The sequence below is a fragment of the Mesorhizobium sp. M7A.F.Ca.MR.148.00.0.0 genome (assembly GCF_003997735.1).
Classification (GTDB): domain Bacteria; phylum Pseudomonadota; class Alphaproteobacteria; order Rhizobiales; family Rhizobiaceae; genus Mesorhizobium.
This window is the reverse complement of the sequence record NZ_RZTB01000042.1, coordinates 4,968-46,597: the sequence shown is the minus strand read 5'-3', so window position 1 is coordinate 46,597 and position 41,630 is coordinate 4,968. Positions and strand designations below refer to the sequence as shown.

The following is a 41,630-nucleotide window of genomic DNA, read 5'->3' as shown; positions in this document are numbered from 1 at the left end:
GGGCGAAGCAAGGAGCGCAGCGACGCGGCGCAGACCCCAGGATCCATGCCGCGACTTCAAAGCGCTGCTGCGGTGCAGAATTCTGCTCCGCTGCATTCCTCGACCAAGATCACGGCATGGATCCTCGGGTCTCCGCGACGTCGCTTCGCTCCTGCTCCGCCCGTGGATGACGAAGTTGGGAAGGCTCCGGTCAATCCCGAATGTCTACGATCATCCATCGAAACGAACGACGAAATCCGAGCTGCCAGCAGGCCTTCCAACGTGACAACCCCTGTGCACCTGTCAGGCGTCATTCTGGCCGCCACCCCACATGGCATCGATCTCATTCTTGCTCACGACCCGGCCAGCCTTGCCCGCTTTGGACCTCAAATCATCGGCGATTGCAGCCAGCCGTTCCGCCAAAGGCATACGGGCGTTTTCCCGCTTCAGTTCACTTTCAAGCGCTTCGATAACCGCTCTGGTCATGGAAACCTTGCGCTTGGCGGCAAGCTGGCGAGCCAGTTCGCGGGCAAGCGGATTCCTGATTCGAAGGTTCATGTGACCGACCTTGGCGACATTTGCCCCACAATCTATCATTTGTCGTAGCAGCGCCAGCGTGGTCCTTTCAGGCCCCGTACAGCATCTCGTCCTGAAGCTGGCGCAAGGCGAACAGCCTTGTCGTCTGGTCGGGCGCCGCATTGTCCGACGTCAGCAACTCACCCTTCCTGACCGGTTTCAGCACCTTGCCGCCCTCGAGCAGGCCGACCGGCACGGCACGCTGGGCACGGGCTTCGCCGACGGTCATGGTCCAGGAGCGGTAACAGGTCTCGCCGATCGCATCGAAGGTCTCGCCGGCGGCAAGGTCGCGCTTGGCGACGGCGCAGACTTCGGCAACGGGCCGCGGCAGCGGCACCATGTCGGGCTTGCCGAAAAGCATGATGCGGGCGGCGGTCAGCGGCACCTCCAGCGAGGTCAGATGATAGGGCCTAAACAGGCTGTAGTAGGGGCCGTGGCCGATATGCAGATCGTCCATGCGCTCGATGATGCGCGGATGCGTCGCCTCGACGATGACGAACACGCCAGGCGCGACGCCCTTGCCGACCGTGTAGTCGACGACGCCTTTCCTGAGCAACAGACCGCCATCCTCGCGCGGGATCAGCACCTTGGCGAGGTCATCGCGGTCGGCCTTGGGGCCGTGCATACCGGGCACGTCGGGCACCAGCCCGGTGGCGTTGGCGATGGCACACATCTCGACCATGGTCTTGGAACCGTCGACGAACTCGACCAGCATGCGCGGGTTCATGTTGCGGCGGATCGCTTCCGCGCGATAGTCGTCCGGCACGGCGTCGTGGTTGAGCGGGTTGTTCTTGCCCTTGCCGGCCGAGACGATGGTCAGCCCGAGCGCCGACGCGAATTCGATCAGTTCCATGCAGCTTGACGGCTCGTCGCCGGCACCCACCGAATAGACGACGCCAAGCCGGTCGGCCTGCTGTTTCAGGTAGCAGCCGATGGTGACGTCGGCCTCGACGTTCATCATCACCAGATGCTTGCCGTACTCCATCGCCATGAGGTCGAAGTCGGCGGCGACACCCGGCTTGCCGGTGGCGTCGATGACGACGTCGATCAACGGATTGGTGACCAGCATTTCGTTCGAAGTGATGGCGATCTTGCCGTTCTCGATGGCGCCGGTGACTTTCGACGCGGTGTCGGCTTCGACCGCCATGGCTTCATCGCCATAGGCGATACGGATGGCATCGCGCGCGGTGTGCGGGCGGCGCGTCGAGACGGCGCAGATCGAAATGCCTGGCATCAGCATGCCTTGGGTGACCAGATCGGTGCCCATTTCGCCCGAGCCGATGACGCCAATGCGCACCGGGCTGCCCTCGGCGGCACGCCTGGCGAGATCGCGGGCAAGGCCGGTCAGGGCGACGTTGGTCATGCAGGAATGTCCACAGCTTCGTGATTTGAGGTCGGATAGCAGGGAACGGGTTCTATTTGCCAACGAAACCCGGTCGCGACCGGCAATTTCCCGCGAAATCGTCTCGGAAGGGACGACCGCCGAGGCTCGATTGGCCGAAGCGCAACCAATTGACAATGCAGCGGACAACCCCAATAAAACATTCGTTTGTCAACAAAGGCAAATGTTCACCGACGCGACAGTCGGGAAGCATTCGGCTCTGGGGCAAATCGGGGAGTGTCTTTGCGCCACGGCGTCAAAGGCTGGATGGAGCATCATTGCGAGGCGTCGAGCGAAGGCTCGCGGCTCCAGGGGAGGAAAAATGGATACTGTTCTCGCGGGCCTCAAAGGGGCCATCGATACGCTTGGCCCGACGATCCTGCTGCCAATTGTCATTTTCATCATCGCCGTGGTTCTGGGCGCCAAGGTCAGCAAGGCTTTTCGCGCCGCCGTCACCATCGGCGTCGCCTTCATCGGCATCAATCTGGTGCTTGGCCTCATGTTCACGTCGATTGGCGACGTTGCCAAGGCCATCGTCACCAACACCGGCATTCATCGCGACATCATCGATGTCGGCTGGCCCTCCGCGGCCGCGATCGCCTTCGGCTCGTCGGTCGGCCTTTGGGTCATTCCGGTCGGCATCCTCGTCAACATCGTGCTGTTGCTGACACGCATGACGCGCACGCTCAATGTCGATGTCTGGAATTTCTGGCACTTCGCCTTTGTCGGCTCGCTGGTCGTCGCCGCAACCGATAATCTGGCCTATGGCATCGCGGTCGCAGCACTTGTCGCAGCACTCTCGCTGCTGTTCGCCGACTGGTCGGCGCGCGCGGTACAGCAGTTCTACGGCGTGCCCGGCATTTCCGTGCCGCACCTCGCCTCGGCACAGATCCTGCCGATCGCCATTGTGCTCAACTGGATCATGGACCGCATTCCCGGGATCAACCGCATCAACATCAACACGGACACCATCGAGCGCAGGTTCGGCGTGTTCGGCGAACCTGTCGTGATGGGCCTCATCATCGGCCTCGTGCTTGGTGCGATCGCCTTCTACAATGCGGGTGATCTCAGCGTGGTGCTGGCAAAGGTTCTGGGCACCGGCATGACGCTGGCCGCGGTGATGCTGCTGCTGCCGCGCATGGTCAAGATCCTGATGGAGGGGCTGATCCCCGTCTCCGACGCCGCACAGGCGTTCGTGCGCAAGCGCACCGGTGACCGAGAGCTTCTCGTTGGTCTCGATTCGGCGATCCTGATCGGCCATCCGGCCGCGATCTCGTCGTCGCTGATCCTGGTGCCGATCGCGATCATCCTGTCCATCATCCTGCCGGGCAACCGCGTGATCCTGTTCGCCGATCTTGCGGTCATCCCCTTCATCGTCGCCATGACCGCGCCGCTGGTCAAAGGCAACGTGTTCCGCATGGTGGTGATCGGCACGGTGACGCTGGCCATCGGCTTCTACGTCGCCAACGCGCTGGCGCCGCTGTTCACCAGCGCAGCAGTCTCGTCGGGCTTCAAGCTGCCGGCGGACGCGCTGCAGATCACCTCGGTGGTCGACGGCTTCCTGTGGGTGCCTTACGTGGTCATCGAGGCTATCCAGGGGATGGGGCTTGTCGGCATCATCGTGATCGCGGTGGTCATCGCGGCATTGTTTGTCCTCTACCGCCGCAATCCGCTCGGCTGGGAGCGGGCCGCGGGCGCCGAGGACGAGCCGGCCGAAGAGACGGCCTGAACCTGATAGCGTCCACCCTTAAACCGATCGTGCGCCCTTCCCGGGGCGCACGATTTCATCGACGGAGCAAAGAATGTCCGACGGACTCATGCAGCTTCTGGACCCCGACGCGATCGTGCTCGGATCCGATGCCTCGACCAATGAGGAGATCATCCGCATCCTGGCGGGCCGGCTGGAGAGACTTGGCTATGTCAAAAGCAGCTATGCCGACGCGGTCGTGCGCCGCGAATTGGCCATCCCGACCGGACTGCCGCTGGAACGCTCCGACAATGTCGCGGTGCCGCACACCGATCCGGAGCATGTGCTGAAGCCTGGCATCGCGATGGGCACATTGAAGCAACCAGTGACCTTCGCCAACATGGAGGATCCCGACGAGATGCTGCCGGTCGGCTTCGTCTTCCTGCTTGCCATCAACGACAAGGACAAGCAGATTGAGGCGCTGCAGGCCGTCATGGCCACCATCCAGAACCCGCAAGCCTTGGATGATTTGAGGTCGGCCAGAACCCTCGAAGACGTGCGAGCCGTACTCGGCTGAAACAAGGAGAAGCAGAGATGTCGAGACAGAAAACCATTCTCTTTGCCTGCGGCACGGGCATCGCCACCTCGACCGCGGTCAATGTCGCCGTCACCGAGGAAATGAAGAAACGCGGCCTCACCTTCAATGCCCAGCAGGCGAAGGCCACCGAAGTGCCCGGACTGGCCGACAATGTCGACTTCATCGTCGCAACCACCCCGATCTCCGCTTCGGTCACCAAGCCGGTGATCAAGGGCCTCGCCTTCCTCACCGGCATCGGCAAGGACAAGGTGCTCGACGAGATCGAGGCGCAATTGCGCAAATGACGGCACCGACGCTACGCGCAGGCTGACGCGGCTTCACACCACCCTGACGTAGCTCGTCATTCCCGATTTCTGGTGCTCGATGATGTGGCAGTGCAGCAGCCAATCGCCGGGATTGTCGGCGACGAAGCCGAGCTGAACCTTCTCGTTGGGCTGGATGAGATAGGTGTCGGAAATCACAGGCTGAACCCGGCGCGTCGAGGATGACAGCACTTTGAAGCTCATACCGTGCAGATGCATCGGATGGGATTGCGGCGTCAGGTTCTCCATGTCGATGACGTAGCTTTGGCCAAGCTTCAATTCGGCCAGTGGCGCGGTCGGGTCCTTGGTGTCGCCTGGCCACGGGACTTTGTTGATGGCCCAGAAACTGTAGCCAAGCGAACCGCAGATGCCATCGCTCGGGACGTTCTCCGCCGTGGCGCTTAGTGCCAGGGAAATATGCCTGGCACTGGCGAGATCCACTTCCGCCACCGGATTGAGCTCCAGCGGAGCAACATCGCGAATGTCCCGTTTGAGGGATTTTCCTGTCGCGCGCAGGGTTGCCAGGATTTTTGGCTTGGTGCCCCTGACGTCCCTCAAGCTGACCATCGCGCCTTCATTGTCGGGCATGCGTATGGCCAGCTCCATGCGCTGGCCGGGTCCAAGCAGCAAGGCGTCGGGCGAAAAACGCTCAGGCACCGGATTGCCGTCGAGCGCCATGATACTCGCCTCCGCACCGTCGACGCGAAAAGCGTAGATACGCGTCACGTCGGTGATGGCGACGCGCAGCCGCGCAAGTCCGCCGGCCGGCGCATCATATTGCGGCTGATCGAGCCAATTGGCGGTGCGTACCGTGCCGTAAGTGCCGGTTCTCGCGGCATCGCGCGGCCGGAACTGGTCGATGAACTGGCCGTCGTCACCGAGGCGCCAGTCGCGCAAATTGAGGACGATTTCGGCATCGAATTTCGGATCGTTGGGATTCTCGACCACGATCACGCCAGTCAGGCCATGGCCCATCTGCTCCAGCGTGTTGCAATGCGGGTGGTACCAGAAGGTGCCGGCATCGGGCGGCGTGAAGGCGTAGTCGAAATGATCGCCGGTGTAGACGTAGGGCTGTACCAGAAACGGCACGCCGTCCATCTTGTTGGGAACGCGAATACCGTGCCAGTGGATCGTCGTCGGATCGTCGATCGCGTTGACAAGGCGTGCTGCGAAGGGCTCGCCCTTTTTCATCCTGAGCACGGGCGGCATTCCGGCGTTGCCATAGGTCAGCACATCCCTGGTCTGGCCGACATCCATCAGCTTCGCCTGGATCTTTGCCGTCTGCAAAACCACCGGCTCAGGCGTCGCGGCGGCCCAGCCACCAAGCCGGCCCATCGCCGAAAGCCCGATCCCGCCCGCGCCGGCAACCGCAGCCGTCTTCAAAAGCCTGCGGCGTGTGAGTAAGGTCATTCGGCGCTCCAACTGTAAAGACGGCTGCCCGCGCAGGTGTAACCGCCGCGCCACGGATCACAAGCCGGCAACCAGCGCAAATTCTGTTGAACGCATGGCGCCGCTATTCAGCCGCCTCGGCATAATGTGCCGGCACGTAGTTGAGGATGGGGCCGAGCCAGCGCTCGACCTCTGCCAACGGCATCGCCTTCCGGCGCGCATAATCCTCGACCTGGTCGCGTTCGACCTTGGCGACGCCGAAATAGTAGCTTTCTGGATGCGCCAGATAGATGCCGGAGACCGACGAGCCCGGCCACATCGCATAGCTTTCGGTCAGGCTCACGCCTGCATTGCGCTCACCGTCGAGCAGCCGGAACAAAGTCGCCTTCTCCGTATGGTCGGGCTGCGCCGGATAGCCGGGCGCAGGGCGAATGCCGCGATAGGGTTCGCCGATCAGTTCGTCCGGCGCCAGCGCTTCATCTGAAGCATAGCCCCAGAATTCCTTGCGCACCTTCTCATGCATCCGCTCGGCAAAGGCTTCGGCGAAGCGGTCTGCCAGCGCCTTGACCATGATCGACGAATAATCATCATTCGCTCGCTCGAACCGTTCGGCGATAGCCACCTCTTCGATGCCGGCGGTGACGATAAAGCCGCCGATGTAATCCGGCTTGCCGCACTCCGCTGGCGCGACGAAGTCCGCCAGTGCGACATTGGCCTTGCCATCGCGCTTGGTCAGCTGCTGGCGCAAGGTAAAGAAGGTCGCCAGTTCCTGCGACCGCTTTTCGTCCGTGAACAGCCTGATGTCGTCGCCGACGGCATTGGCCGGCCAGAAGCCGACGACGCCGCGCGGCGCGAACCATTTCTCGGCGATGATCCTCTTCAGCATCGCCTGCGCATCCTCGAACAGCTGGCGCGCGGCGGCGCCTTGCGCCTCGTCTTCGAGAATTTTGGGATAACGGCCCTTCAGTTCCCAGGTCTGGAAGAACGGCGTCCAATCGATGTAGCGCGCGAGTTCGGTGAGATCCCAGTTCTCGAATACCTTGACGCCGGTAAAGGACGGCTTCGGCGGCTCGTAGGCAGACCAGTCGATCCGGTGCGCATTAGCCCTCGCCTTGGCCAGCGGCAGCCGCTGCTTGTCGGATTCGGAGCGGGCATGCGCATCGGCGACCTTCTTGTATTCGGTGCGCACCGTGTCGACATAGCCGCCCTTGGTCTCGTTCGACAGCAAGGACGACACGACACCCACCGCCCGGCTGGCGTCGGTGACGTAGACCGTCTGGCCCTTGGTGTAGCGCGGGTGGATCTTCACCGCCGTGTGCACGCGGCTGGTCGTTGCGCCGCCGATCAGCAGCGGAATGTCGAAGCCTTCGCGCTCCATCTCGGCGGCCATGTGCACCATTTCATCGAGGGATGGCGTGATCAGGCCGGACAGGCCGATGATGTCGACATTTTGGTCGCGCGCCGTCTGCAGGATTTTCGCTGCCGGCACCATGACGCCGAGATCGACGATCTCGTAATTGTTGCAGGCGAGCACGACGCCGACGATGTTCTTGCCGATGTCATGGACATCGCCCTTGACCGTCGCCATCAGGATCTTGCCCGCTGTCTGGCGTTCGCCATTGTCGATGCCGTTGGCGGCGTTGGCCAGCTTCTCGGCCTCCATATGCGGCAGCAGTCCGGCGACGGCCTGCTTCATCACCCGCGCCGATTTCACCACTTGCGGCAGGAACATCTTGCCCGCGCCGAACAGGTCGCCGACGACGTTCATGCCGGCCATCAGCGGGCCTTCGATGACATGCAGCGGGCGCTCGGCGGCAAGCCGCGCTTCCTCGGTGTCGGCGTCGATGAATTCGGTGATGCCGTTGACCAGTGCATGGCTGATCCGCTGTTCGACCGGCAGGTCGCGCCAGGCGAGATCGCGCTCCTTGGCTTCCTGGCCCGCCGTGCCCTTGAAGCGTTCGGCGATCTCCAGCATGCGTTCGGTGGCGGTGCCGCCGGCCCTGGGCATGCGGTTGAGCACGACATCCTCGCAGGCCTCGCGCAGTGCCGGCTCGATCGTATCGTAGACTGCGAGCTGGCCGGCATTGACGATGCCCATGTCCATGCCACGCTGGATGGCATGGTAGAGGAACACGGCATGCATGGCCTCGCGCACCGGCTCGTTGCCGCGGAACGAGAAGGACAGGTTCGACACGCCGCCGGAGATATGAACATGCGGCAGCGTCGCGGTGATCTCGCCGGCCGCCTCGATGAAGTCGACACCGTAATTGTCGTGCTCCTCGATGCCGGTGGCAATGGCGAAGACATTGGGATCGAAGACGATGTCCTCGGGCGGGAAGCCGGCCTGCTCGGTCAGGAGCTTGTAGGCGCGCGTGCAGATCTCGACCTTGCGCGCCTTGGTGTCGGCCTGGCCGTCCTCATCGAAAGCCATGACGACCACCGCCGCGCCATAGGCCCGCACCAGCCTGGCATGATGCAGGAAAGCCTCTTCGCCTTCCTTCATCGAGATGGAGTTGACCAGCGGCTTGCCTTGCACACATTTCAGCCCGGCCTCGATGATCTCCCATTTCGAACTGTCGACCATGACAGGAACGCGGGCGATGTCCGGCTCGGCGGCGATCAGGTTGAGGTACTCGACCATGGCCTTCTTCGAATCGATCAGGCCCTCGTCCATGTTGATGTCGCTGATCTGCGCGCCCTTGGCGACCTGGTCGCGGGCGACGTCGAGCGCGGCGACATAGTCTCCCGCCGTGATCAGTTTTCGGAACTTGGCCGACCCCGTGACATTGGTTCGCTCGCCGACATTGACGAAGGGGATCTCCTCGGTGAGCGTGAACGGCTCCAGCCCGGACAGGCGCATCTTCGGCGTGATGTCAGGAATGGCGCGCGGCGGATACTTCCGCACCGCCTCTGCGATGGCGCGGATGTGCTCCGGGGTCGAGCCGCAGCAGCCGCCGACGACATTGACCAAGCCTTCCCTGGCAAAATCCTCGATCTGCGCGGCCATGAATTCCGGGCTCTCGTCATACCGGCCGAATTCATTGGGCAGACCGGCATTCGGATAGGCACAGGTGAAGGTGTTGGCGACGCCTGATATTTCGGCCAGATGCGCCCGCATCGCATTGGCGCCGAGCGCGCAATTGAGGCCGATGGTGAAAGGGTTGGCATGGCGCACCGAATGCCAGAAGGCGGTCGGCGTCTGGCCCGACAGCGTGCGGCCGGAGAGGTCCGTGATGGTGCCCGAAATCATCACCGGCAGGCGCACGCCCTTCTCGATGAAGATCTCTTCCGCTGCAAAGATCGCGGCCTTGGCGTTCAGCGTGTCGAAGATCGTCTCGATCAGGATGATGTCGGCGCCGCCGTCGATCAGGCCGCGCAACTGCTCACCATAGGCGAGGCGCAGATCGTCGAAGGTCACGGCGCGGTAGCCGGGATTGTTGACGTCGGGCGACATCGACGCGGTGCGGTTGGTCGGCCCCAGCGCGCCGGCGACGAAACGGCGCTTGCCATCTTCCTGCTCGGCCCTCACCGCCGCGCGCCGCACCAGCCGCGCGCCATCGCGGTTCAGCGCGTAGACGGCATCCTCCATGCCGTAATCGGCCTGGGCGATCGAGGTCGAGGAGAAGGTGTTGGTTTCGAGGATGTCGGCGCCTGCGATGGCGTATTGATAATGGATCTCCTCGATCGCCTTCGGCTGCGTCAGGATCAGAAGATCGTTATTGCCTTGCTGGTGGCAGGCGCAGCCGGCGAAGGCCTCGCCGCGAAACTGGTCCTCGTCAAAGCCGAGGCCCTGGATCTGCGTGCCCATAGCGCCGTCGAGGATGAGAATGCGCTCGCGTGCCGCCGCTGTCAGCGCGGCAAGCACTTCCGAGCCGTCCGGTTTTGCCGCGACGGGGCCGAACAATGCGTCCAGCGATGCAGAATTCTGCGACATTTTTTATCCCTTTGGCGACAGGCCTTTTCATGTCACATAAGGATATCTTTATGTCAATATACGGTAGATGCGCGCGATTGTCACCCACCTGTCTCGAGGGCGGGGTCTGTGGCGCCGGTTTTCCGACGGACCTACGCTCTGTCGAAGCTTGCCAGGAAGCGGGCGAAGACCGGGTTGAAACGATCCGGCGAGTCCCAGAACGGCGCGTGGCCGGATTTGTCGAGCAGATGGGCCTTGCCTTCCCATAAATTGGAGAATTTCACAGCGGAGACGAAATCGGTGTTGACGAATGGCTCGTCGATGCCGTTCAGAACGGCGATCGGCGGCGTCTTGCCGGCCACGATCTCGCGCTGGTTCCGCCCGGTGCCGGCCGCGAACTTTTCGAACATCAGGCGCCGCGCCCTTCCATCGGTGCGCGCCACCGTGTCGATGAGAAACGGCTCGAACGGCTCGCCGCAGGTGCTGCGCGCATAGGCCTCGACATCCGCGTCAGTGAAGGTTTCCTGCCCGGCAAGGTGCATATGCGGGCTCGGCTTGAAGCCGTTGCCGACCTGCTCGGGCGAGACGGGCGGCGTGCCGGTGATCATCAGGCCAAGCAGGCCGGGAAAGCGGTCGATCATCTCAAGCCCGATATGGCCGCCGAGCGACCAGCCGAAGACGATGGCCTTGTCGATGCCGAGCAGCCCGAGCACTTCGGTCATGGCATCGGCATAGCCTTCCATGCTGTAGGAACGCTCCGGATCGATCGCATCGGCGGACGCTCCATGGCCTGGCAAGTCGGGAGCGATGAGGTGGTAGCGCTCGCCCAACGGGCTGTCCAACTGGTTGCGGAAAACGGCGCTGGAAGATGAATTGCCGTGGATCAGCATGACAGCGGTGCCTTCGCCACTGGTCTGGCGAACCGCGATCTTGCCGTGGCTGGTTTCAAGGGTCTTCTGCGAGATCGCCATTGTCCGCTCCGTCGGGGGAATTGCCCTGTTTTAATACAGTTGCGCAGCAAAGCGCCACGGCTTCCATACCTTTGCGGGAACCATCTTCCCGGCCAGGTTGCGTTGAAAAATCCTTTTCAAATAAGAACAATTATGCGTAGATTGTCAATTATCCAACTCCCGATGAACGGGAGGAAAACAGGGAACAGCACGATGAAGCCCAAATCCGCCGCAAGTCGAATCCGCCATATGCTGATGAGCACGACGCTGATCGGCATGTTTGCCGCATCTGCCGCCCCCGCCTTTGCCGACGTCGTCAAGATCGGCCTGCTTGCGCCGCTGACCGGCCCTGCCGCGGCGGACGGCCAGGAATTCCAGCGCGGCGTGCAGATGGCCATCGACGAGGCGAACGCAGCCGGCGGCGTTGCCGGGGATACGTTCGAACTGGTGGTCGGCGACGTCAAGGATCAGTCCGCCGGCAACGTCACCAGCGCGGTCGAGCGCCTGCTTGGCGATCCGGGCGTGCACTTCATGCTGACCGGCTATGCCAGCCTGACCAATTTCGAGATCGACAACATGGCCGAAGCGGAAATGCCCTACATGCTGGCGGCCACCTCGCAGCAGACCAGGGACATCATCGCGCCGAGCCCCGATAAATACATGTGCTGCTGGTCGCTGACGCCTTCCTTCGACGCCTACAACACCGACGTCACCCTGTTCGTCGAGAAGCTCGCGGCCGACGGCAAGATCACCTTGCCGACCAAGAAGGTCGCCATCATCTCGTCCGACAATGCCTATTCGAAGACCATCTCCGAAGGCATGAAGAAGACCTTCAAGGAGAAGGGCTGGACCATCACCGTCGACGAGATCGTGCCGTTCGGCGAAGTGACCGACTGGCGTTCGATCCTCGCCAAGGTGCGCGAGAATGTTCCCGATGTCGTCATCAACACCGACTATCTGCCGGGCAATTCGGCGTCGTTCCTGAACCAGTTCCTCGAGCAGCCGACCAAGAGCCTCGTCTTCCTGCAATACGCACCGAGCGTTCCGGAATTCGTCGAGCTGACCGGCAAGAAGTCGGATGGTGTCATCTACAATCTGCTCGGCGGCGCGCTGACGACCCCGAAGAACCCGCGCGCCGACGAGGTGGCGGCCAAGTTCAAGGCAAAATACGGCGTCGAGAGCGGCACCTACGGCGTCGGCCTCTACGAAATGACCAATGTCTATTTCGACGCGGTCAAGAAGGTCGGCGGCGCATCCGACCATGCGGCGATCATGAAGGCGCTGTCGGAGACCGACAAGCAGGTCGCGGAAGGGCGGCTGAAATTCGATCCCGCCACCCACCTTGCCACGCAGGGCGACGACTATATTCCGATCACCTTCTTCCAGATCTGGGATGGCCAGCGCACGCTGATCTCGCCGGAAAAATACGCCACCGGCGCCTTCAAGCTCCAGCCCTGGATGAAGTAGGGAATGGCCCTGCTTGAACTGGACGACGTGTCGAAGGCCTTCGGTTCGCTGAAGGCCGTCGACGGCGTGTCGTTCAAGGTCGAGGCCGGCGAGATCTTCGGCATCGCCGGCCCGAACGGCAGCGGCAAGAGCACGCTGTTCAACATCATCACCGGCATACCGTTCGGCCCCGACCGGGGCCAGATCCGCTTTGACGGCATTGCCATAAACGGCAAATCGGGACACGCCATCGCGCGCCTCGGCCTCGCCCGCACGTTTCAGCGCGAGACCAGCTTCGACGGGCTGACCGTGTTCGAGAACGCGCTGATCGGCGCCAGTTACGGTAAGCAGGAAAAGACAGCGGCCACGGCCCGCAATGCCGCCGCCGAGGCGCTGGAGTTCGTCGGCCTGGGATCTCGGTCGTTCGGCCGGCTTGCCGGCGAATTGTCCGTGTTCGAGCGCAAATGCCTGATGCTTGCCACCGCGATTGCCATGCAGCCGCGCATGCTCTTGCTCGACGAGCCGGCATCGAGCCTGACCAAGCCCGAGATCGAGACATCGATCAGCCTGATCCGCCGCACCGCCGACCGCGGCATCACCATCCTTCTGATCGAGCACGTGCTGACCTTCCTGATGAGCCTTTCTCGGCACCTGCTGGTGCTCAACAATGGCCGCGTCCTGGCCGCTGGCGACCCGGCCGGCGTGATCGCGGACCCGCGCGTCATCGAAGCCTATCTCGGCACGAGGAGATCGGCGGCGTGAACCCCATTCTCAGCGTCGAAGGCGTCACCGCCGGCTATGGCCGCGTCACCGTGCTGCACGATATCTCGCTGGAGGCCGGCCGTTTCGGCAATGTCGGCCTGTTCGGCCCCAACGGCCATGGCAAGACGACGCTGCTGCGCGCAGTCTCCGGGCTGCTGCAGCCGAAGAATGGCCGCATTCTGTTCGACGGGCAAGACATTGCCGGCCGCAGCGCACGCGCCATCGTCGGCGCCGGTCTGATCCATGTGCCGCAAGGCAACCGGCTGTTTCCCGATCTCTCGATCGCCGACTGCATGGCGCTCGGCGCCTATTCGCCAAGGGCCCGGCCGCATGAGGCGGAGAACCGTGAGAAGGTGATCAAGCTGTTTCCGAAACTGGCGGAACGCTGGCGCCAGCGCGTGCGCACATTGTCGGGCGGCGAGCGCCAGATGGTGTCGATCGGCACCGCGCTGATGAGCCATCCGCGCCTGCTGATCCTGGACGAGCCGACGCTGGGGCTGGCGCCCAAGATCAAGGACGAACTCTGCGCCTCCGTCATGGACATTTCGCGCGGCGGCGTGCCGCTGATCGTCGTCGAGCAGGATATCGAATTCCTGCTGGAGCTGACGCAGCAACTCTACCTCGTCAACCATGGCGCGGTGGCGACCGAGATCAAGCCGGGCGAAAGCCTCGACCACGGCGAGATCATGTCGATGTATTTTGGCCATTAGGAAAATCCGAAGATGAGCGCATTGGCGGAAATCCTGTTCGGCGGCCTGTTCCAGGGCTCGCTCTACGCCATGATGGCGGTCGGGCTGGCTCTGGTCTGGACGACGATCGGCGTGTTCAATTTCAGCCATGGCGTGTTCATGATGCTGGGCGCCTACATCGCCTGGCAGCTGGTCGAACTCGGCCTGCCGGCGGCGGTCGCCTTTCCGATCGCCGTCGTCGTCATGGCCGGCGTCGGCTGGATCCTGCAGGCGAGCGTCGTGCGGCCGCTGATCGGCCGACCCAACATCGTGCTGGTCGTCGTCATCACCACGCTGGCGGCCGGGTCGCTGATCGAGAACGGCGCGCTGACCATCTGGGGACCGCGCTCGAAACAGATCCCGGCGCTGATCGCCGGCAACGCCACCATCGGGGGCGTCGGCGTCTCCCTGCACCAGATCGCCATCATCGTGATCACGCCGCTGATCCTGGCCGCACTTTGGATGTTCCTCAACCGCACGCGGCTGGGGCTGGCGCTGCGCGCCGTGGCGCAAAATGAAGATGCCAGCCACCTTGTCGGGCTGAACGTCACCGCGCTCTATGGGCTGGCCTTCGCCATTGCCGCTTCGCTGGCCGGGCTAGCCGGCATCTTCATGGGCGGCTACCGCTTCATGTCGCCGGTGATGGGCAGCGACCCGCTGCTCAAGGCGCTGATCGTCGTCGTTTTCGGCGGCATATCGAGCATATCGGGTCCGATCTTCGCCGCCTATCTGATCGGCTTCTTCGAGGCAGCCTGCAGCTATTATTTCGGCTTGTACTGGACGCCGGCACTGCTGTTCGGCGTGCTCATCCTGACCCTGATGGTGCGCCCCGAGGGCATCTTTGCCAGCCGTTCCCGAGGCCTAGCATGACCGACACGACATCGCTGACCGCGCCTGGCCACGCCGAGGCGGCAACCCCGATCGCTCCAGGCCGCACGCCGTGGAAGCAGGAGGCCATCGGCTTCGTGCTCGGCTTCGCGCTGCTGGCGCTGCTGCCGCTGATCTTCGGTGACCCCTATGCCCGCCACATCCTGATCATGGCCTTCATCTATGCGATCGTCGCCTCGAACTGGGACCTCAGCCTCGGTTATGGCGGCGTCTTCAATTTCGGCCATCTGGCGCTGTTCGGCATCGGCGTCTATGCCTACAGCCTGCTGACCAAGCTGGCCGAATTCGACCCGTGGATCGCGCTGTTTGCCAGCGGTGTCATCGCAACCCTGGCGGCGATCCTGGTGACCATCCCGATCCTGCGGCTGAAGGGCATCTACATCATCCTGGTCACTTTCGGCTTCGCGCAGCTGGTGATGCAGGTGATCATCAGCCAGTCGGCCATCACCGGCGGCACGCAAGGGCTGGTGCGCATTCCCGGACTCTATATCTTCGACCACAACATGGTCCGCGACGGCAAGTTCGCCTATTTCTACATCGCGCTGGCACTGCTGGTGGCAAGTACGCTGTTCCTGCGCGTGTTTGTGCGCTCACGCGCCGGGGCAAGTATCGTCGCCTTGCGCGACAATGAGGAATACGCCGTCAGCCGCGGCGTCTCGATCGTGCGCCAGCGCATGCTGACGCTTGCCGCGAGCGCCTTCTTCACCGGCATCGCCGGCGCCTTTTACGCCGCCTACCAGCGCAATGCCTCGATCGACGTCTTCGGCATGAGTCTCGCGACCATCATCCTGTCGATGGTGCTGCTTGGCGGCACCAGCACCATCTACGGCGCCATCGTCGCCTCCTTCGTGCTGACGATCTTCGCCGAATGGATGGCCGATTTCGGCGCGTGGCGGCCGATGATCACGGCGGTGCTGATCATCGGCGTGATGCTGGCCTATCCGAGCGGACTGGTCGGCATGATCAAGGCTTCATGGGGCGCCGTCGCCGGACGCCTGAAGCGCCCGGGCTGATCGGCTCGGAATAGCGGCTGCGCCTCAGCGGATGCCGCACCAGTCGATGACCGAAGCGGCGATCACCTTGGCGGTCTCGACCACCGATTCGACCTCGACATATTCGTCGGAACCGTGAAACCCGTCGCCTGACGGGCCGAAGATGACACCGTCGACGCCGGCGCCGGCATAGTGCGCGGCATCGCACACGGCGACGAAGCCGCGCGCCTGCGGCGCCTTGCCGACCATGGCCTTGCGCTTCATCAGCGATGTCACCAGCGGATGATCGACCGGCGTGTTCATCGGCGGGAAATACAGCCCGCCGAGCTCCCATTGGATCGCAGGCGGGTTGTCGCGCAGCCACGCATCGGTCTGGGCGAAATGGTGGACGAACGTCTCGAAATCGCGGCGGTAGTCGGCCGAGTTCTCATCGGGCAGGAATTTCATGTCGAGATCGAGCACCGCGACGTCGGGAATGATGGCCGGGTTGGTCATGACGGTCGGCAGGCCGTGCTGGCCAAGGCCGGTGCCGCCATGCATGACGCCGATGTTGATGGTGTTCATGCCGAGCGGCAGCAATGGATGCGATTTTGCCCGCGTCCGGTCCAGCTCATAATGGCGCACGGCGGCGATGAAACGGGCGGCGATCTCGATGGCGTTGACGCCCGGCTCCAGCCGCTCCTTGTCGTGGCGCTGCGGATAGATCTCGTTGTAGCGCAGCGCCGAATGGGCGTTGCGCCCGCGGATCGTCACCCGCGCCCATTCAAGCCCGCCTTCGACCGGCAGGACATCGCCCCATGTCGGTTCGGCGACCAGCACCGCCTTGGCGAGCTTGCCCTTCTTCACCGCATCCATGGCGCCGAAGCCGCCGGCTTCCTCGTCGACGACCGAGTGGATGGCGAGCCGACCCTGCAGCGTGATGCCCGCCTTGCGGATCGCGCGCGCGGCGGCGATGCAAGCGGCGACGCCGCCCTTCATGTCGACGGCGCCGCGGCCATAGAGGCGGCCATTGGTGATCTCGCCGCCGAACGGATCGACCGACCAGTCCTTCATCGCGCCGACCGGCACGACGTCGATATGGCCGCACAGGATCAGGCTGCGATCCTCGTCTCCCGCCCATTCGCCGACCAGATTGGGCCGACCGGGCAAGACATCCCATTGCTCGGTCCTGAACCCGTCCTGCTTGAGGATCGGTTCGAGCAGCGCCTGGACATCCGCCTCGCGGTTGATCGCCGGGTTGGGCTCGAATTTGGGATTGACCGAAGGGATGCGAACCATGTCGCGGGTCAGCCCGATCAACCAGTCGCGATCGGTCTCGATCTCAGCCTGCACGGCATCGATGGTAGTCTGGTTGTCGGGCATCGTCGCTTCCTTCTCTGCGTCGCGGCGCTTTGCATCGCTGCACTGGGCGCAACGACACTATTTCCTTGTGGTTTTGGCGGCGTCGTCGGCCGATGACGACAGGACGGTATCGAGCGTGACCGCATTGGCACTGCGGATCTTCTCGATGTCCTCGATGCGCTTGCGCACCCCGGCGCCGTGGCCTTCCAGCGCGTGGGCGAACACGGTTTCCATCTGGGCAACGGCCGTCGCCAGGGTGTCGAACGGCGAGTTGGCGTCGATCGCCGCGACCATGGTCAGGTCCGCTATGTCAGATATCGGCGACAGCCAGACATCGGTGAACAGCAGGATGGAGACGCCGCGCTCCTTGGCCTGCTGGGCAAAGCTCACCACGTCCGACTGATAGCGCCGGTAGTCGAACACGACGAGGAGGTCGCGCTTGCCAAGGTCGATCAACAGGTCGAAATCGGCGGGGCTCAACGAACCGATGTCGCGCACGCCGGAGCGGAACTGCAGGAGGTAGCCGGCCAGCATGGAGGCGATATGCCGGCTGAACCGGCCGCCCAGCAGCACGACCTGCCCCTTGCTCTCCAGCAGCAGGTTGACGGCGCGCGTGTAGGCCTGCACCGGCACGGCCGTGCGCGTGCGCTCCAGGCTGTCGGAAACCGAATGGAAATAGGCAAGTGCGGTGCCTTCGCTGGAGCCGCCCGGACGCTTGGCCTCCATCATCAAAAGCGGCGAATGCAGCCTGGATTCAACTTCGGTGAGCAGGCGTGCCTGGAAATCGGCAAAGCCGACATAGCCAAGCTTGCTCATCAGCCGCGTCACGCTCGGGTCGCTGACGCCGGCGCGCCGTGCCAGCCGGGTCGCGGTGCCCAGCCCCGACATCGGATAATCAGCGAGCAGGACCTGGACGATCTTCTCTTCCGCGGAGGTGAACGCCACGGTCGTATTGGCCAGTTCTTCGCGGATCGACATTGTCATCGCCCATCGCCGACGGAAAGACGATTATCTTACAATTTCACCCATGTTTGTCAAATTTGGAACTTCTCTTACAGAGCCATCGAGAGTTCGGCATGACTTGCTATCCCATGGCAGCCAAGCCAGTCGTGCAACACATCCACGTCGGCTCGAACGAGGGCTGGCGTCTATTTGAAGCTGGCGATGGGCAGGAACTTGACCGCGGAACCGGTGAAGCGCCGGTGATCGGAGGTCTGTCCTCGCGGCTGGAATCCATCGAGATAGATGTGCTCCGGCGCTGTGCGGATGAGATTGGCGGCAATGACGGGCGCCGCCGCAGTGCTAGCTCCGCCGGCGATACCACGACCTGTCTCAATCGGCCGGGACAACGCTGCCGGCACGATGACCGCAGTGGCTTGGGGATCGAGATTTGGCTGGACACGGTCGGCCTTCGGGCTGGTCCTGACGCGATCTTCGGGCTTCGATTGGGCAACCGAGACCCGCTGGCCGGCCAACCCATTGTGGCCGTCATCGGCGTGGTTCAAGGCCAGCAAGGCAGCGACCGCATCGCCGGATTTGTCTGCTCCAAGCTGGCGCGTCGGGCTTTCCGGTCGCCATGTCGGCAACGGGATGTTGAACGCCACCATGTCCGGCGCGCCGCCCGCGGGATCGGCCGACTTGCCCGAGGGAATTTCAGCATCGGTTGCTGTTGGATTGGCCAGTTCGGCCCGCGCGGTGGAAGCGTTGGCTGCTGCAAGCGGCGCGAGTTGCGGGGTCGGAATGCTGGTCGTGGACCCGCTGCGCGGGGCGAAGGCTGGCAGCGGCACCGAGCCCGGCGCCATCGCCATGACGATCGCTTCAGGCGTCTTCCCCTCCGGTCCAATCGGCGATTCTTCGGCCCTATCGACGGAAGCCATCTGGATGTCGGCGCGCTGGGCATCCTGCGGCGGCACGATTGCGATGCCGGCGGGCCTGGGTTCAACGGACTTGGCCGGCTTGCGTGGCGCCGGCACCCCTTCGGCGACATCATCGGTCTCGTCCGCGCCGCGCCCACCCAAAAGCGTCGCCAGCAGGCCGCGCGCCGGCCTGCGTTGGCCGCCGTCGGCACTTGCCAGGTCGATGTTGGGCGTGCCGGCGCCCTTGCGCGATTTGTAGGCGGCAAACGCCTGCCCATAACCGGGCAGCGGTTTGCCGTCGCTCGGCACATGCAGCGTATTGCCGTTCGGGAATACCCTTGCGAGTTCCTGGCGGCTGATGCCGGGCCAATGCCGCACATTGCCGACATCCATATGTATGAAAGGCGAGCCCGAGGTCGGGTAATAGCCTACGCCGCCGCCCTGCATCTTGAGGCCGATGTCGCGCAGCTTCTTCAGCGGCACATCCGGCAGGAAGAAGTCCATCGCGCGGCCAACCATGTGTTGGCTTTCCCGAGCCACGCCCTTCGAGCGGCTGCGCAGCATGGCGTTCGTCGCTGGCGACCGATAGGCGCTGACCACGTGGATATAGGCTCTCGAGCCGCTGGCGCGATAGGCCTGCCAGACAAGATCGAGCAGGCGCGGATCCATCTTCGTCGGTTCGTTGCGACGCCAGTCGCGCAGCATGAGATTGATCTTCTTCAATCCCGCCGGATCATAGCGCCCATTGCGCTTGAAGACGATTTCAGCCTTCTCGCCCGTATGGAGATGTTGAATCTTCAAAGCACGCGTCTCCGCGAACGCGCCGGTGACACACAGGCAAAGGAACGCTGCGATGATGGCAGGCAGTGTCCAAAGACGGGAAGCACGGGGGGCGTTTTGCACGTTTTCGCTCACGTTCATGCCTTGCACGTTCTTTTGTTTCGGGCGATTTCAGGTTCCGCCCAGATGAAGAGCCTTTCAGCCCTCTTCCTGACAAGCATGGACTTGACCGACGCAGACAGGCGTCCATGCCACAATACGTCATGTCGATGAACAGCATCTTGGTTAACGAATCGTGTCGCTTCCGAGAACGCGTTTCGGCTGGAGTTGCCCGTGGCAGCCATTTTCTGGAGCAATGCACCGCTGATGAGGTCCGCCAGCACGACGGCCGCGCCGTTCCCATGTAGCCGCCTCGCCCTCGCAAATGCAGAGAACGAATGTGCGGCAACAGGATGTTGGAAACTGGTGCTGCGAGAGAGGATTGAACTCGGCGGTTTGAACGTTGCAACATTGATATTGTTGCGTTTTTTCCCCGATGACGCAAGCCCTGTGTAGAACCCATACGTAGTCGGCACAGCCGATCCCTAGAGCTTTGAGATAAGCTCGCGAAGCCCGTCCTGTATTCTATCGAATGCCTCTAACCCTTCCGAGGTCAATTCAGCTTCCTCGGCCTCCTTGCGCATCTTCTTGAGTTTCGTGTCGATAGCTTCAGGCCCTACACCCTCCGCAAATATCTTGAGGAAAGCTTGCCAGTGTTTGATAGGTATGCCCGAGACGGGCTGTTCAAGTAGACCGATAATGAAGGGTTCCATCAGACCGCCGCGAGCAACCCGACCGAAATTCTTTCCCTGATCATGTGCAGGCTCATCGTTAAACTTTTGGCCCTTCGATGGATAAGGCACAGTCACCGTGGCTGTTACAATGTCGGTCGCCGGACCTGTGACGCCACGCAGCACCCGCCAATAATGATTGCGGTGTTCTGCGGCGTATCTCGCCTCCTCGATGAAGGGTCTCATCAAACGAGGAGAACCGGAAACCACCTCGTCTAGGCCCCACGGATAGACGACCATTAGGTCTTGGGGTGAGCAAACCGCCGGTGACGCCTTATACCGGAACGACGGCTCCCCCTCTTTCGAGAGGATGAACCAACCCTTCAGTTCTATCCCCATCAATATACGCTCGGCTTCGCTAACTCCGGGAGCCGTTGTTTGGAGGCGCACGTCCGGGAACACCTGGGCCTGACGAACGAATGAATAAATTTCGTATTTGCCTTCCGGGTCCCAAAGTTCTCGAAGATCGTTGAGGTTCTCCACGACCGACGCTTCAATCGCTGCGCCGAGGGGCGTGTTCAGGGTGAAGAGATCGGTGGCACTAATACCTGCTATCCGAAGGGACGTGCGGAACCGCGAGGGGAGCGCGTGGAGTGCGTCCACCACTCTCCCATAAAGCGCGGCATGCGGCCACGAAGTAGGAGGACCTCCGGTCCGTGCTGGTGCGACACCTGCCACAGCACCGGCCGTCACGAGGCAATCCTTTGTCTCTTCGCAATTTCAGCACGAACCCGCGAGATACCGCCCTCAAAAAAGAGGTCGTTCATTTCCGCAGTGTGTGCCCTTCGACCTGTGCGGATGGCAGCTACGGTTGCTGACATCAACCCTCCGAAGGGCTCCCATACGACATCGCCCGGATCAGTGGCCGCCAGTATTTGACGCTCCATGAGTGAGAGCGGCTTCTGATTTGCATGCAGATAGCCGAACCCCGTGGGATTTTTGACACGTTCAGCTCCATGCACTGGAGGCTCGCTCCAGACATTTGTGCGAGCATGAACGTGCGTCCATTTTGCTCGCATCCTATCCCAAGCGGCTGCGGTCGGGGCGTTGATCCCGTCAATTGAGAAGTAAGGCCGAGCGGTCTTCGCTCCAAACTTCGTACACCACTTCGCCATCCCCACCACCGCATCGCCCGGAGGGAAGTACCACATGTGGCATTGGGTCAGGTATTTTCGTGTAGCCGCATTGGCAACGCCACAGGCTTCGTTGCTCTGTGACATCGGCAGGCCCGACCGTCGCCATTCGTAGCGAAGCCACTCTTTTAGCGGCAATTCGTGGCCCTCTAGTGTCGTCAATGTCGCCTTGCGGGTATAGCGGACAGCCAGTTCCGTCACGACCGGCAATCCCCGGATGGTCCTCGAATTGACGTTGCCTGCTATATGGGCGATGCCTTTGTCCCAAACAGCCGTCTCTTCATACTGCCAGCCATTGAGTTCAAGCGCCGGGTGAGACTTCGCCCACCCGATTTCACTGTTCCAAAACCATAATGTCGTGAACGGTTCAGAGTGTTTGGCCCATGCAGCCGCGTGAGGCGCGTACCATTCTGCGAGCCCGTCTGGACTAATCGGCTCTCCTGGAAATTTTCCAAGGCCATAAGGTCCGTCAGCAATAATTACGGTCGGCGACAGCCATCCTTGATAGGCTTTCAGCGCATCACCGCGATAAGCCGAGGCTGATCCGAGACGAACCTCTCGATCGGTTGCGGACGCGGTGCGTATCAGGCCAGTTCTCACGCTATCATCCCCACAGTTCTCCGCCGAAAGAGCGACACAGTCGAACCATACCGGCGGTCGGCGGAAAAACACAGAGGCCACGTACGGCGCTGCTGACAAACGTTGCGTTATTGGCAACTCGACATTGATAGAAGATGGCGAGATGATGAGCCGGGGCGAGGGCAAGTACGTGTCGCGATTTTACATTCCCTTGGAAGAGCTTCACTCGATGATCGATACGCTTGACCAAGAGCTCAAGCGCCTTGCCCAGCTTGACAGCAAATTCACCGACTTTACGGCGATGGCGTATGTGCCGGACGCCGTTTCCGTATTGCATAATTTGCGGATGCACGATGCTTTTCCGGCGCTCGGCATGAGTTCATCTCTCTTGACGCAACTATTGAACTTCAACGCCAAAATTCGAACTGCAACCCTTGTGGCGGCGCTGGAACGCACCAGGACTTTCTTGAGGTCACAAGAGAGCGAATACCGAGGTTTCTCACCGACGACTGACGAGCAGGACCTGTCGAACACCGAAGGCGAGGATAATCCGGCAATAACGCCCGCGCCTGTGGCCGTGTGGACGGAGCAGTGGATTTATGTCCAGCCGCGCTCAAGAGCGAAGCAAATCATTGTGGAGTTGTCTGACCTTCTGGAGGAGGTTCTCCTGTTGGCAAGCCAATCCAATCTGCCTGAAGAGTACGCCGCGCTTTCAAAGATAGATCGGCAGCAGCTTATTGCGCTCTTGGAGACCGCGCTTTCTGTCCTAAAGTCTCCGATGGTCGAGCCGGGTCTCCTGAAAAAGCTTCGCAAGGTCGCCCTTGACGTTGGTCAGAGTGCCGCCACGAAACAGGCAGAACTAGTCCTCGGCGGGCTCTCGACTGCCGCCGCCGCCCTGATCGCGAAACTCTTGGGCCTGCTCTGACAGGGTTTCAAACTGACGGAAAAATCCGAGGGGTCGAACTCGACAGTTGATGAAACGCGATACCCCCCGGTGGGGTCGCGCCGCAGGCTGTGCCGCAACTCACCCTCGGCCACCAATAGGTCCTCCGTTCGTGCAGCGGTAGCGGCTGGAGTGGCTTCGTCGGGTCGGCTGGGTGTTGGACACCGGCAGGACTAAACGCCACTCACACGCAAAGCGAGAAGCTTTATTTGTCAGGCACAACGAACGTTGACATTAGACAAATGACGATCTAAGGGATTTGTCAGGCACAACGGGGCGCTAGACAAATGAAGCAGTACGTCATCTATACGCGGGTCTCCACCGAAGACCAGGGCAAGTCCGGGCACGGGCTTGATGCGCAGAGGCGAGACATCGACATCTTTCTGGAGAGGTTCACCGAGGTTCCCTTCGAGGTGGTAGGCACTTTCTGCGATGTCCTCTCCGGCAAGCTGGATGATAGGCCCGAGCTGGGGAAGGCGCTGGCTCTGGTGCGCAAGACCGGAGCGGAGTTGCTCGTGGCGAAGCTCGACCGCTTGAGCCGTAAGGTGGCGTTCATCGCGGCGCTTATCGAGGACCCCAAGGTTCGCCTACGGGTGGCCCAAATGCCCCATGCGGACAAATTCCAGCTTCACATATACGCGGCGCTGGCAGAGCAGGAGAGGGACTTCATTTCCGCCCGCACCGTCGCGGCGCTGAAGGAAGCTAAGGCCAAAGGTAAGAAGCTCGGGGGCCTTCGGGACAAGACCATGGCTCGCAATGCCGCCATCCAAGAGAAGGCAAGGCAGGAGGCCCGACCGGCAATGGCCGTCATAGGCCCCATGCGAGCTGGAGGCGAGAGCCTTATGGCAATCGCGGACGCCCTCAACCGGACCGGCGTTGCCACTTCACGAGGCGGCCGGTGGACCGCAAAACAGGTCTCGCGTGTCATCGACCGGGCATCAGCAGGATAGATTGGGCCAGACGGCAGATTATGCCTGTATCAGTTGCTCCCGCACCCGGGACAATACAGGAACGGCCGAAACCTAGGTGGCTTACATAGCCCGCGAATATTCATCCCGTTACCGGGAGCATCAAGTATATTATCCCGTTTACGGGAACATTAATACTTATTGCTACGCCACAAGACTTCCGGCATGTCTCGACCGTCTCATTCAACACACGAGGACTACAGCATGCCCGAGCGTACCATCACAGAGGAAATCCCCGAAGCTCTCTCCACAGTTCGTACCGCACCGCCCCTTTCGGACCACGAGAGCGAAGCCGTACGTCAGCTTGCGTCTGCAATAGGCGGTCTAACGACCACCGTGCGGGCCGTGGCGTCGGGCCGACAGCTCCACGAGCCCCACACACTGGAGCCCTTGGGATGGACCAGCGAGAGCCTTTCAGAATACGACCGACTGGCGCGGGCCTCCCGAGCGCAGGAGCGGCGACAGAAGGCCGGCCGAAACATCGACCAGACCGCAGAGGCCAACATAGTGAGGGAGGCCGTGTGCCGCCTGTCGTCAGTCGCCGAAGCGGTATCGCAGGCATTGGAGGTGCTGGCCCTTGGTGCGCCCGTGAGCGCGGCGGACACCCTTCGGTTTGTCATCATGGCGGACGGCCAGCTTGCCGAGTTTGTCCGCATGATCCCGGAGGATGAGTACACGGGAGCCATTCGCCAAGTATGGGGCAGGGACGCGATGCCCGTTCGGCTCCGATAGGCGCTCTTTCGTGCAGCGGTAGCGGCTGGAGGGGCTTCAGGGGTTCGGGAGGTAGAATGTACCGTCTGGACCCTAACGCCGCTCCAGCCCCGGAATCGATTACAACTCCCTCTAGGAATGCCCGCCCTCCGAACGTGTTCCTAACATGATTACGACTGAACTCAGGAAAGGCCCCTCCGGTCGCATATACGTGTCTAGTGAGAGAGCCGAGGCCAAGGCCATGTTCTACGGCATGGGGTGATTACCCCATACTTCAGGAAAGGCCCCTCCGGTTGCCATACACGTTGATGGGCGATTAGGCCGTACCTCGGGAACCAGCCTCCGAACGTGGCTCTAGTGATTACGACACACTTTAGGAACCGGCCTCCGAACTGTTCCTAACGTGATTACCCCTCCCTTCAGGATAGGCTCCCCGGTTGCAGCTAACGTTTATAGGCGTTGCATGTGACAGGGTTCAGAGCGTTGCCGAACGTGGCTATCTCCATACTCATTCTCTCTCCCTCTTGAGCAAGGCTCCCCTTCAGGGTTGAAGCCCGGCTCCCCGTTCAGAGAGACGCAGAACCGGCTCCTTGGCCTTCATCCAAATCTCCCCCAAGCCAACTCCGGACCTTTTGTGTCTCCATGGGTTCCCGGCGTGGCGAGGGCGGGTAGGCTCATTAGTTCCACTAGGGGCCGGCACCCTGCGTCTCTCTCTTTTTTGCTTCTCGTAAGCTCCCCTGTATCCCGCCCAGCCAGCGACATGCAGGCGTCTGCGTGAGGCTACCTGTCTTTCATCGCCCCGTAGGCAAACTCTCGGGCCCCTTCAGTGTCCCGGTAGTCGTCCCTGCGGTTCTCCCTTCCTCTATTTTTTGGACCTCGTAGTTATGACCCTCACCCCTCACGGCCCTATCCCAGGTCGCCCCGAGACATACCAAACGGCCCCAAACGATCACCGCCGCTGGGGTGCCTTGAGCGAAATCGTGCTGGTGCCTATCAACGACCGCAAGCGTGGCCGAGTGCTTTTCGCCAAGGTGGAGCGCTCGTCCTTCGACAGCCTTCCCGAGCGTGTGCGAAACGCCTCTTGGGTCGTCGTCAAAGACGGCACTGCCACAGACGATATGCAAGTCTCTGTCCGCGCCGACGTTGCCGGTTCGCTGGTGACGATCGCCCGGCTCATCATGAACGCCAAGCCCGGTGAGTACGTCCGCAACATCAACGGCAACCGCCTCGACCTCCGCACCACCAATCTCCGGCTCCGAGGCGGGAAGGACGGCAAGCGGTACAGCAAGCGCCATGACCTGGCTCTCATCCGACAGGGGAGCGCGGTATGAGCTTTTACGACACGCTCGAATGGTCGGACGACTATCCTGCCGTCGTTGCCACGATAGGCCCCAGCTACCGCGTGATAGTGGACCGAAAGGGGTTCGGCTGGTCCCTACAGCAGCGCCGTGCGCGGAAAGGGAAGTGGTTCAATGTCGCGGCACTAATCAGCTTCCGCAGCAACCTCGCACAGATGGCTTTGCCGCTCATGCACAGCGGCTACGTCAAAGACCACGGCATCACACAGGAAACCGTAGACGCCGCGCTGGTCCACCTCCCGGAGCGCTTCGGCCCCGAGCCCACCTTCAACCACCTCACGGTCAACACCCGGCCACCGCCTGACACCCCGGCGGGAGCATCCACTTCCTACAAGACGGCCCACGACATCTTTGACCCGAGGCGCGTAGCGCTGGACAGGCCGTGACGATCAACCCCCACGACTAACACCGCTCGAAAGGAGCAAAGGTATCTCCACACTCACTCACGGCGTTTGCGCCGCGACCATCGCCGTTGAACTGTTCGGTTCATACGGAGCACGGCACCAGACCTACGCCAAAGACTTCAGCCGGTATGAGACCCCCAAGGACCCTCTAGGCCCGCTCGCCCGCCTCCTCATCGGCGAGGGCTTCCACCCCGAAACCCGGATGCATGTCGTCCGCGATGGCGTGTCCATCTTCAAGCGAGACCGCAAGCTTTCCGCATGGGCGGACGAGGATTGGACCGAAGATGACGTGGGTGGGCTTAGGCGCAAGAAGTACCGCGAATTCCCGACCGGTAAGCGCCTCCAGAAGGCTCCGGCCACCTCGGACGTAGAAAGTGCCGTCCCAGCCTGAACGCCCCTCCACGACCCTAACCAGACAAACACCACCATCACAGAGAAGAGAGACAACCCTATGGCAAACTACGCCGACTTCCAAATCACAGCAGACACAGCCCTTGAGGCACAGGCCGCCGCTGCACAGTCCCGCAGCACCCCCGCTGCCGCCCCGACCGTTCAGACCAGCCGCAAGGTTCAGGTGGACACCCACGGCGACGGCCGACAGGTCACCAAGGACCTTAGCGCCCGGGCCGTAGACACCCAGCGGCAAGTCCGCCCCGGCAATGTCCTCATCGGAGGAGTTGAGACCACCGTCGAGGCCGCCCGCGTCGCAGGGTTGCTCCCGCCGGGTTTTAATGAGCCTGTCGGGGGTAAGACCGCCGCCCCGGCAGGCAACCAGCAGGGCGAACAGAAGGGCCAGGACGAGGCCGCAGAAGACTCGGCAGGGGACGCAACGGACCTTGCCGCAGCCGTGATGGACACCCTTGCGGGTGCACTGGGTGCCGAGGCTGTAGAGACCGGCATTTGGCAGGCCGCAGAGACCGGCGACGTGGAAAGCAGCATTCCTCAAGGCGTGACCGAGGATGCTGTATCCGCGATTGTCGAGGGCTTCACCGCACAGGCTAATGCGGTTCTAGGGGCGCTGCCAGCCGGCGTGGCCTCCGTCGATATGTTGCTTGAAACCCTAAACGACGGAGAGCTTCGGGAGGCCCGCATGGCAACCATCCACAACGACCGGGAGAAGCTCGCCCACCTTGGCAAGACCGCTCTCGGCCGGATGGAAACCCTGCCCTATCAGAACCCGCAGGGCTTTGAGGCTCTCATCGCGGATATGCCCGCAGCCGAGCGCAAGGCGCTGTCCTTCAGCGAGGAGCGGGGCGAGTGGGTTGTGAAGGTTCCAGGCCGACAGGCCATGTCTTTCGGGACAGCAGTCCGCGCCGGCATCGTTCGCGTCGGCTAACCAACAATCAAACAAGGATCATTCATGGAAAATAAGCACAACAAGCAGGCCACAGAGGCCGCCGCATACACCGCAATGATTGCGTCAATCCACTGTCCGGCGGAAGTCGAAGCAGCCGCAGCCGTAGCGGCAGAGGCCGAGCTGAAGGCAAGGAGGAAGCGGCAAAAGCCGAAGCCAATGCCAGTCCCGGTAGACGCCGCAAGCTGATATGCCCTCTGTCATCCACCACCCCCAAGCTTTCCTGAAGTGGCAAGCGGGGGTCGTGAGGGCACGGGCGGCGCACCTTTACCGCGCCTGCAATGATGGACGAGGCAATTGGACTGTGACCTGTCCGAGCCGGGGCGAGCGCCTGTACTTCCCTGCCGACGATGGCAGACCACAGGAAGAGCACCGCGCTAGGCCCTCAACGCCCGTTGCCCCGCATCTGCACGTCAAGACATCGGCCCAAACGGAAGACTGGGACGCCGCTGTCCGGGGCAGATATCCGGACTTCAGATAACAGCCCTACAACCCACCATCAACACGGCTCCGGTGCAGCGATGTGCCGGGGCCTTTTTCATTCCCACAACAATGGAGACACTATGAGCGCCAGCCTCTCCGAGGCCATTAAGAACGAAGCTCTGCGGATCGGCGCTGACCCGCAAGACCTTGCCACCGTCATGTCCTACGAAACCGGCGGCACTTTCGACATCTGGCAGGCAGGCCCGACGACCAAATGGGGTCAGCATCGGGGCCTCATTCAGATGGGCGAGCCGCAGCGCCAGAAGTACGGCTACTACAAAGGCATGTCCGTGGAGGATGCCGTTCACGCCTCGGCCAACTATCTGGTCGACAGCGGCTTCAAGCCCGGCATGGGCCTGCTCGATATGTACTCCACCATCAACGCTGGCGCCCCCAGCCTCTACGACCGCTCTGACGCGGCGGCTGGCGGCGCACCGGGCACCGTTCGAGACAAGGTTGAGCAACAGATGGAGGCCCACAAGGCCAAGGCTGCATCGCTCCTCGGCGGCAACTACGTGCCGCAGGTTGCCAATCCCTATACCGACACGGAAGCGCCACAGACCAACTACAACACCTACGACCAGAGCCGCACCCCGCCGGCCCCCACGCTGGTCGATGTCACCCAGCAGAAGCGCGACGAGCAGGCACGAGGCCCGCAGCCCTACGCGACGTGGGGCGAGCAGATAAACGACAGCAACGAACAGGATTGGTTCACGGCCAAGATTTACCGCTGGGCCACCCAAGGTGCCGTTGATCCCCACGACAATGGCTGGACCGAAGACCAGTGGAAGCACATCACCGAGACCCTACCGGAACAGTACCACGACTACGTTCTTACCGGCACTTCGGAGTACAATCGTAACCTCCGGCTGAAGTACGCCACCGAGATGGCCGAGCGGGACGGCCGCATGGCTAAAGCCAGCACCGCTAGTTCCCTAACGGCGGGTTTGGTGTCTGGCATTACCGACCCGGTGATGCTGCCTTTGCTCGTCGGCGGAGAAGTCATCTCACTTGGGCGCACCGGCTTGAGCTTCGCTGGCAAGGTCTTAGGGGGTGCCCTCTTGGGTGGCACGAGCAACGCCGCGCTGGAGCTGGGGGCCAAGTACGGTCTCGATGATCCGCGTACTGACGCGCTCGCAGCGTTCGGCGTAGGGGCGCTGCTAGGTGGCCTAACGGGGCCGCTCGCTCGCAACTCGGCAACCGTGGTCGAGCGGGACATGATGACCAAGACCGGCCTCGACGCAATCGAGCAGGCCAAGGCCCGTGGTCTCCAGTCCAACACGCCCTCCGTTGCCAGTGAGGTCGGCTCTGTCGGCGCTGCCCGCAACACCCAGCTGCTGAAGCCGTTCGATCCGAACGACTGGGGGATCGATGACGCGGCTGTGGATCGCGGCTTCGGCGGCAAGGCCCGCTTCGACGTGGCCGGACAGCTCACGACAAGTGAGAACCCCCGCGCCCGGCTTGCTGGTTTCGCGTTCTTCGAGGAGAGCGCCGGCACCAAGAACCACGCCGTTCTGGACGCACCCGCGTCGGTCCGCGCCGTGGCGCTGGAGCGCAAGCTCATGGGCAACCGCAACTCGGTCTATCAGGTCGCCATGCGTGAGTATGTGTCCGAGGGAGCCTCGCTCCTCAACCCGATTGCTCGCGCCCGTAGGGCCGACGAGTTCAACCACCTCGTCAACGCCTACATGACGGACCCACACCCATCACCCAACGTGAACCCCGCCATCGTCAAGGCAGCTGGAGCCCGCAAGGCATTCTACGACGGATGGGCTGACGAGCTGGAACGAGCCTTCCCCGGCCTTCAGGTCAAGCAAAAGGGCTACTACTCGCCCAAGGTTGCGGATCACAATCGGATCTCGGAAATCGACCGCACGGTGGATGAGGAGACCATGCACAAGTTCATCGGCGAGAGCATCCGCCGAGCGCATGGAGAGATTGAGGATAGCCTTCTGAAGAAAATGGCCAAGGGCTATTGGGCCAATATCCGCAAGGCCGGCTACGGCATAGAAGACAGCATCGCCGGGGCTCTCGGCCTTGGTGACAAGCAAGGCTTCAAGGACGCTTTCAAGCGGTCCCTGAACGAGGCTGAAGGCATCGCCGACGACGACCTGGACAAGGTGTACGACCTGTTCTCGGGCGTCGTGGACGAGACCAAAAAGACTGGCGATGGCTCTAAAGGTGTTGGCTACCTCAAGCGCCGCACGGTTATGGACTACGCCTACTCGGCCAACGTCCGCACCCGCGACGGAAGCTCATTGCCCTTGAAGATGGACGACGTTTTCATTCAAGACGCCGAGTTCCTCGACCACCGCTACGCTCGCACGATGTCGGGCCGCGTTGCCTTCGCTGACACGAAGATTCGCGATCCCAAGACGGACGAGCTGATCTTCGACGGCATCCGCTCCGAGGCCGATCTGGAGAAGGTCAAGAACTGGGTTCGGGAAGGCTTCCGCCAGACCGGCAAACCCATTGCCCAAGTTCAGGCCAAGATGGAGAACGCCATCGAGAACCTCGACTTCGGCTGGAAGCGCATCAACGGCATCCCGGTCTATGGACAAGAGAAGAACTACGCCCAGTGGGTTCGCCGGCTGAAGGCTCTACAGTTCATCCGCCTCATGTCCAACATGGGTCTCAATCAGGTACAGGAGAGTTGGAAGGTGGCGGCCATGACGGGCTTCCGCGCATCCATGCAACAGCTCCCCGCAATCCGCCGGATGGTGGACGAAAGCGGACGGTCGGTCCCCAAAAGGGACGCCCTTCTGGCCGAGCTGGAGCACATGACCGGCATTGGTCTGGACGGACTGGTCGGCAAGTTCAACTTCCGCCTAGCCGACGACCGCATTGGAGCCGGGGCATCTTCAAAGCTCGCTAACGGCTTGGACGTGGCACTCGACTGGGGCCAGCGGATGACCGCCGAGGTGTCCCTTATGCGTGGCATCCATGAGTACCAGCAGAAGTGGGCGGCCAAGGCCGTGGCCCAGCACCTCTTTGACATGGCTCGCGAGACCAGCGTTGAAGGGGGCGGGTTCGACCTCTCCCGGCTGGCAGGCAAGGGCCGCGAGCGGTTGGCAACCGCTGGCATAGGCGACAGGCAAGCCGAGTTGATCTTCGGCAACCTCTTGGCCCACGCCGAGCGGGACCGAGGCAAGCTTGTGTCCCTCGGGTCGAACAAGTGGGACCCGAAGGCCGCGACGGAGTTCTCATACCTGATCAACCGCTACACGGACCGCCTTGTGCAGGCGAATGACGTGGGCGGCTTGGCCCGATGGATGAGCCACCCAGTGGCACAGCTCTTTACCCAGTTTCGGAGCTTTGTCTTGGGTGCTTGGTCGAAGTCCACCCTCTACGCGATCAACCACATGGACCCCCGCATGGCGGTCCTCTTGGTAGGTGAGCTGGCCTTCGGTACGGCAACGTTCGCGGTGCGGCAAGCTCCGCAACTGGCAACGGACGAGGGGTACGACAAGTACTTCCAGGAGACCCTCGACCCGGTGAACCTTGCGAAGAACGGCTTTGCCCGTTCGGCTACGGCTTCGGTGCTCCCGATGCTGATGGATAGTGCGCTGTTGATGACCCCGCTCGGGCCGCAGTTCGGCTCCGCTCGGGCCAGCGGTGCGCCGCAGGATGCCCTGTTCGGTGCTCCGGTCCTTGACCAGATCACCAAGGCACAAACGTTTGTGCGAGGGGCCACCAATGCGGCCTTGAGGGGCGAGGAGATGACCCAATCGCAGGCGAGGGCTGGTTACAGTGCCTTTGTCCCGATGGGAAACTTCCTGCCGTTCTCGGCAATCTTCGCTCACATGATTGACGACTTGCCGGAGCGGGCGTCCCTGCACTAGCAGAAAGAGGTCCCGGTCAAGTCGGCTGGGGCCTCCTTAAACAACGCGGCTGGAGTAGCGTATGGGCTGGGCCGGTAGTTTCTACCATCCGGACGCTCGGAGCCACTCCAGCCGCGTTACCAGACACGAAAGAGGCCCTATCGGCGCTTGCCGGGGGCCTCGACATTGTAGCGGGGGAGCTTCTGTATCTCGCGGTAAAGTGCTTTCATGGTGTTCTCGCCGTACTCGGCCGACGCGCTCCCGTCCGCGTGCCCTTGGATGGCGTCCATGTATCGATGCTCAATACCCACGTCGCGGGCAATGGTCTTGAAGCGGTGCCGCCAAGCGTGATTTGGTTGAACACGCGGGTCGGTGATCCCTACGGTATCGCGTACCCACTCGCTCACCTTGCCACGGGCATAGCCGGCTCGTGATGATCCTGCCTTACGCTGGCGCTTGCTTTCAGCATAGAACAGTGGCCCACCCTTCGACCCCGCGACCATCTTCAGCAGCCCCTGCTCAACTAGATGGGGATGAAGGGGGACAATGCGATATTCACCTGACTTCACCGACCCGGCCTCCGGCGTGATGCGAATGCAATGGACACCATGCTCGACTGTGAAGTCCTCCTTTCGCAACTGCGCTATCTCGCCAGCCCTCGCCCCGGTGTAAGCACAAATCCAAGGGAGCCATCTGTAGACGAGCCTGTTCACTGGGGACGTGTTGCCGGGTGCGTCGGGTGCCTCCAGAGCCGCCTTTAGAACCTTTACGGCCTCATCGTCCGTATACCCCGAAGACCGCTCACGAACCCGCTTAGGAACCTTGACGCGAACGGGCGAAACCGGATTTCTATCAATCTTGAACTTGGACACCCCAGCACCGAACACCGAACGTAGGGCTGAAAGGTACTTGTCGCTCACGGTCTTCGCCGCAAGCCCGCGCTCATGCCTCAAACCTTGCGTCCAGTCCGCCACGTCCTTGGAGGTCACACGGGTGGCGTCCTCGTGGCCGAGATAGGCGATGAAGTCGTCAATCTTCTGCCGATGATCGCGAGGGGTCCGCTTTGACTTCCCGTCCGCAAGGTGGTCGCGTTCCCAAAGGTCGAACAGGTCGCCGATAGTGATCCCCTTCGCTGCACTTTGGCTGGGCGCTGTCAGCTCCGGGAACCGATCCGCGTTGGGGTCAGGACGGTAGTCGCCCCTCGCCTGCCGCAGCAGTTGCTCCGCCGCTTGCCGGTAGGCGGTATGAGCTTCCTGAATTAGTCGTATCCGGCTGGCCGCGTCCGTGGCAAGGCCGTGGTCCAGCAACAGCTCGTCGGCCGTAGGACCATACCACCTTTCGAGGGCTTCGCTGTCGCCGTCCAGGCGGCCCAATAAGTTCAGAACCTCCACCCATAACTCCGGCTCACCCGGTTCCACCCGGAGGAGCGCCATCTGTCGCCGATAGAGTTCCCCGGCGAGAGCTACAAGTTGGATATGGGGAAGCGGTTCGGGGACCGCTCTAAGCGCCTTCCACCGCATAGCGACCTTTGCGGCCTCTTGCGCGAACCGTGCTTTCGCTTCTGTGGGGTCTTTGGTGCGGAGCGAGTAGAGGAGTTCAGCCTTGCCAACCTTGCGCGTCAAGTCGGCAGGAACGCGTTGTCGGAAGTAGTAAACGCCTGATTTGCTCTTTTGTGGGCTCGGCATCGGAAGGACCATGTGTAGCACCTCTGTGTAGAACCGAGGTCGCTCCAAGTCGCTGATAACGCCTACCTTTCTGATTTTCAACAGAAAAAGCTGGTGCTGCGAGAGAGGATTGAACTCTCGACCTCTCCCTTACCAAGGGAGTGCTCTACCACTGAGCTACCGCAGCAACGGGCGTCTGAATAACCGCTGACGCCTTGAATTGCAAGGCGTTGAGGGCCTTTTCGACACCATGCGCCAATTTGGTACGTTGGTGCCAATGTGGCACCGCACGGACTCTGCACACCCAGCGGCCAGCACCATTCCAGCGAGAGCTACACCATTCTTGTAACCTGTTTGGTGCCGTGTCGGTTGCGATTTAATAGAGCCCCGTACAAAGGTTTCTCTCACCCCCGCCCTTCACTCACTACCAGCGAAAGGCTCCGCGCGCGTCCTTGGCCCCGCCACGGCTCGAATTGATGCGGTTGAGAGGTTTGCTCTACCCCCGATTCCGTGGGATCGTATTGGCTGCATTGCTCGGCTCTCACTCATCAGAGAGGTACCATGGGTCTCTTTTGGAACCGCCAACCACCGGCACCCCCGCCGATCTGGGAGTACAAAATCCACACCGTTAAACACGGCATCTACTTCCATGACTTATCCACATTCGGAGAGGTCGGGTGGGAGCTGGTGTGCGTCACAGGCAAGCAACTGATCTTCAAGAGACCCCTGCCCGAGTACAGGAGGCAGACAGACCAGTGGTTGAGCGGTTGGTGGGCGACGAAAAGGGAGATGGAGGCAGAGGATGGAGACGCCTGAGATGACGGAGCGTAACTAGGGGTCTAACGGAGAATCGCGATTACTTTACGGGGCGCTTCATCCTTGGACCGTCCAGACCGGCCACCACCCCCGTGCCAGGCGGAGACCATCGACGCCCTTGTGGCCGAGCTGGAGTTGGTGAAGAAAGGCGCCGCGCTGGGTCCAGCGTCAAAGTTGTGGTCGACACCGCTCTTGCACTTGCGCGAAGAGAGGTCGCGAACCGCAAGTATGAGGCGCGGTAGGCAGCCCTAGCCCGGCATTGACGAACCGTTCGCCGCATCATGTATGATCCTGAAATGGTGAGCCGGCACTAAGTTGTCGACAATAAATCTGCGAACTGCAGTCCCGACTCCTTTTACTGCGCTGAAACCTGATTATCTTTTAGTGGGATTTATTCCCAGTGGGGGGGCATGCAATGGATGACGAAGACAGGCTGCTGAAGCGCTTGCAGGAAAGTGCCGAAGACCTGGGGAGACAGTTATCGGGTAAAAGCAATTTCCCCATCGAAGATTTCCTTGATGTTGTTGAGCTGGAAGGTCTGAGAGACACCTTCGGCATCGACCCAAAAGCTTTCACTGCGGATGACATGACCCGCATCCTGATGGTGCAAGGGCCACTCTATGCCCTTGTGGAACAGGTCAATGAACTCGATGCCGAGGGCAAGCATTCGATCGAGCAGATATTGCATGTTTTGAATCGAATGTACGTCAACGCTCAAGCTCATCTCAATGCCAAGTCGGCAATACAGCAAGTCGCGATGCAAGCCTTGGAAGCTCAGGAGCATACCCGGCCGATCCCAATCAACCCCGAGGGACCGATTGGCCAGACCATCGTCAATGCCTCGACCGAGGTCATCAACAACGTTCACGTCACGAACAACCAAATCAACATATCGCTCCTAAATGGCTGGGACGTCGATGTCCTAAAAAACCTGCGGGTCCAAATCCGCCGCCTCAGCGCCAGCGCATTTGCGGTGAACGTGAAGGTCAACACCAAGGTGATGTTCGAGGGAACCATCCAGTTCCTTTCGACTACGGCCGATCGGGTTCTGTCGGATCTCCGCGACATGGCAGCCTCGCTGAAGGAGTCCTTCGGTTCGGCCGAGGCGATCGTGAAATCATTGGATAAGGTCATCCAGTCCGGTACCAAGTTTGTCCGGCTTGTGGGGAGTCTCATCCAAGATGCTCTCGGCGATGCAGGCGACCACAAAGAGATCAAGCTGAGCCTGCGCAACGCGAACAATGCAAAAACCATTACGGCCGGGTACACACTCGCAGATGGCAAAGGTGTGCTGTGCGGGCGCAGCGGGGTGATTTATACGATTACCCCGAATGGGCAGGTTACAACTGGTACAGCCGATGGCGTCGGGATTGTGAACGGCGTTGCCGAACTACAAGACGGCAGACTCGTGCTTGCCACCAGCGATGGAATGTCTGCCTGGACGCCTCGGTTCCAAGGCGGCGGTACCGAGCATTCCCGGCTTAGAACTAAGCTTGTAGCTGTGGCAGCTCAACACTTTCAGGGCGCCGAGACGGTTGTGGCAGCCAATTCATACGGTGACCTTGACCGATGGTGGTTTCCAGGGGGCCGCCCCGACATCTTCGGTGACCAAGGCCCAACATTGCCAGGTCAAAAAAACCGGCACGGGCGCGTGATTAGTCTGCTCGTCATGGGCGAGCGTACGGTGGTTGCCCGAGAGCACGCCATTATGGTGGTGGATGGTGATTTGGAGCGCGAGCGCGAAGTCCCGTTTAACCAGTCTATCAATGCAATATGCAGGCTCAACGAGACCGAAGTCGTCATTGTTGGGGACGGCCTCGTTGCCGTCGTGGATACTCACGGATTGCCCGTCCGGCTTCTCCCGACGCCAGTGCACGCGTCCTACATCTCCGTTGTCGTGCTGGCCGAGCACCTCATCGCTGTGTGTGATGCCAAGGGGCGCGTGGTAGCAGTCGATCTCAAATCAGGCGCCGAACTGGGCGAGATCGATGTACAGATGGAGTCACGTGGCCTGATCACCGTCGGAAAATTCCTGGTCGCCTATGGGGGCGCTTGGAACGCTCAGTCGCGCGCAATGGCGTTCATTCTGTGGGAAGAAAGGATTGCGGCGCAAGTCGGTTGACCTTCTTCCACCGTGTTACAACCCCTTCGTCTGTGCATAAGGCGACGGCTTTTGCGGCGTGTCGGCCAGATAGTCGGTGAACTCACGCTCAAGCGCGGCGACCGCTTTTTCCTTGGTAGGCTCACGTCCGCGCTGGCCGCCATGCTTGCGCCAGCGGTCGTCGTGCGTGGATATCGACCAAGCCCAGGTGCCGGCGCTCGGACCGTGCTGCTCACCCATGACGCGGCCGACGCTGTCTGATCCCAGAAAGGTGGGAGCGAAATCATGCGGTCGCGCCTCTCCACTGATGACGGTCCGGTCCCAATCAAGCCAGAGCCGTGCGCCACGATCCCAAACAAACCGGACTGCCTCGACTATGGTCTCGAAAGACCAGATCGGCTCGCCGTCCTCCAGGACCTCATAGCCATCAGCCGTGGCGTCGCGGATCTTCAATCTATCAGCCGGCATGCGATCACCCCCAGTACGGCCCGTCAGTCTACCAAGCCTGCATCCTGGTATCGACGCGCATCATCGATCGCCTCGGAGACGCTGCCTGTGTCTTCTTCGATTTCCAATCTGCTAAAGCCTAGCGTTTTGGCATCGGCAAAGAGCATCTCAGTCAGCTCGGCAATCGAAGTGTCGTCGGTCTCGTGGATGTTGTTTGCAATCCATTTGAAGAGGAAATTCGTTCCGCGTGAACTCATGAGGCCAGCCCTCGGTCAGACGTCGAAGAGGTCGTTGGGGCCGTGCCCCTTTTCGTCAATGATGTCCGGTTTCCCAATTTCGTCGATGATGTCAGGCGTGTTGTTTCGCGGGCTTCCTACACGACTGCCGATAGGCCACATCTTCATGAGTTCCGACGGAAAGGGCTTCATCAAGTCTCGAGGATCTGGGTCCGGACCAAGCCAGCGCATATAATCACCAGGTGCCAGGATCACCGGCATCCTGTCATGGATGGTTGCCATCAACTCGTTCGGCTCGCAGGTGGCGATAGCGAAGGTGCGGATCAGTTCACCGGTCCCCTGGTCGGCATATTCTTCCCATATGCCGGCCATGGCGAAGGGCTCGTCATCCTTCATCGCAATTGCATAGGGCTGCTTCTTCTTGCCCGAGGCGTCCAGCTTCTGCCACTCGAAATAGCCGTCGACCGGCACCAGGCATCGGCGTGCGGCATAGGCTTTGCGGAACATGCCATTGGTCGCGATCGTCTCGCAGCGTGCGTTGACGGGCGGCGGGCGGCCTCCCCCATCACGAGCCCAGCCCGGGACCAGCCCCCATTTGGCAGAGACGAAGCCAGCCATGGAGGTTGAGAGCTCTTCGCGGATGATGATCGGATAGCTCAGGCTCGGCGCACCGTTCCAGATCGGGAAGCCATTACCCATGCGTTCGACCTCCCCAGGATGGGCGAACTCGAACCGCCGCACCATGTCAGGGATTGTCGACTTTACGAAAACGCGTCCGCACATAAGCTCGATCGCACCTATCACGTTGAGGAAGACCAAAATGGGAACGGAATGCGAACGAGTCAAGCATTGTTGATATTAGCGCAGGCGTTGGGCGCGTCAGGGCCTTCCGCCTTCGCGATGGTCCATGGCCTCGGCAATGACCTCGAAGACGCTGGGTACTTCCTCGCTGATCTCGGTCGTGGCGATGCCGGCCTTGTCGGCCGCTTTCATGGCTTTGTCCGCAAGGTCGCTGATGACGATCGGATCATCGGTCACGGTTTCGGGCAGCTGCTCTGCCATCCATTTGTCGAGGAAATTGATGCCGCGTGTGCTCATGAGGCAAGAATCCCCTCGAAACACTTAGGTTCCGTCGTCCCGCAAATCCTGCACCGAAGCATGGCGCAGCTTAGCCTCGCCGCGCAGATATCGCACTCGGGCCGTCATGCCAGGTCCGACCCACTCCACCATCGGGCCGACCACCGCCGTCGGCACGCCAGCAGGCGGTTGACCCTTGCGCACGCGCGCCATCAGCCGCTCGCGCTGTGCCTTGGTCAGCGCAATGGTGGCAGGACCAGCATATTTGCCGTCGCGTGCCATCAGCCCGACCGTCTCCTTGCCCGGCTCGCGCTTGATGCCCAGCAGGTCGAACTCGCCGTATTCCCAGCATTTAGTCTTCACCCAGATGTCCGACGGCCCGCTGCGGTAGGAGCTGCCCTGGCGCTTCGACACGATGCCCTCAAGGCCCATCTTCTCAACCGCTTCGTAGAACTCGGCGCCGCCGCCCAGGACGTGCGCGCTGTATTGGATGATGCCCTTGGCTGGCTTGATCAGATCCCACAGGATCTCCTTGCGCTCGATCGCCGGCCGCTGGCGCAGATCCTCATCGTTTAGCCACAGGATGTCGAAGGCAACATAGGCGAGCAGCTCAGCGTTCCAGGTCATGCGGGAGTGCATCGCGTGGAAATTCGGCCGGCCGTCAGGCTCTGGCGCGATCATCTCCCCGTCGAGAATGAAGGACTCGGCCTTCAGCTGCTCGGCCGCGGTCACCACAGGCCAGTAGCGCTTAGACCAGTCGTGCCCGTTCCTGGTGAAGGCTCGAACGCCGGCCCAATCCCGGATCAGCTCGGTGCGAAAGCCGTCGTATTTGATCTCGTGGAACCAGTCGTCGCTGACGGGCGGCTCCAAAACGAGCTCGGGCTCAACCGGTTTGATGAACTTCAGCCGATCTCCGGCGTTACGCATACTCGTACCCCGCACGGCGATTCAAGTCGTTGGGCCCCTTAAGGTTCCGGGCATTTTAGGCGAATTGTATGATGGAGTCGTTGATGACCAAGCTTTCCGATCTTCCCCGCCGAACAGGCCGCCTCAAGGCGGTAGACGGCTCGCCGGTGCGCGCGGAGCTAGTGACGGAGATCTGCCCGGTCTGCGGTCAGGCGATCGACATGAGTGATATCGGGCAGCTGCTCTGGCACTCCACGGAAGACCATGAGCCGATCGAGCTGGACTCGTGACATGTGAGTTCCATGCCTCTTGAAATAGATAAACTCCAGTGGCACTGAGTATGCAGGGCATTGGGGGAAACATCATGAGCCGTCTACTCGTAAACATACTTGGTCTGATCAACGGCGTCATCGCCATCATCCTGATCCTCGCCGGTCTCAGCCTGGGCACCACAATCCTGCCGAACAACCCCAATGCTATCGTCCTCGGCCTTGCAATGGGCGTCTGTGCGGCTGCGATCTTCTGTGGCGGCCTAGCGGCACTGCTGCTGATCGAGAGCCATCTGCGTCTCATGGCAGACGATTTGCGCGAGCATCAGCGCGTTGAGGCCTGGAGGGTCAAGCAGGCCAAGATTGCAGCCAAAGCCGAAGCTGCTGCTACGAAGGCGGCAGCCAAGGCGGCGGCGAAGGCCGCGCCTGTTGTATAGAGATGAGCGACGTTGAAGCCGCCGGCGCCGGGCATAAAGGCTTAGGGAGGTTCAATCATCCTGTGCCGGGATCAACTCAAGCTCGGCAGGTGGGATGCCTTTTTGCAGCTGGCCAAGCCGCAGTTCATCGACCCAATAGGCCTCACCGTCGATTAACACCCGGGCCTCGTAGGACCCACCTGAGAAGCGCTGCGCTGTGATGTAGACCTTATGGCGATCGAGCGCTGTGCGAACTGCGGCTCGCTTTGAATTTTGGCTGGTGACGGAATCGGCCATTGGAACTCGGAACTCTTGACGGGATACACGGCGCTTCAATTTGCTCGCGCTCGACTGGTTCCCGCGCGTCGAAATTATGATCATCAACCATCCGGCGCCGAGCATCGGCGTAGCAACATCGCGCGCACGTTGACATGCTATCGTCGATAGCATATCGGTCGATGCTATCAGACGATAGCAACGGAGTTTGAACCGATGGGCGCAGGGCATTCCAAGGCTGGCAAAGCCAGATTGACGAAGATGACGGCAGCAGCTCGCAGCGAGGTCGCGCGGGCCGGCGCCTTGGCGAGATGGGCTAAGGCCGACCCAGCCAGGGCAAGCCTGCCGAAGGCCATTTACGGGGCGGATGATCGGCCGCTTCGCATCGGAGAGATGGAGATCCCGTGTTTCGTCCTCGAGGATGAGCGCCGGGTTCTGATCACCGGCGGCATGCAAGACGCGCTGCGGATGGCTCGCGGCGGGTCGATGGTAGCGGGCATGAGTCGTTTCGAGCTTTTTGCCTCCGGGGATCGCATTAAGCCGTTCGTTTCCAACGAGTTGATGGAGCGATTCCGCAACCCGATTTTGTTCCTCACGCCGACAGGCCAGCGCGCGCATGGATATGATGCCGACATCCTTGTCGAACTGTGCGAGGCGGTGCTTGCGGCGCGCGCTGCCGGGAAGCTGCAAAGGCAGCAGATGACCATCGCGCAACAATGCGAATTGATCATGCGTGGCCTTGCTCGGGTCGGCATCGTTGCGTTGGTCGACGAAGCCACGGGTTTTCAAGAGGTTCGCAAGCGCGACGCCCTCCACAAGATCCTTGAGGCCTATATCTCGCCGGAGCTTTTGAAGTGGGCGAAGCGGTTTCCCGATTCCTTTTACCGGGAAATGTTCCGCCTTCATGGTTGGGACTATGACCCGGAATCCGTCAGTAGGCCCGGTGTCGTCGGCAAGTTCACCAACACGTACATCTATGAGCGGCTCCCGCCTGGCGTGCTGAGTGAGCTTCACACCATCAACCCGAAGGACGAGCACGGCAGACGCCGCAATCGCCATCACCAGTTTCTGACCGAGGACGTCGGCAATCCCCACCTGGAACGCCAGATATCCGCCACCACGGTTTTGATGCGCGCGTCGGATGACTGGCCGAGCTTCAAGCGCCTTTTTGCCAAGGCCTTTCCGAAATCTGGTGATCAGATCGAATTGCTCCCGGAATAGTTGCTGAACGCAAAAAAGACCCCCACCGGCCGAAGCCGGTGGGGAGACT

At 61.5% G+C, this 41,630-nt stretch carries 36 protein-coding genes and 1 tRNA gene; 19 read left to right on the top strand and 18 right to left on the bottom strand.

Annotation, left to right across the window (positions count from 1 at the left end; genetic code table 11):
- Positions 1-282 precede the first annotated feature (282 nt).
- Positions 283-537: a type II toxin-antitoxin system VapB family antitoxin gene (locus tag EOB49_RS17415; protein WP_127321718.1), complete on the bottom strand. Its 255-nt coding sequence runs from the start codon at positions 535-537 to the stop codon at positions 283-285.
- Between the two features lie 67 nt (positions 538-604).
- A complete protein-coding gene (locus EOB49_RS17410; protein WP_127381698.1) occupies positions 605-1,918 on the bottom strand; it encodes an NAD(P)H-dependent oxidoreductase in 1,314 nt (437 codons plus the stop codon).
- 340 nt (positions 1,919-2,258) lie between these two features.
- Here EOB49_RS17410 and EOB49_RS17405 point away from each other — a divergent pair, with 340 nt between their 5' ends.
- From EOB49_RS17405 to EOB49_RS17395, 3 genes are all read left to right on the top strand, one after another.
- On the top strand, positions 2,259-3,665 hold the full coding sequence (locus EOB49_RS17405; RefSeq protein WP_027035737.1) for a PTS transporter subunit IIC: 1,407 nt from the start codon (positions 2,259-2,261) through the stop codon (positions 3,663-3,665).
- 73 nt (positions 3,666-3,738) lie between these two features.
- Positions 3,739-4,200 carry a PTS sugar transporter subunit IIA gene (locus tag EOB49_RS17400; RefSeq protein ID WP_127381697.1) on the top strand — a complete coding sequence of 154 codons (462 nt, stop codon included), beginning with the start codon at positions 3,739-3,741 and terminating at the stop codon, positions 4,198-4,200.
- Between the two features lie 17 nt (positions 4,201-4,217).
- Positions 4,218-4,505, top strand: coding sequence for a PTS sugar transporter subunit IIB (locus EOB49_RS17395; RefSeq protein ID WP_023809203.1), 288 nt, complete (start codon positions 4,218-4,220; stop codon positions 4,503-4,505).
- A gap of 33 nt (positions 4,506-4,538) precedes the next feature.
- Here the strand turns inward: EOB49_RS17395 and EOB49_RS17390 are convergent, their stop codons facing one another.
- The 3 genes from EOB49_RS17390 to EOB49_RS17380 form a co-directional block, all read right to left on the bottom strand.
- The gene (locus tag EOB49_RS17390) at positions 4,539-5,933 is read right to left on the bottom strand and encodes a multicopper oxidase family protein (protein WP_127381696.1); all 1,395 of its coding nucleotides are present in this window, start codon (positions 5,931-5,933) and stop codon (positions 4,539-4,541) included.
- Positions 5,934-6,036: 103 nt separating this feature from the next.
- Positions 6,037-9,846, bottom strand: a complete 3,810-nt coding sequence (gene metH / locus EOB49_RS17385; RefSeq protein ID WP_127381695.1) for a methionine synthase — start codon at positions 9,844-9,846, stop codon at positions 6,037-6,039.
- A 131-nt stretch (positions 9,847-9,977) separates the two neighbouring features.
- Complete coding sequence (locus tag EOB49_RS17380; RefSeq protein ID WP_127321150.1) at positions 9,978-10,796, bottom strand: alpha/beta hydrolase; 819 nt, start codon at positions 10,794-10,796, stop codon at positions 9,978-9,980.
- 192 nt (positions 10,797-10,988) lie between these two features.
- On the opposite strand from EOB49_RS17380, the gene EOB49_RS17375 reads away from it, so the two are divergent.
- The 5 genes from EOB49_RS17375 to EOB49_RS17355 are packed head-to-tail and all read left to right on the top strand — an operon-like array spanning position 10,989 to position 15,612.
- Complete coding sequence (locus tag EOB49_RS17375) at positions 10,989-12,242, top strand: ABC transporter substrate-binding protein (RefSeq protein ID WP_027035742.1); 1,254 nt, start codon at positions 10,989-10,991, stop codon at positions 12,240-12,242.
- Between the two features lie 3 nt (positions 12,243-12,245).
- Positions 12,246-12,983 carry an ATP-binding cassette domain-containing protein gene (locus tag EOB49_RS17370; protein ID WP_127381694.1) on the top strand — a complete coding sequence of 246 codons (738 nt, stop codon included), beginning with the start codon at positions 12,246-12,248 and terminating at the stop codon, positions 12,981-12,983.
- The gene (locus EOB49_RS17365) at positions 12,980-13,693 is read left to right on the top strand and encodes an ABC transporter ATP-binding protein (RefSeq protein WP_127381693.1); all 714 of its coding nucleotides are present in this window, start codon (positions 12,980-12,982) and stop codon (positions 13,691-13,693) included. The genes EOB49_RS17370 and EOB49_RS17365 overlap by 4 nt, the downstream gene beginning before the upstream one ends.
- A gap of 12 nt (positions 13,694-13,705) precedes the next feature.
- Entirely contained in the window at positions 13,706-14,581 is an 876-nt protein-coding gene (locus EOB49_RS17360) for a branched-chain amino acid ABC transporter permease (RefSeq protein WP_127321147.1), read from the top strand.
- Entirely contained in the window at positions 14,578-15,612 is a 1,035-nt protein-coding gene (locus EOB49_RS17355) for a branched-chain amino acid ABC transporter permease (protein WP_127381692.1), read from the top strand. Before EOB49_RS17360 ends, EOB49_RS17355 begins: the two co-directional genes overlap by 4 nt.
- Positions 15,613-15,636: 24 nt before the next feature.
- Here EOB49_RS17355 and EOB49_RS17350 read toward each other — a convergent pair whose 3' ends face one another.
- From EOB49_RS17350 to EOB49_RS17330, 5 genes are all read right to left on the bottom strand, one after another.
- The gene (locus EOB49_RS17350; RefSeq protein WP_127381691.1) at positions 15,637-16,953 is read right to left on the bottom strand and encodes an ArgE/DapE family deacylase; all 1,317 of its coding nucleotides are present in this window, start codon (positions 16,951-16,953) and stop codon (positions 15,637-15,639) included.
- A gap of 57 nt (positions 16,954-17,010) precedes the next feature.
- On the bottom strand, positions 17,011-17,910 hold the full coding sequence (locus EOB49_RS17345) for a MurR/RpiR family transcriptional regulator (RefSeq protein ID WP_127381690.1): 900 nt from the start codon (positions 17,908-17,910) through the stop codon (positions 17,011-17,013).
- 170 nt (positions 17,911-18,080) lie between these two features.
- Positions 18,081-19,589: a DUF882 domain-containing protein gene (locus tag EOB49_RS17340; protein WP_245472731.1), complete on the bottom strand. Its 1,509-nt coding sequence runs from the start codon at positions 19,587-19,589 to the stop codon at positions 18,081-18,083.
- A gap of 563 nt (positions 19,590-20,152) precedes the next feature.
- On the bottom strand, positions 20,153-21,001 hold the full coding sequence (locus tag EOB49_RS17335; protein ID WP_127381688.1) for a hypothetical protein: 849 nt from the start codon (positions 20,999-21,001) through the stop codon (positions 20,153-20,155).
- Positions 21,002-21,087: 86 nt separating this feature from the next.
- Positions 21,088-22,131 (bottom strand): DNA methyltransferase, encoded by a 1,044-nt coding sequence (locus EOB49_RS17330; protein WP_127381687.1) that lies wholly within the window; start codon positions 22,129-22,131, stop codon positions 21,088-21,090.
- 124 nt (positions 22,132-22,255) lie between these two features.
- Here EOB49_RS17330 and EOB49_RS17325 point away from each other — a divergent pair, with 124 nt between their 5' ends.
- The 7 genes from EOB49_RS17325 to EOB49_RS17295 all read left to right on the top strand — a co-directional run bounded on the left by EOB49_RS17325 (position 22,256) and on the right by EOB49_RS17295 (position 32,173).
- Complete coding sequence (locus tag EOB49_RS17325) at positions 22,256-23,035, top strand: hypothetical protein (protein ID WP_127381686.1); 780 nt, start codon at positions 22,256-22,258, stop codon at positions 23,033-23,035.
- Positions 23,036-23,340: 305 nt separating this feature from the next.
- Entirely contained in the window at positions 23,341-24,003 is a 663-nt protein-coding gene (locus EOB49_RS17320; protein ID WP_127381685.1) for a recombinase family protein, read from the top strand.
- Between the two features lie 222 nt (positions 24,004-24,225).
- The gene (locus EOB49_RS17315; protein WP_127381684.1) at positions 24,226-24,753 is read left to right on the top strand and encodes a hypothetical protein; all 528 of its coding nucleotides are present in this window, start codon (positions 24,226-24,228) and stop codon (positions 24,751-24,753) included.
- Positions 24,754-25,700: 947 nt separating this feature from the next.
- The gene (locus EOB49_RS17310) at positions 25,701-26,063 is read left to right on the top strand and encodes a hypothetical protein (RefSeq protein WP_127381683.1); all 363 of its coding nucleotides are present in this window, start codon (positions 25,701-25,703) and stop codon (positions 26,061-26,063) included.
- Positions 26,060-26,476 carry a hypothetical protein gene (locus EOB49_RS17305; protein ID WP_127381682.1) on the top strand — a complete coding sequence of 139 codons (417 nt, stop codon included), beginning with the start codon at positions 26,060-26,062 and terminating at the stop codon, positions 26,474-26,476. The genes EOB49_RS17310 and EOB49_RS17305 overlap by 4 nt, the downstream gene beginning before the upstream one ends.
- Positions 26,477-26,945: 469 nt before the next feature.
- Positions 26,946-27,830, top strand: a complete 885-nt coding sequence (locus EOB49_RS17300) for a hypothetical protein (RefSeq protein ID WP_127381681.1) — start codon at positions 26,946-26,948, stop codon at positions 27,828-27,830.
- Between the two features lie 581 nt (positions 27,831-28,411).
- A complete protein-coding gene (locus EOB49_RS17295) occupies positions 28,412-32,173 on the top strand; it encodes a hypothetical protein (RefSeq protein WP_127381680.1) in 3,762 nt (1,253 codons plus the stop codon).
- Between the two features lie 137 nt (positions 32,174-32,310).
- Here the strand turns inward: EOB49_RS17295 and EOB49_RS17290 are convergent, their stop codons facing one another.
- Entirely contained in the window at positions 32,311-33,849 is a 1,539-nt protein-coding gene (locus tag EOB49_RS17290; RefSeq protein ID WP_127381679.1) for a DUF6538 domain-containing protein, read from the bottom strand.
- A 79-nt stretch (positions 33,850-33,928) separates the two neighbouring features.
- A tRNA-Thr gene (locus EOB49_RS17285) sits at positions 33,929-34,003 on the bottom strand.
- 1,044 nt (positions 34,004-35,047) lie between these two features.
- Between EOB49_RS17285 and EOB49_RS17280 the strand changes: the two genes are divergently transcribed.
- Positions 35,048-36,754 (top strand): hypothetical protein, encoded by a 1,707-nt coding sequence (locus tag EOB49_RS17280; RefSeq protein WP_127328751.1) that lies wholly within the window; start codon positions 35,048-35,050, stop codon positions 36,752-36,754.
- Positions 36,755-36,769: 15 nt separating this feature from the next.
- Here EOB49_RS17280 and EOB49_RS17275 read toward each other — a convergent pair whose 3' ends face one another.
- The 5 genes from EOB49_RS17275 to EOB49_RS17255 form a co-directional block, all read right to left on the bottom strand.
- Positions 36,770-37,186, bottom strand: a complete 417-nt coding sequence (locus EOB49_RS17275; RefSeq protein WP_206526116.1) for a hypothetical protein — start codon at positions 37,184-37,186, stop codon at positions 36,770-36,772.
- A gap of 38 nt (positions 37,187-37,224) precedes the next feature.
- On the bottom strand, positions 37,225-37,437 hold the full coding sequence (locus tag EOB49_RS17270; protein ID WP_127381678.1) for a DUF768 domain-containing protein: 213 nt from the start codon (positions 37,435-37,437) through the stop codon (positions 37,225-37,227).
- A gap of 15 nt (positions 37,438-37,452) precedes the next feature.
- Positions 37,453-38,199 carry an SOS response-associated peptidase gene (locus tag EOB49_RS17265; protein ID WP_127328748.1) on the bottom strand — a complete coding sequence of 249 codons (747 nt, stop codon included), beginning with the start codon at positions 38,197-38,199 and terminating at the stop codon, positions 37,453-37,455.
- 96 nt (positions 38,200-38,295) lie between these two features.
- Complete coding sequence (locus EOB49_RS17260) at positions 38,296-38,514, bottom strand: DUF768 domain-containing protein (protein WP_127328747.1); 219 nt, start codon at positions 38,512-38,514, stop codon at positions 38,296-38,298.
- Positions 38,515-38,538: 24 nt separating this feature from the next.
- A complete protein-coding gene (locus EOB49_RS17255) occupies positions 38,539-39,420 on the bottom strand; it encodes an RNA ligase family protein (RefSeq protein ID WP_127381677.1) in 882 nt (293 codons plus the stop codon).
- Positions 39,421-39,503: 83 nt separating this feature from the next.
- On the opposite strand from EOB49_RS17255, the gene EOB49_RS17250 reads away from it, so the two are divergent.
- The gene (locus EOB49_RS17250; protein WP_127381676.1) at positions 39,504-39,689 is read left to right on the top strand and encodes a hypothetical protein; all 186 of its coding nucleotides are present in this window, start codon (positions 39,504-39,506) and stop codon (positions 39,687-39,689) included.
- 74 nt (positions 39,690-39,763) lie between these two features.
- Complete coding sequence (locus EOB49_RS17245; protein ID WP_127381675.1) at positions 39,764-40,105, top strand: hypothetical protein; 342 nt, start codon at positions 39,764-39,766, stop codon at positions 40,103-40,105.
- A 51-nt stretch (positions 40,106-40,156) separates the two neighbouring features.
- Here the strand turns inward: EOB49_RS17245 and EOB49_RS17240 are convergent, their stop codons facing one another.
- The gene (locus EOB49_RS17240) at positions 40,157-40,381 is read right to left on the bottom strand and encodes a hypothetical protein (RefSeq protein WP_127381674.1); all 225 of its coding nucleotides are present in this window, start codon (positions 40,379-40,381) and stop codon (positions 40,157-40,159) included.
- Between the two features lie 195 nt (positions 40,382-40,576).
- Between EOB49_RS17240 and EOB49_RS17235 the strand changes: the two genes are divergently transcribed.
- Positions 40,577-41,581, top strand: a complete 1,005-nt coding sequence (locus EOB49_RS17235; RefSeq protein ID WP_127381673.1) for a P63C domain-containing protein — start codon at positions 40,577-40,579, stop codon at positions 41,579-41,581.
- Positions 41,582-41,630: the final 49 nt, after the last annotated feature.

What these genes read in the sequence shown, in the direction of transcription:
- EOB49_RS17405 (WP_027035737.1), top strand. Translation starts at nt 2,259, where the DNA reads ATGGATACTGTTCTCGCGGGCCTCAAAGGGGCCATCGATACGCTTGGC.
- EOB49_RS17350 (WP_127381691.1), bottom strand. Translation starts at nt 16,953, where the DNA reads ATGCCCGACAACCAGACTACCATCGATGCCGTGCAGGCTGAGATCGAG.
- EOB49_RS17400 (WP_127381697.1), top strand. Translation starts at nt 3,739, where the DNA reads ATGTCCGACGGACTCATGCAGCTTCTGGACCCCGACGCGATCGTGCTC.
- EOB49_RS17235 (WP_127381673.1), top strand. Translation starts at nt 40,577, where the DNA reads ATGGGCGCAGGGCATTCCAAGGCTGGCAAAGCCAGATTGACGAAGATG.
- EOB49_RS17395 (WP_023809203.1), top strand. Translation starts at nt 4,218, where the DNA reads ATGTCGAGACAGAAAACCATTCTCTTTGCCTGCGGCACGGGCATCGCC.
- EOB49_RS17380 (WP_127321150.1), bottom strand. Translation starts at nt 10,796, where the DNA reads ATGGCGATCTCGCAGAAGACCCTTGAAACCAGCCACGGCAAGATCGCG.
- EOB49_RS17390 (WP_127381696.1), bottom strand. Translation starts at nt 5,933, where the DNA reads ATGACCTTACTCACACGCCGCAGGCTTTTGAAGACGGCTGCGGTTGCC.
- EOB49_RS17355 (WP_127381692.1), top strand. Translation starts at nt 14,578, where the DNA reads ATGACCGACACGACATCGCTGACCGCGCCTGGCCACGCCGAGGCGGCA.
- EOB49_RS17320 (WP_127381685.1), top strand. Translation starts at nt 23,341, where the DNA reads ATGAAGCAGTACGTCATCTATACGCGGGTCTCCACCGAAGACCAGGGC.
- EOB49_RS17245 (WP_127381675.1), top strand. Translation starts at nt 39,764, where the DNA reads ATGAGCCGTCTACTCGTAAACATACTTGGTCTGATCAACGGCGTCATC.
- EOB49_RS17280 (WP_127328751.1), top strand. Translation starts at nt 35,048, where the DNA reads ATGGATGACGAAGACAGGCTGCTGAAGCGCTTGCAGGAAAGTGCCGAA.
- EOB49_RS17295 (WP_127381680.1), top strand. Translation starts at nt 28,412, where the DNA reads ATGAGCGCCAGCCTCTCCGAGGCCATTAAGAACGAAGCTCTGCGGATC.
- EOB49_RS17290 (WP_127381679.1), bottom strand. Translation starts at nt 33,849, where the DNA reads ATGGTCCTTCCGATGCCGAGCCCACAAAAGAGCAAATCAGGCGTTTAC.
- EOB49_RS17270 (WP_127381678.1), bottom strand. Translation starts at nt 37,437, where the DNA reads ATGAGTTCACGCGGAACGAATTTCCTCTTCAAATGGATTGCAAACAAC.
- EOB49_RS17345 (WP_127381690.1), bottom strand. Translation starts at nt 17,910, where the DNA reads ATGTCGATCCGCGAAGAACTGGCCAATACGACCGTGGCGTTCACCTCC.
- EOB49_RS17255 (WP_127381677.1), bottom strand. Translation starts at nt 39,420, where the DNA reads ATGCGTAACGCCGGAGATCGGCTGAAGTTCATCAAACCGGTTGAGCCC.
- EOB49_RS17360 (WP_127321147.1), top strand. Translation starts at nt 13,706, where the DNA reads ATGAGCGCATTGGCGGAAATCCTGTTCGGCGGCCTGTTCCAGGGCTCG.
- EOB49_RS17250 (WP_127381676.1), top strand. Translation starts at nt 39,504, where the DNA reads ATGACCAAGCTTTCCGATCTTCCCCGCCGAACAGGCCGCCTCAAGGCG.
- EOB49_RS17375 (WP_027035742.1), top strand. Translation starts at nt 10,989, where the DNA reads ATGAAGCCCAAATCCGCCGCAAGTCGAATCCGCCATATGCTGATGAGC.
- EOB49_RS17305 (WP_127381682.1), top strand. Translation starts at nt 26,060, where the DNA reads ATGAGCTTTTACGACACGCTCGAATGGTCGGACGACTATCCTGCCGTC.
- EOB49_RS17410 (WP_127381698.1), bottom strand. Translation starts at nt 1,918, where the DNA reads ATGACCAACGTCGCCCTGACCGGCCTTGCCCGCGATCTCGCCAGGCGT.
- metH (WP_127381695.1), bottom strand. Translation starts at nt 9,846, where the DNA reads ATGTCGCAGAATTCTGCATCGCTGGACGCATTGTTCGGCCCCGTCGCG.
- EOB49_RS17370 (WP_127381694.1), top strand. Translation starts at nt 12,246, where the DNA reads ATGGCCCTGCTTGAACTGGACGACGTGTCGAAGGCCTTCGGTTCGCTG.
- EOB49_RS17260 (WP_127328747.1), bottom strand. Translation starts at nt 38,514, where the DNA reads ATGAGCACACGCGGCATCAATTTCCTCGACAAATGGATGGCAGAGCAG.
- EOB49_RS17300 (WP_127381681.1), top strand. Translation starts at nt 26,946, where the DNA reads ATGGCAAACTACGCCGACTTCCAAATCACAGCAGACACAGCCCTTGAG.
- EOB49_RS17315 (WP_127381684.1), top strand. Translation starts at nt 24,226, where the DNA reads ATGCCCGAGCGTACCATCACAGAGGAAATCCCCGAAGCTCTCTCCACA.
- EOB49_RS17240 (WP_127381674.1), bottom strand. Translation starts at nt 40,381, where the DNA reads ATGGCCGATTCCGTCACCAGCCAAAATTCAAAGCGAGCCGCAGTTCGC.
- EOB49_RS17415 (WP_127321718.1), bottom strand. Translation starts at nt 537, where the DNA reads ATGAACCTTCGAATCAGGAATCCGCTTGCCCGCGAACTGGCTCGCCAG.
- EOB49_RS17265 (WP_127328748.1), bottom strand. Translation starts at nt 38,199, where the DNA reads ATGTGCGGACGCGTTTTCGTAAAGTCGACAATCCCTGACATGGTGCGG.